The sequence below is a fragment of the Mitsuaria chitosanitabida ATCC BAA-476 = NBRC 102408 genome, assembly GCF_001598255.1.
Taxonomy (GTDB): Bacteria; Pseudomonadota; Gammaproteobacteria; order Burkholderiales; family Burkholderiaceae_C; genus Roseateles; species Roseateles chitosanitabidus.
The window spans coordinates 1-56,963 of the sequence record NZ_BCYP01000001.1 but is presented as its reverse complement, the minus strand read 5'-3'; the positions used below and the strand labels follow the sequence as shown (position 1 = coordinate 56,963).

The window sequence follows — 56,963 nt, the reverse complement described above, 5'->3', positions numbered from 1 at the left end:
CCCATGCCTGCTGTCTCTCGCGCCGCCCGCCGCGCCCGCGGCCTCCGCATTCCCGGCCTCGCCCGCTCCGGCGACGGCCTCGGCGGCCTGATCGGCCCCGCCAGCCTCGCCGGTCTGTTCCTGGCCGCGGCGCTGACCCTGCCCGCGGCGCACGCGCAGACCGTCCCGCCCAATCCGCCCCCCGGCCCGGTCCCCGCGACCGCGGCCGAGCAGGCCCACCGTCCGCGCCTGGGTCTGGTGCTGTCCGGCGGCGGCGCCCGCGGCCTGGCCCACGTGGGCGTGCTCAAGGTGCTGGAGCGCGAGCACATCCCCGTCGACGTGATCACCGGCACCTCGATGGGCGCGATCATCGGCGGGCTCTACGCGAGCGGCATGTCGGCCGAGGACCTGGACCGCGAGCTGACCCGGATCGCCTGGGACCGCCTCTTCGCCAGCCGCGTCGACCGCCAGGACCTGTCCCAGCGCCGCAAGGAGGAGGACTTCGAGTTCTCCGCCACCATCGAATTCGGGCTGCGCAACGGCGAGGTCCGCGTCCCCACCGGCACGCTGTCCAGCCGCGGGCTGGAGGCGCTGCTGCGGCGCCTGACGCTGCCGGTGCGCAACGTGCGCCAATTCGACCGCCTGCCCACCCCGTTCCGCGCCGTCGCCACCGACATGGAGAACGGGCACGAGCGCGTGCTCGCGGAAGGCGACCTCGCGCTGGCGCTGCGCTCCAGCATGAGCGTGCCCGGCATCTTCGCGCCGGTCGAATGGGAGGACCGCATCCTGGGCGACGGCGGCCTGGTCAACAACCTGCCGATCGACGTCGCGCGCGAGATGGGCGCGGACCGCCTGATCGCGGTCAACGTCGGCACGCCGGTGGGCGGGCGGGACTCGCTGAACTCGCTGATCGGCCTGACGGCGCAGATGATCAACATCCTCACCGAGCAGAACGTGCAGCGCTCCATCGCCAGCATGACCGCGGGCGAGGACCTGCTGGTCACGCCCCAGCTGGGCAAGCTGACCTCGGGCGACTTCGACAAGGTGCGCGACTTCATCAAGGCCGGCGAGGACGCCGCCGAGGCGCTGCTGCCGCAGCTGCGCGCCTACGCGGTCGACAGCAGGACCTATGCCGACTGGCGCCTGGGCCGGCTGGGCCTGAAGACGCCGACGGTGATGCTGGCGGCGGTGAAGCTCGAGGGCACCGAGCTGACCAACCCGGAGCGGCTGCGCAGCCAGCTCGAGTCCAAGCCCGGCGAGGCCTTCAACAACGAGAAGGCCGAGCGCGACATGCGCTTCCTGTCCTCCAGCGGCGACTACGACCGCGTCGACTATCACGTCGAGCAGCGCGCCGAGGGCGAGACCCTGGTCTTCAACATGGACGACAAGCCCTGGGGCCCGAACTACTTCCGCATCGGCATGGACCTGTCGACGGACTCCGGCGGCGACAGCTTCTTCAACCTGCGGCTGAGCCACAACCGCCACTGGCTGACCGACACCGGCACCGAATGGCGCAACCAGGTCACGATCGGCGAGACGCCGCGGCTGTACACCGAGCTCTACCACCCGCTGGGCATCAAGCTGGGCGTGGCGGACGACTGGTTCGTCAGCGGCTGGGCCGAGGCCAACCAGCGCAAGCAGATCATCTACGACGACAGCAGCCGGGACCTGGACAGCCTGGGCCAGGCGCGGCTGGTGCGCCGCGACGCGGCCATCGGCTTCGACCTGGGTCAGCCCTGGGGCCGCTGGGGCGAGGTGCGCCTGGGCGCGATCTCGCGGATCCGCTACGCCAAGCCGGACCTGATCACGACGGCGACCTCGACGCCGGAGCTCGGCAAGCTGCGCTGGACCAGCTACGAGCGCGGCATCCGGCTGCGCACCGTGGTGGACCAGCTGGACTTCGCCAACTTCCCGCAGCACGGCTACCGCTTCACCGTCGACGCCTCGGGCGGCCGCCAGGACAACCGCAATCTCACCAGCGGCCGCTTCCTGCGCCTGAACCTGGACGGGACGGTGGTGCGCAGCTTCGGCGGCCACACGCTGAGCTTCTATGCCAAGGGGCTGGCGGCGCAGCAGCCGGACGACTCGGGGCTGGGCGGCGACACGCTGGGCGGCTTCCACCAGCTGTCGGGCTACCAGCCCAACCAGCTCAGCGGCAACGCGCTGCTGTTCACGCGAGCCACGTACTACCGCCGACTCAACGACACGCCCTTCCTGTCGCGCGGCTTCTTCCTGGGCGGCACGCTGGAGGCGGGCAACACCTGGGCCTCGCGGCGCGACATCAGCCTCAAGGACCTGCGTTACGCGAGCAGCGTCTTCCTCGGTTCCGACACGGGACTGGGCCCGCTGTACGTGGGCATCGGCTACGCGCCGCGCGGCGGGACCGCGTTCTACGTGTTCATCGGCCGGCCCTGACACCGACCGCCACCGACGCCGCGCGCATGAAAAAGGCCGTCGATCGACGGCCTGGTCTCGTGGGGCTGGCGGTGCCTCGGGCTCAGCGCGGGGCGTCCGCCTCGGGCCGGGCGTCCGGCTCGTCGCCGTCGGCCTCGTCGTCAGCCTCCGCCCCGTCGGCTTCCGCGCCCTCGAGGTCCTCGTCCTCGACGTATTCGCGCGGCTCGCGATGGGCCCACTCGTAGAGCAGCTCGGCGACGTCGCCCACGCCCTGCTTGTTCAGCGCGGAGAACAGCGTGATGCCGATGTCGGAGTCCTCGGTGGCCAGGACGGCGATGTCCTTCTGCACCTGCGCCATCACGGCCGCGCCCTCCTTGCGGTTGAGCTTGTCGGCCTTGGTCAGCACCAGCAGCAGGCTGATCTCGCCGGCGGTCACGCGGTCGGAGACGAACTCCAGCAGCTGCTTGTCCAGCTCGGTCAGGCCCAGCCGCGAGTCCACCATCAGCACGACGCCGGACAGCGATTCACGCTCGCCCAGGTAGTCGGCCATGACGCGCTGCCAGCGCAGCTTGGCGTCGCGGGCCACGGCGGCGTAGCCGTAGCCGGGCAGGTCGGCGAAGAGCGCGTCCGGCGCGTCCTTCGGGCCGACCGCGAACAGGTTGATGTGCTGGGTGCGGCCCGGCGTCTTGGACGCGAAGGCCAGGCGCTTCTGCTGCGCCAGCGTGTTGATCGCCGTCGACTTGCCGGCGTTGGAGCGACCGACGAAGGCGATCTCCGGCAGCTGGCGCGGGGGCAGGTCTTGCCCGAGGCCCTCGTCGACACCCGCGTCCAGCGGTCCGTCCAGGTCGTGCGACTCCGCCAGGTCGACGCCGTCCTGCTCGGCCGCGAGCCGCGCTTCCAGCGCGGCGGCGCGCGCCTCGGCGGGCAGCACGCCGTTCACCGGCAGGTGCTTGAGCTGGCTCGCAGTCGTCAGGAAGCGCGCGGTGTGCGCCCAGGCCAGCGCCTGCTGCGCCGGCGTCAGCGCGGCGGCGGGCGCCTTCGCGGGGAGGGTCACGCCTTGCTCTTCCGCCTTGCGCCGGGCCTTGTCGCGGGCCTTGGCGGCCGCGCGCATGCCGGTCTTGCCGGGGCCTTGCTTGCGTGCTTTGGGAGCGGCGCGCCCCGCGCCACGGCCTGCGGGTTTCCCTGAGGCCGCCGAGGCGGGTTTCTTGTTGGAATCGGTCATCGCGCAGCGGGGCGTCAAAGAGGTGCATTGTAAGATCCCCCGGCTGCGCTCACCCAACCCCTCAACATTCATGAAGACTGCCGCTTTCTTGTTGTCGAGCCTGGTTCTTGTCGCCGGCCCCAGTTGGGCCGCCGAGTCGCAAACGGGTCAACCCAAACCCGACCTGGCCAAGGGCCAGGCCAAAGCCGCCCAGATCTGCTTCACCTGCCATGCCATCGACGGGTCGCGGGGCCAGCCGGGCTACCCGATCATCCAGGGGCAGCACGCCGACTACCTGGTCAAGCAGCTGCACGAGTTCAAGGACAGCAAGCGCAAGGACGACGTGATGGGCCCGCAGGCCAAGATGCTGTCCGACGCCGAGATCCGCGACGTCGCCGCGTTCTACGCCAGCAAGCAGGCCAAGCCGGGTTCGGCCACCAACAAGGAGACGATCTCGCTGGGCGAGAAGATCTACCGCGGCGGCATCGCCGACAAGATGGTCCCCGCCTGCGCCGGCTGTCACAGCCCCAACGGCGCCGGCATCCCGGCCCAGTACCCCCGCCTGGGCGGCCAGCACACGGCCTACACCGAGAAGCAGCTCAACCTGTTCCGCGCCGGCACCCGGGCCAACAGCCCGCAGATGGTGGCCATCGCCGCCAAGCTGAGCGACAAGGAAATCAAGGCCGTCGCCGACTACATCGCCGGCCTGCGCTGAGCGCGCACGGCGCGCCTCGAGCACGTCAAGCCCCCGTGAGGCCGGTGATCGTTCACCGGCCTTTGTCATTGACGGTTACTTCGCTCGACGCCGCGCATCGCCCGAACCGTCACCCGCGCGACAGAGAATCCCCGCCATGTCCGAGAAGTCCCCCGCCCGAATCTCCGCCCGCGCCGCCCTGGACGACGCGATGGAGCTGCTGGCCTCGATGCGCTTCGCCATCGCGCTGCTGACCGTCATCTGCATCGCCTCGGTGATCGGCACCGTCGTGCAGCAGCAGCAGCCGATGACGAACTACGTCAACCAGTTCGGTCCCTTCTGGGCGGAGCTGTTCGGCAAGGTCGGCCTGTACACGGTCTACGGCGCGTGGTGGTTCCTGCTGATGCTGGGCTTCCTGGTCGTGTCGACCAGCCTGTGCATCGCGCGCCACACGCCCAAGATCCTGCGCGACCTGAAGACCTTCAAGGAGACGATGCGGGAGCAGTCCATCCAGGCCTTCCCGCACAAGGCGCTGGGCTACCTGCACATGAACCCGGAAGCGGCCCTGGGTCAGACCAGCGCCTGGCTGGCGGCCGAGGGCTGGAAGGCCCGCGCGCAGGTGCGCACCGGCGGCGTCATGATCGGCGCGCGCAAGGGCGCGGGCCACAAGATCGGCTACCTCGCGGCGCACTCGGCCATCGTGCTGATCTGCCTGGGCGGTCTGTTCGACGGCGACCTGGTCAGCCGCGTCGTCATGTGGGCCCAGGGCAAGCAGATCTACCAGGGCGCCGACCTGAACGAGATGACCGACGTGAACCGCATCGGCCCGTCCAACCCCAGCTTCCGCGCCAACCTGTTCGTGCCCGAGGGCAGCCGCTCCGCGTCGGCGCTGCTGACCATGCCCACCGGCGTGGTGGTGCAGCAGCTCCCGTTCGAGGTCGAGCTCAAGAAGTTCATCGTCGAGTACTACGCGACCGGCATGCCCAAGCTGTTCGCGAGCGACATCGTCATCCACGACCGCGACGGCACCACGACGACGGCGACCGTCAAGGTCAACGAGCCCTTCACGTACCACGGCCTGACGCTGTACCAGAGCAGCTTCGAGGACGGCGGCTCGATGCTCAAGCTCAAGCTGCGGCCGCTGCAGTCGGCGCAGGACAGCGACATGGACGGCCGCGTCGGCGGCTCGGCCTCGCTCAAGGGCGATGGCGGCGAGATCTACGGCCTGGAGTTCAGTGGCCTGCGCGTCATCAACGTCGAGAACTTCGGCAAGCCCGAGGGCGCGACCGACGTGCGCAAGGTCGACCTGGTCGGCCGGCTGGAGCAGCACCTGGGCTCGGGCGCCAAGGGCCCGGGCGACAAGTCGCTGCGCAACGTCGGCCCCTCGTTCAGCTACAAGCTGCGCGACGCCAGCGGCCAGGCGCGCGAGTACAACAACTACATGCTCCCCGTGGAGCTGGACGGCCACCGCGTGATCCTGCTGGGCGTGCGCGACACGCCGGCGGACAACTTCCGCTACCTGCGCGTCCCGGCCGACGACAAGGACTCGATCGACAGCTGGCTGGCCCTGCGCCGCGCGCTGGCCGATCCGGCCCAGCGCCTGCGCGCCGCCAAGCATTACGCGCTGGGCGCGACGCCGGCGGACCGGCCACAGATGCAAGCGCAGCTGGAAGCCACGGCCCTGCGCACGCTGACGCTGTTCGCCGGCGCCGAGGGCCTGAAGGCGGACGCCCCGGCCAAGGACGCCGCGGTCGGCGGCCTGCCGGCGCTGTCGCAGTTCATCGAGCGCGAAGTGCCGGCGCCCGAGCGGGCCCGCGTCTCCGAAGTGCTGCTGCGCATCCTCAACGGCTCGCTGTTCGAGCTGCACAAGCTGGCCCAGGAGCAGCTGGGCCGCCCGGTGCCCACGCCCGGCGAGCAGACGCAGGCCTTCATGACGCAGGCGGTGCTGTCGCTGTCGGACTCGATGTTCTACCCGGCGCCGGCGCTGCTGCAGCTGCAGGACTTCCAGCAGGTGCAGGCCAGTGTCTTCCAGGTGACTCGCACCCCCGGCCGGATGCTGGTCTATCTGGGCGCCGTGTTGCTGATCATCGGCGTGTTTGCGATGCTCTACATCAAGGATCGCCGGCTCTGGCTGTGGCTGGAGGCGGCCCCCGGCCGAACCGAACAGACGCGCGTGCGCATGGCCCTGACCAGCAATCGCGAGACCCCCGACCTGCCCGCCGAGTTCGATGCGCTCAAGCAGCGGCTGCTGCACGAGGAAGCCTGACATGACCACCCTCTCCCCCGATTCCACGCTGACGCCGGGCGCGCTGCCCACGGCGGCCGGCGTCCCCACGGCCACCCGCACGCTGGACATCGGCAGGCGCGGCTACTTCCAGGTCCGTGACCGCTTCGACTGGGTCTTCGCGGTGCTCGTGCTGCTGGGCGCGGGCTTCGCCTTCAGCCGCTATCACGCGTCCATGGACGTCTACGAGAAGGGCATCCTGGCCTGCGCGGCCCCTGCGCTGATCGCGCTGGGCTGGTTCTGGCGGCCGCTGCGGCCGCTGACGCTCATCGTGGGCGCGGCCTCGCTGCTGGCGATCCAGCTCTACCTGCGCCAGACCGACGACTTCGGCGCCGACCTCGCGGCCGGCGAGAAGGTCTTCCTGCTCAAGTACCTGCTGTCCAGCCAGAGCGCGATCCTGTGGATGAGCGTGCTGGTCTGGATGAGCACGCTGTTCTACTGGCTGGGCTTCCTGCAGAAGGACGCGGGCCACAGCGCCGCCGAGGCGATCGGCTCGCGCCTGGCCTGGGGCGCGGTGGGCATGGCGCTGATCGGCACCATGGTGCGCTGGTTCGAGAGCCACCAGATCGCGCCCGACATCGGCCACATCCCCGTGAGCAACCTGTACGAGGTCTTCGTGCTGTTCACGTGGCTGACCACGCTGATGTACCTCTACTACGAGCAGCGCTTCAAGACGCGCGCGCTCGGCGCCTACGTGATGCTGGTGGTCAGCGCGGCGGTGGGCTTCCTGTCCTGGTACGCGCTGGCGCGTGACGCGCACGAGATCCAGCCGCTGGTGCCCGCGCTGCAGAGCTGGTGGATGAAGATCCACGTCCCGGCCAACTTCATCGGCTACGGCAGCTTCGCGATGGCCGCGATGGTGGCCCTGGCGACGCTGCTCAAGACGGCCTCGCCGCGCGCGCTGGCGATCGGCCTGATCGGCGTGCCGGTCGGTCTGGTGGCGGTGCTGCTGGCCTTCCGTGTCGGCGCGACGCTGCCGGCGGAGACCGTCGCCGGCCTGGACGGATGGGCCGGCAAGATGGCCGGGCTGGCCGTGTTCCTGGCGCTGAGCGTGGCGCTGCGCAAGCCGCTGACGGCGCGCCTGCCGGCGCTGCCCGTGCTGGACGACCTCATGTACAAGGCGATCGCGCTGGGCTTCGCCTTCTTCACGATCGCCACCATCCTGGGGGCCTTCTGGGCGGCCGAGGCCTGGGGCGGCTACTGGAGCTGGGACCCGAAGGAGACCTGGGCGCTGATCGTCTGGCTGAACTACGCGGCCTGGCTGCACATGCGGCTGATGAAGGGCCTGCGCGGCGTGGTCGGCGCCTGGTGGGCGCTGATCGGCCTGGTGGTCACGACCTTCGCCTTCCTGGGCGTGAACATGTTCCTGTCGGGCCTGCACTCGTACGGCACGCTCTGATCCGGTCGATCCGAGGACGGACGGCCCGTCGCCCCGGGAGGGCGTCGGCGGGCCGCTCCCCCGATCGGCGCAGTCCCCCCCTCATCGAGGTAGGTTTCGCGGGACTTAAGCGGTCTCTCATGATTTCCCGCGGACTCGGGCGTAAGGTGCGAACCTTCCTTCCCCCCAAGGTCCGCCATGCACTTCCATCGCCAGCGCCACGGCCAGCGCATCCTCTCCTCCGAGATCACCTCGCGCGAGGTCTACGACAGCCGTCGTGACTGGCTCAAGGGCGCGGGCGCGCTGGGGCTGGTCGGTCTCGGCCTGAACGGCGAGGCCCGGGCCCAGACCGCCGGACCGGGCAAGCTGCCCAAGCTGCCGGGCGCGCGCAGCAGCGTCGCGGGCGCCACGGTGATGGAGAAGCTGACGGCCTACAAGGACGTCACCAGCTACAACAACTTCTACGAGTTCGGCACCGACAAGGGCGCCCCCGCGGAGAACGCGCACACGCTCAAGCCGCGGCCCTGGTCAGTGGTGATTGAGGGCGAATGCGCCAAGCCCGGCCGCTACGGCCTGGACGACCTGCTCAAGGTCGCGGCGATGGAGGAGCGCGTCTACCGGCTGCGCTGCGTCGAGGGCTGGTCCATGGTGATCCCGTGGGTGGGGTACTCGCTGGGGGAGCTGCTGAAGAAGGCGGAGCCGACCGGCAAGGCCAAGTACGTCGAGTTCACGACACTGGCCGACAAGGCGCAGATGCCGGGCGTGCGCTCCAACGTGCTGGACTGGCCCTACGTCGAGGGCCTGCGCATCGACGAGGCCATGCACCCGCTGACGCTGATGGCCTTCGGCCTGTATGGTGAGGTGCTCCCCAACCAGAACGGCGCGCCGCTGCGGCTGGTGGTGCCCTGGAAGTACGGTTTCAAGTCGGCCAAGTCCATCGTCAAGATCCGCTTCGTCGAGAAGCAGCCGACGAGCAGCTGGACCAAGGCGGCGCAGCAGGAATACGGTTTCTATTCCAACGTGAACCCGCAGGTCGACCACCCGCGCTGGAGCCAGGCCACCGAGCGTCGCATCGGCGAGGACGGGCTCTTCGCCAAGCGCCGCCAGACGCTGATGTTCAACGGCTACGAGGCCCAGGTCGGGCAGCTGTACGCCGGCATGGACCTGAAGAAGAACTTCTGAACGGCCACCGCCGCCCGCCCCTCGTCCGACGCCACCGCAGACGCCGATGACCTCCACACCGAGCTCCACCGCCACCGCCTCGACGGCGGCCCCGGCCGCGCCGCGCCGCGCGCCGGCCCGACGGCATCCCTTGCTGCATCCGGCGGCCAAGGTCGTGCTCTTCCTGCTGTGCCTGGTGCCGCTGGGCTGGTACGTCTACGGGGCCTTCGCGGACCTGCTGGGCGCCAATCCGGCGGAGACGCTGATCCGCGGCCTCGGGGACTGGGCGCTGCGCTTCCTGTGGATCACGCTGGCGGTGACGCCGCTGCGGACCTGGACGAACCAGCCGACGCTGGCGCGCTTCCGGCGGATGCTGGGGCTGTTCGCGTTCTTCTACGCGAGCCTGCACCTGCTGGCCTACGGCTGGCTGGACAAGGGACTGGACCTGCCCGAGATCCTGCGCGACATCGGCAAGCGTCCCTTCATTCTGATGGGCTTCACCGCGTGGGTGCTGCTGGTGCCGCTGGCCGCGACCTCGTTCAACCGGGCCATCAAGGCGTTGGGCGCGCCCAAGTGGCAGCTGCTGCACAAGCTGGTCTACGCGATCTCGGTCATCGGCCTGATGCACTTCATCTGGATGCGCGCGGGGAAGAACAACTTCGCCGAGCCCATCGTCTACGGCGGAATCCTGGCGGTGCTGCTGGGATGGCGGATCTGGAAGCGGCTGCGGCGCTGAACGGCTGACGGCGCGCGCCGTCTCCGCGATGCGCGCCTCGGCGCGACGGGCCGGCGGCGCCGCGCCAGCTCAGCCCCAGTCGCCCGCTCGCCGCAACACGCCGGGCAGATCCTGCGGCCACACCGTCGCGCTGGTCGTGGCCAGTTCGTCCTCGGTCCACCAGTGGTGGTCGGCCATCACCTCACGCTCCAGCGCCGTCCAGCCCTCGCGGGACAGCGCATCGCCCGTGGCGCGCACGACGAAGAACTCCTCCTGAGCCCACACCCGTTCCCCGTCCGGCAGGCCGAGCTCGAAGTCACGTCTCAGCACCGAGGCGCCGACCTCGGTGCCGACGATGCCGGTCTCCTCGCGCAGCTCGCGGATCGCCGCCTGCTCGAAGGTCTCGCCGGCCTCGAGACCACCACCCGGTGTCGCCCAGAAGTCCTGCCCCGCCATCGGCCCCGTCCGGTGGACGAAGCGGAACAGCAGCAGTCGCCCGTCCGGATCCAGGACGAGCAAGCGTGCGGAAGGCCGCGGACGAAGCACGGTCAGATCGATCGGAACGGTGGTCATGCCGGCGATTGTGCGCGGCCCCGACAGAGCGAACGGCTCGGAGGCTCCCCGGCATCGAGGCGCGGGGGAGGAGTCTCGTCCACGGCTATGCTCGTCCCCCATGCTCAGCCTGCATCCCGTCTCTGATCACGATCTCGCGGACCTGCGCCGCTCAAGGGACTGGACCTGCCCGAGATCCTGCGCGACATCGGCAAGCGTCCCTTCATCCTGATGGGCTTCACCGCGTGGGTGCTGCTGGTGCCGCTGGCCGCGACCTCGTTCAACCGAGCCATCAAGGCGCTGGGCGCGCCCAAGTGGCAGCTGCTGCATAAGCTGGTCTACGCGATCTCGGTCATCGGTCTGATGCACTTCATCTGGATGCACGCGGGGAAGAACAGTTTCGCCGGGCCGATCGTGTACGGGGCGATACTCGCGACCCTGCTTGGATGGCGGGGGTGGAAGCGCTTGAGACGCTGACGCACATTTAGGGAGAGAAGAACATGGGTTATGCGCAAGCCGGGCTGGTCCTCAAGCGATCAGCCCTCACCGACGAGCCGATTGCGCTCGCCGAACGTCTCACGGGTGAACGCGCCGAGGAACTGGATCGGAAGAATCCGTGGCCATTCGATCCACGTCTCCATCACGACCTGCTGGTCCAGTTCTCTGGAGATGTCTGCGTCATCACGAACAATGACCTGGTGTGGCCGCTCCTGGAGAGGGCCGACGCCGATGCCAGCGCCCTCCATCGCCAACTCGGCGCCCCGGATCTCTTCATCGCGTTCTGCCGCTACGACAGCGGCGGCACCTTTGGCTATGCGATCGTCAAGCAGGGGCAAGTCGTGCGCCGACGCCTCCAGACCACGGACGTCCCGTCGCTGCCGCCCTTGAGCGAGAGCGGTGCGCCCCTTCCTCTGGAAGCCCCTTGGCTGTCCGCCAACTTCTTCTACGACGAGGAAGACGAAGAGATTCCCGAGGACGAGCGCGAGAAGATCCTGTACCTCGATGACAAGGACGATGGCATTCCCGAATACTGGTTGACGATCCGACTGCTGGAGATGCTGCTGGAAGAGCACTTCGGCGTGATCCCCTGGGATCTTGGCAGCGACCCGCAAGACCGGTTCCTGCGGATGCAGGATCGCCAGGGCTGAGCTCGCCGCCCAGCGTCGGCCGGCGGCAACCGTGCGCGGCGCGATTGCGGTCGGCGGGTCTCATCCGCGTCGCGGCCAATACCCCGCCCGCCGCGGAACGCCGGGTGGCGCCCGCAGCTATGCTCGTCCTCCATGCTCAGCCTGCATCCCGTCTCTGATCACGATCTCGCGGACCTGCGCCGCTTCGAGTTCGACAACCGCGCCTTCTTCGAGTCACGCATCAACGGCCGTCCCGGGGCGTTCTATGAAGACGGCGGCGTCGAAGCCGCCATCGCCGCCGCGCAGCGCGAGGCCGCCGCCGACACCGGCTATCAGTTCCTGATGCGCGACGTCGCGGGCACGCTGGTCGGCCGCATCAACCTGATCCAGGTCAAGCGCAAGCACTACCACTCGTGCGAACTGGGCTACCGCATCGCCGAGGCCGAGAACGGCAAGGGCTACGCGAAGACGGCCGTGAGGCTGATGCTCGACAAGGCCTTCAACGAGCTCGGCCTGCTGCGCATCGAGGCCAAGGCCCATGCCGGGAATCCCGGTTCGATCCGGGTGCTCGAGCTCAGCGGCTTCCAGCAGTTCGGCCGGTCGACCCGCAGCATCGAGATCCAGGGGCAGTGGCTCGACATGCTGCACTTCGAATGCCATGCGCCGGGACGACGCACATGAACGACACCCTCGATCACGACGGCGACCACTCGCCGCGAGAGATCCCGTCCCTCGCGCCGGACCTGCCGCCCTCGCTCGCGACCCGGCTGGTGGGTGTCGACTGGCACCGCAACCTGGTCGGCGAGGCCGGAGCGAGCGTGCACCGGCTCCATCGCGCGGGCGAGCCGGATCGCCATCTCAAGCATGGCGACGGCGACGCGGCCGTCGCGATCGCGGAGGAGTTCGCCCGGCTGCAATGGCTGCAGGATCGCTGGCCGGTGCCGGCGCTGCTGCACTTCGAGGCGACGGCCGACCGCTGCTGGCTGCTCACCCGCACCCTGCCCGGCCGCACCACCTATGAATGGCTCGCGGACCACCCCGAACGCGCGCCCGAGATCGCCGCCGCCATCGGCCGGTTCCTGCGGCGGCTGCATGAGCTCCCCAGCGCGACCTGCCCGTTCAACGCGGGCCACGGGCTGCAACTCGATCACGCGCGACGTCGCCTCGAGGCGGGCCTGATCGACGCCGACGACTTCGACGACGAGCGCCAAGGCTGGTCGCCCGAGCAGGTGTGGGACGCGCTGAACGCCCTGCTGCCGCTGGCCGAGGATCCCGTCGTCAGCCACGGCGACTTCTCGCTCGACAACCTCCTGATGGAAGCCGACGAAGGCGGTGCCCTCGCGGTGACCGGCGTGATCGACCTGGGCCGCGCCGGCATCGCCGACCGCTATCGGGACCTGGCGATCCTCGCCAACTGCCTCGACGAGTTCGACGGCGACTTGCGCGACGCCTTCTTCACTGCCTACGGCCTCGACACGCCGGACACCCGCAAGCTGGACTTCCACCTGCTGTTGGACGAATGCTTCTGAGACTTTCGGCGGATCCTCCCGGGGTTTCATGGCGCCGGAAAGGCACCCGCGCGGGCGATCCGGGATAATCGCGGGTTTCCCCCCGAACACCGATCCGGCGCCTCAGGTCCAGGCCCGGCGGGCGCTTGCCTGCCGTCGTTGGCCTGGCCCCCGAAGATCCGCTCCGCCGCTCCGTCCGTCCTCGACCGCTTCCCCATGTCCGACGCCCAGGTCATCGCCGCTTCGCAGACCCCGCCGCAGGCCCTCCCGCCCGTGGTCGACGCCGCCATCATCGGCGGCGGTCCGGCCGGCTGCAGCGCCGCCAGCTGGCTGGCGCAACTGGGGCTGAGCGTCGCGCTGATCGAGCGCGCCCCGCGCCTGTGCGGCAGCCTGCAGTCGCTGACCTACCGCCAGGATTGGCTGCTCGGCGCCCCGGGCGAGACGCTGGCCTCCCTGGGCGACCACTACGCCGCCCACACCCAGGCGCTCCCCGGCGTGCACACGCTGCTGGGCCGGTCGCTCGATCATCTCGACTGGCAGGCCGACGCGGGCTGGACGCTCTATCTCGACGGCGACGGTGGCCAGTCCGGTGACGGCGACACGCCTGCCGCGGCGGCCGGCCGCCAGCCGCTGCGAGCCCGCTCGCTGCTGCTCGCCACCGGGCTGACGCCGCGCCATCCGGCGCCGCTCTATCCCGAGCAGCGCCACGAGCGCGTGATGGACGCGCTGGAGCTGACCTCGCGCCGCGAGCGGCTCGCGCCCGGCCGGGTGCTGCTGCTGGGCGGTGGTGACAACGCCATCGAGAACGCCCTGTACCTCTCCGAGCGCGGCCATCAGGTCACGCTCTGGTCGCGCTCCGACTGGCGCGCGCAGAGCCACCTGATCCAGCAGCTGGACAGCGCCCCCGCGCTGAGCCGTCGCCCCGCGCAGACGCTGCCGACCGCCCTCGCCGCCGACGCGGCCGGCGTCACGGTCACGTCCAAGGCCCACGGCGACGAGCGCTTCGATCACGTCGCCGTGCTGCTGGGCTACGAGCCCGAACCCTCGGCCTGGCTGACGGTCTCCGACGCGCTGCAGCGGGCCGGCGTCACCGCCCCCTCACAGCCCTTCCGCGACGAGCCGCGCTTCGGCGTGCTGGGCCTGTTCGTCGCCGGCGACGCCAGCGGCCGCCAGCACCCCTGCGTGCAGACCGCGCTGGGCGACGGCGTGGTCGCGGCCAAGCAGATCGAGGCCTTCCTGCGCCCGCTGCGCGAGTCGCAACCCCCGCCCGCGCTGCGCCGCAACAACCGCCAGGTCATCCACATCAACGGGCTGCGCTTCGGCGCGAATCTCGGCGTGCTCGACTTCGAGCGCGAAGGACCGCAACCCATCCAGGTCGACGCCGAGGTCAATCTCGGCGCCCAGACCATCGTCTCGCGCGATGCCGACATCGGCCACGTGCTGGACTACCGCCGCGTGCGCACCATCATCATCGACGAGTGCACCGCCGAACACACCGATCTGCTCGAGGCCCTGCTGGGCAAGCTCTGCGTCCGGCTCATGAAGCTGGCCGGCGTGGTGGGCGTGCGCATCAAGGTGACCAAGCTCGAAATCTTCCCCGACTGCCAAGTCGCGATCTCCGCCGAATGCGGCCAATGGTGACCCCATGACGACCGAAACCCCGATCCAAGACTCCGCCACCATCGCCGCGACGCTCTCGCCGGAGCAGGCCGCCGCCCAGGCCGCCGATGCCGCCGCCAAGAAGCACGCGCACGAGATGAACAAGCTGTCCAAGCGCCTGCACCGCCAGGTCGGCCAGGCCATCGGCGACTTCAACATGATCGAGGACGGCGACAAGGTCATGGTCTGCGTGTCCGGCGGCAAGGACAGCTATTCGCTGCTGGACATCCTGATCAACCTGCGCGACCGCGCCCCGATCAAGTTCGACATCGTCGCGGTCAACCTCGACCAGAAGCAGCCCGGCTTCCCCGAGGACATCCTCCCCGCGTATCTGAAGTCGCGCGGCGTGGACTTCCACATCGAGGAGCAGGACACCTACTCCATCGTCAAGCGACTGGTGCCCGAGGGCAAGACGACCTGCTCGCTGTGCTCGCGCCTGCGCCGCGGCATCCTGTATCGCGTGGCGGGCGAGCTGGGCGCGACCAAGATCGCGCTGGGCCACCACCGCGACGACATCGTCACCACGCTGATGCTGAACATGTTCTTCGGCAGCCGCATGAAGGGCATGCCGGCCAAGCTGGTCAGCGACGACGGCAAGAACGTCGTGATCCGCCCGCTGGCCTACGTCAAGGAATCCGACCTCGAGCAATGGGCCGAGCATCGCGAGTTCCCCATCATTCCGTGCAACCTCTGCGGCAGCCAGCCCAACCTGCAGCGCGCCACCGTCAAGGCCATGCTGCAGGACTGGGACAAGCGCTTCCCGGGCCGCGTGGACAACATGTTCACCGCGATGGGCAACATCGTGACCTCGCACATGATGGATCGCGAGCGCTTCCCGTTCCAGACCATCAAGGCCACCGGCGCCCCGGTCGCCGACGGCGACATCGCCTTCGACGAGGACGAGCAGTGCGGCACGCCCGCCCCCGCGGCGACGATCCAGCTGGTGCGTCCCGGCCAGACCGCCGCCGCCCCGGCCATCCCGGCGCCGGTCGACGACGCGGGCGAGGCCTACTCGGCGGCGGATTCCGCCGAGCGCTGATCGCCCGGGGCCGCGAATCGCCCCGTGATCGCGGCCTCATCGAACTGAAACGCGCGGCTTACGCCGCGCTCACAGACAAGCCTCCACCGACAGGGTCACAATCGTCCCACCGGGCCCGAGCGCAACCGTGTGAGGGCCCGATCACTTCGGAGGTCTGTATGTTCACCTTGAATCGTCGACTGGCCCTCGTCAGCCTGGGCGCGGCGGCGTTGCTGTCGCTCACCGCCTGCGCCTCGCTCAACACCGTCACCGCGGACGCGCAGACCTTCGGCAGCTGGCCGGCGGGCCGGCAGCCGGGCTCCTTCGCCTTCGAGCGCCTGCCCTCGCAGCAGCGCCAGGAAGCCGCGCAGACCTCGCTCGAGCAGGCCGCCCGCGGCGCGCTGCAGAAGGCCGGCTTCACCGAATCGTCCGACGCCAAGACCGCCGACGTCGTGGTGTCGCTGGGCGCCCGCGTGACCCGCACCGGCTACGCCGCCTGGGACGACCCGATGTGGTGGCGCTGGAACGGCAGCTACTTCTCGTGGCGCTACGGCCCGGCCTGGCGCCCGTACTACAGCCGCTGGGGCTACGCCTATCCGATGGACCCGATGATGGAGCGCCGCTATGACCGCGAGGTCGCGCTGCTCATCCGCGACCGCAAGACCAACGAGCCGCTGTACGAGGCCCGCGCCAGCAACGACGGCTTCACCGAAGGCGGCGAGGACCTGATCGGCGCGCTGTTCGAGGCCTCGATGACGGACTTCCCGCAGACCCGCCCCGAGCCGCATCGCGTCAGTGTGCAGCTGCCGGGCACGGCGCCCACCGCGTCCAAGTGACGCGCTGACGGGCCGGCGGCGCGTCGGATCTCCGACGCCGTCGCCGGCGCTGTTGCAAGCCCTCACCGGGCGGCCTGGCCGGCCGACATCCGGCCCCCCGATAATCGCGGTCTCTCCACCAGGGAACCGCGATTCTTCTTATGTCGCTCAACATCGTCGTCATGGCCGCGGGCAAGGGCACCCGCATGAAGTCCCGCCTGCCCAAGGTGCTGCAGAAGCTGGCCGGCCGCGCGCTGGTCCGTCACGTGCTGGACAACACCGCCGCGCTGCACGCCGATGCTCGCATCGTGATCACCGGCCATGGGGCCGACCAGGTCGAGGCCGCCATCGCCGGCGACGGCATCCGCTTCGTGCGCCAGGAGCCGCAGCTCGGCACCGGCCACGCGATCCAGCAGACCGTCCCGGCGCTGAACGCCGGCGGCACCACGCTGATCCTGAGCGGCGACACCCCGTTGATCAGCACCGCCACGACGCGCGCCCTGGTCGAGGCCTGCGCCGGCGACAAGCTGGTGCTGCTGACCATCGAATACGCCGACCCGACCGGCTACGGCCGCATCGTGCGCGAGGGCGAGGCGGTCAAGGCGATCGTCGAGCACAAGGACGCCAGCGACGAGCAGCGCCGCATCCGCGAGTGCTACACCGGCATCATGGCCGCGCCGACCGAGGCGCTGAAGCGCTGGGTCGGCCAGCTGAACAACGACAACGCCCAGCGCGAGTACTACCTGACCGACATCGTCGCGATGGCCGTGGCCGAGGGCGTCCCCGTGGTCGGCGTGAAGACCGCGGACGAGACCGAGGTGCTGGGCGTCAACAGCCCGTCGCAGCTGGCGCAGCTGGAGCGCCGCCACCAGCTGGCGCAGGCCGAGGCCCTGATGACCGCCGGCGTTCGGCTGGCCGATCCGGCCCGCTTCGACCTGCGCGGCACGCTGCGCTGCGGCCAGGACGTCGAGATCGACGTCAACTGCGTCTTCGAGGGTGAGGTCACCCTGGGCGACGGCGTGCGCATCGGCGCCAACTGCGTGATCCGCAACGTCACCATCGGCGCCGAGGCGCGCATCCACGAGTTCACCCACATCGACGGCGAGGCGCTCGGCGCCAGCGTCGGCGAGGGCGCGCTGATCGGCCCCTTCGCCCGCCTGCGTCCGGGTGCCCAACTGGGCGCGGAAGTCCACATCGGCAACTTCGTCGAGGTGAAGAACTCGACGCTGGCCAAGGGCGCCAAGGCCAACCACCTGGCCTACCTGGGCGACGCGACCGTGGGCGAGCGCGTCAACTACGGCGCCGGCAGCATCACCGCCAACTACGACGGCGCCAACAAGCACCGCACGATCATCGGCGCGGACGTGCACGTGGGCTCCAACTGCGTGCTGGTGGCCCCGATCACGATCGGCGACGGCGCCACCGTGGGCGGCGGTTCGACCCTCACCAAGGACGTCGCTCCCGGCCAGCTGGCCGTGGCGCGGGGCCGACAGATCGTGATTTCCGGCTGGTCGCGTCCCCAGAAAAAGAAGTGATCCCGCCACAAAGCTGGCACGGTCAGGGGGAAAGCCCGTAAGCTGCGGGCTTCGTGTCACGCCTCGTGACAAGTTCACGCAGTCCGGAAGGCCCATGTCCGACGGGGCCGGCGCTCCCCCCGAACCGTGGGAGGCGCGTTTGCCCGGTGGTCACTAGCATCCGCCCTGTTGTCGAAGCCCCGCTGAATCATGGCGATCCAGAAACCCGCATCCTCCCTGCCGCTGCCGACGGAAGACGACGCGATCGTCGCGCCGGCGTCCGCGACGCTGGACGCGCTGCGGGACACCTCCGCGGATCCGGCCGCCCAGGCCGCCCGCAGCGAGGCGCTGGAGCAACTGGCCCTGTCCCACGCGATGAGCGACCAAGCCGCCGAAGCCTGCTTCTACCTCTGCCGCAGCCTGGGGCTCGCGCGCCAGCAGCAGACCGCCGACGGCGCGCCGGATCTGGAACTGCTGTTCGAGTTGCTGGGCGCGCTGGCCGACCTCCCCGCCGAGATCAACGCGATGCCGCTGCCCGAAGGCGAAGCCGACGGCCTGGGGGTCGCCGAGCTCTGCCACCAGCTGGGCGCCGCCCGCGAGCTCACCACCGCCGCCTGGAACGAGGCCGCGGAGCTCGACGAAGGCGTCGCCCCCTGCCCCGCCGCGCCCGCCCGCGCGCTGCATTGACCCCGGCGACCCGATCGGGTCGCCTTTCTCTTGTCTCGAAGAGTGGCCGTCACGGGGCCACGTGGCGCATTCGCGCCCAGGAGCGGGCGCCTCCCGGCACCCGAAGGTCTCAGCGTTGGCGTTCGTGGCCGGCGATGAGCCGACTCACGCGGGAAACGGAGAGCCCCAGCTCCTCGGCCAGTGCCGTCATCGACTGCCCGCCCTCGGTGTGGGCGCGATAGAGCGCCTCCTCGCGGCTGCCGCTGCTCTTGAGCCACTCGCCCCAGCGGCGCAGCCGTGGAGACCGTGGCGGGTGCTCGCTCAGCCGCACGGTGCGCTGCACGAAGGAGGCATCGCCCAGGAAGATCTGCTGCCGCAGCTGCCCCCAGATGTCGAGATCGGGCTCCGACTCCACGATCGCCTGGTAGCGCTGCGCGGCCTTGCGCCGGTCCGCCGCGTTCTGCGGCACGCGCCCCAGCACGTTGGTCCACAAGCCCTCGACCTCCAGCCAGTCCGGCGCGGTCACCTGGCCGGCGTGGGCCTGCAGGCTGGTCCATTTCCAGGCCATCGGTGACGAGGCCAGTCCCGAACGACGTCCGATCAATTCGACATAGCGACAGGCGTCCAGCAGCAGGTGCTCGCGATCCACCAGCACCGCCTTGAAGCGGCCCTGGAAGACGTGGCCCGTCTGGCCGTGCCGGCGGTTGTGCGCCTGCGTGTAGACGCCGTTGAGGTGGCGCATCAGGCGCGAGAGATTGGCCTGGCGCGTGAACAGCAGCAGCTCGTAATGATCGCGCCCCAAGCCGTAGGCCAGCACCTGCGCGTCGAAGCGCTGGGCGGCCTGCTCGATCAGGTCGAGCAGCACATGACGGTCTTCGTCGTCGGCGAAGATGGGTGCGTCCCCGCGGGTCGCCACGTGATAGACGGCGCCGGGAAACTCGATGCGAAGCGGCCTGGCCATGTCTGCAAAATTAGGCGAAGACCGCACAAAAGACAAGGCGGCCAAGCCCTCGTCCACAGTCCCCGGCAAGACTTGACCCCTGAACGCGGGGCGTCCCGCCGTCACGTGAGCGAGACCCGTGCCGTCGGCGCCACGCTCGGCCCCGGCGCGGGGCCGCTACGCGATAGCGCCAAGGCTATCGAGGGTCAGGTGTCAACAGCAAAACCTGGAACCCCGCCGCTTCCCGCCACCGCATCCCCTGCCTGGGCATCCATCCCGGGAACACCCCGCGCCAGCTTGCCCGCAAGCCCGTCGAGCGCCCCTTCCGCGAACCCCTCCGGGCGGCCCCCTCTCCCGCTGCGCGGGAGAGGGTTGGGGTGAGGGTCTTCGCGTGCCGAGCGCCTCCCAAGCAAAAGGGCCCCGAGGGGCCCATGACGGAGCGCGACGGCGAGCCCGATCAGCTCTTGCCCATCGACCCCAGCACGTGCAGCACGGCGTCCTCGCCCATGTTGCGCGCATCGGCCAATTCGCCGCCCTTGGTCGTGCCCAGCACCTGGCCATCGCCGCCCAGCACCGCCACGGTCGGGATGCCCTTCTTCAGCGTCACGCCCATCTGGTTGGCGACATCGACGTTCTTGTCGAAGCGGCCGACGTTGATCTTGACGGTCACGAAGCGGCGATCCACTTCCGTCGCCAGATGCCCCTGCCCGAAGCCCTTGCTCAGCGCCAGGCAGTCCTTGCACCAGTTGGCGCCGTAGACCACCAGCACCTGCTTGCCCTCGCGCGAGGCGCGGGCGACCGCGTTGTTGATGTCGGCGCGGGCGTCGGCCTGCTCGTCGTAGGGGCCGGGGCCCTCACCGGCGGCCAGCGCGGGTGGCAGGGACACCGCGGAGAGCGCGGCGGCGATCAGGAAGGAGGCGGTGCGGCGTTTCATGCGCGGGAGTGTGCCATCGCCGCCAATCCCCTGCCGCAGGTCAGGGCGCGGGGCGCGCGCCATCGGGTACAAAGGCGGGTTTCGCACAACATCCACATTCAGGGAACGGGATCTTCACGCCATGGCCTCCAGCCTGCTCGCATTGCTCGACGACATCACCACCGTCCTGGACGACGTGGCGCTGCTTTCCAAGATGGCCGCCAAGAAGACCACGGGGGTGCTGGGCGACGACCTGGCGCTCAACGCGCAGCAGGTCACCGGCGTCAGCGCCGAGCGCGAGCTCCCCGTCGTCTGGGGCGTGTTCAAGGGCTCCATGGTCAACAAGGCCATCCTGGTCCCCGCCGCGCTGGCCATCAGCGCCTGGGCGCCCTGGCTGGTGACCCCGCTGCTGATGGTGGGCGGCGCCTACCTGTGCTTCGAGGGCGTCGAGAAGCTGGCCCACAAGTGGCTGCACGGCGCCGACGACAGCGGCGAGGACGCCCACGAGCAGGCCCTGCACCGCGCGATGCAGGACCCGTCGGTGGACCTGGTGGCGCTGGAGCGCGACAAGATCAAGGGCGCCATCCGCACCGACTTCATCCTGTCGGCCGAGATCATCGCGATCACCCTGGGCACCGTCGCCGACGCGCCCTTCACGACGCGGCTGATGGTGCTGGCCGGCATCGCCGTGCTGATGACCATCGGCGTGTACGGCCTGGTCGCCGGCATCGTGAAGATCGACGACGCCGGCCTGTGGCTGAGCCGCCGCGCCGCCGCCTGGCAGCAGGCCTTCGGCCGCGGCCTGCTGTGGCTGGCGCCCTGGCTGATGAAGGCGCTGTCGGTGGCGGGCACGGCGGCGATGTTCCTGGTCGGCGGCGGCATCCTGACCCATGGCGCGCCCTTCCTGCATCACGCGATCGAGCACCTCGTCCAGGCCCTGGGCGTGGGCGGCTTCGCCCAGACCGTGGTCCAGGTGCTGGCCGACGCCGTGGTCGGCATCCTGGCGGGCGCCGTCGTGGTAGCCGTGGTGACCGGTATCCAGCGGCTGCGGCATCGCCGAGAATGACGCCCCATGAAGACGCATCACATCGAAGTCCAGAAGTTCAAGGCCGCCTCGAATTCGAGCACCAGCGGCCTGGTGACCTTCAAGGTGGACGCCCTGGTCAGGGAACGCGAGCCGGTGGACGGCATCGAGCCCAGCACCCTGCTCGTCATGACCGAGGCCAATGCCCGCGTCCTGATGGCGCTGCTCAAGACGCAGCTGACCGACATGGACGGCCGCAAGCCCAAGAGCCGTCACGGCCGCCACGGCTGAGCCCCGCTCGCATTTCTCCCGCGATCCCCCGAACGCCCGCCCGACCGAATATCCAGGAACCGACATGGACCTCCCGCAGTACCAGCCCGACAAGGCCACGTATCACCCCCTGACCGACGACGAGCTGTCGGACCTGGACGACCTGCTGTCCGAGCTGGACAACGACGCCGCGATGAACATCGAGGCGCTGGACGGCTACCTCAGCGCGCAGCTGCTGAGCCCGCTCGCGCTGGCCGACAAGCCCGGCGCCGAGTGGATGAGCCCGATCTGGGGCGGCGGCGATCCCTTCCCCAGCGGCAAGCAGCGCAAGAAGGTCGCGCTGCTGCTGCTGCGCCACGTGCACAGCCTGGCGGTGCAGTGGACGTCCAAGCAGGACGAGTGGGAGCCCATCTTCAGCGTCGCCGAGGACGGCGAGCAGCAGCTGGTCGACGCCGAGGACTGGTGCACCGGCTTCATGATCGGTGTCGACCAGGACGCCGACGCCTGGAGCCCGCTGTTCGAGCACGTGAAGACCGCGGCCGCGCTGGCGCCGATCGCGCTGCTGGGCGGCGATGAGAGCCAGCTCAGCGCCGAGGAGCAGGAGAAGCTCACCGATCTGCACTGGCGCGACGCGCTCAGCCGCGAGGTCCCCGAGGGCGTGCTCACGCTCTGGACGCTGCGCCAACAGGCCGACTGAGACCGTCCGAGGCCGACCGAGCCTCCCCCCCGGGGCCGCCCGGCGCGGCCCGTGCACCGCCCCCCCGAGCCCACCGAACGGAGTTCCGCCGCGATGTCGCGCAAGTTCATGCTGGCCGCGCTCGCGGCGTCCCTGCTGGTGGCCGGTTGCGGCACCAACGTCGTCAACCCGGTCACCGGTCGCACCGAGCGCAGCGCGATGAGCCTGCAGCAGGAGGTGGAGACCGGCCGCAAGGCGCATCAGGACGTGCTCAAGGAGTACACGCCGGTCGACGACCCGCGCCTGCAGGCCTACGTCACCGCGCTGGGCCGCAAGCTGGCGGCGCAGTCGCACCGGGCGGAGCTCGACTGGCACTTCACCGTGCTGGACAGCCCGGAGGTGAACGCCTTCGCGCTGCCCGGCGGCTACGTCTACGTGACCCGCGGCATCCTGGCCTACATGGAGAACGAGGCCGACCTGGCCGGCGTGATGGGCCATGAGATCGGCCACGTCACCGCGCGGCACGGCGCGCAGCGCGCGACCCAGCAGCAGAACGCCGGCTTCGGCGTGCTGGCGGCCACGGTGCTGGGCGCGGTGCTCGAGTCGCGCGGCATGGACGGCGCGACCAACCTCGCGGGGCAGCTGTCCCAGAACGCGGCGGCGGGCTACATCGCCTCCTACAGCCGCGAGCAGGAACTGCAAGCCGACGAGCTCGGCGCCGAGTACCTGGCCCGCAACCAGTACGACCCGCGCCACATGGTGGACGTGATCCAGGTGCTGAAGGACCAGGAGCAGTACGCCAATGACCAGGCGCGCGCGCAAGGCCGCCCGGCCGGCGGCGGCAACCACTGGCTCGCGTCGCACCCGAGCAACGACCAGCGCCTGCAGCGCATCCGGGACGAGGCGGCGATGCTGACGGGCGGCAAGCCGGTCGACGAGAACCGCGCCGCCTTCCTGAAGGCCATCGAGGGCATGGGCTTCGGCGACAGCCCGGCACAGGGCCTGGTCCGCGGACAGCGCTTCCTGCACCCGTCGCTGGACATCGCCCTGACCGCGCCGGCCGGCTGGACGCTGCAGAACGGCAGCGACGCGCTGACCGTGCTGGCGCCGCAGCGCGACGCCGCGCTGATCCTGCAGCCGGTGCCGCCCAAGGCCGGTACCTCGCACGACGAGATCCTGCGGCGCTGGGGCGCCGAACAGGGCCGCACCGACGCCAGGACGCTCAACGGCCTGAAGGCCACGCACTTCAGCGGCGTGCGCCGCAACGCCCAGGGCCAGCGCGGCATGGCGGAGCTCACGCTGGTCACCAGCGCCCAGGGCGCCGTCTATGCGCTGGTCTACGCGGCCAAGGACGGCCAGACGCTGCAGGCCCGCCGGCCCTCGCTGGCACAGGCCGAGGAGAGCTTCCGCGCGTTCACGGCCGAGGATCGGCAGCTCGCCCGCCCCTGGAGGATCGCGCTGCGCCCCTTCCCGGCCGGCGGCTTCACGGAGCTCGCCAAGGGCTCGGTGCTGAACGAAGCCCAGCTCAAGCTGCTCAACGGCCAGTACGGCGGCACCAACGCCGGCGACGGCGGCGCCCGACCCGCGCCGGCCGCGGGTCGACTGGTCAAGACGGTCGTCGCCCAGTGACGCCGATGGCGCGCACCTCGGCCCCAATGACAACAGCCCGCGGCTGACGCACGCGGGCTGTTCGTGGCAGGGCGTCGAAGACGCCCGAGGGTCAGGGCTTGCGCTGCGCCGGACCCAGATGGGCCAGCCAGAAGGCCTCGTACTTGCGATGCCAGCCGACGGCCTTCACCGCGCCACCCAGGCCGTGCTCGCCGTCCGGATCCAGGAAGAGCTCGACCAGCCCTTCCTTGCCCGATTCCAGCAGCGCCCGGTACACGTTGACCGTGTCCTGGTACAGCACGTTGGGATCCTGCATGCCGTGCACCAGCAGCAGCGGCTTCTTCAGGTTCTTGGCCAGCGGCAGCAGCGAGTACTTGCGCAGCACCGGCTTGCTCCGGTCGACCTTGCCGATCGTGCGGCCCGAGTACCAGCTGTTGTAGTTCTCCCATTCCGTCGGACCCGCGCCCGCGATGCCGGCCGCGAACAGGTCCGGCTTCGTGTACATCGTGTACTGCGTCTGGAAGCCGCCGAAGCTCCAGCCGTTCAGGCCGATGCGCGAGGCGTCCACGCCCAGGTTGGCCTTCATGTAGGCCACCAGGTCTTCCAGGTCCTCGGTCTGCGGCGCGCCCGGCTTCTCCCAGTTGGCATCGGCGAACTTCTCACCGTAGTTCGAGTGGCCGCGCGGGTCCACCGTCACCGTGACGTAGCCGTGCTTGGCGGCCATGTACATGCCGAACAGGTAGCCGGTGGGCTGGAAGCTGTCCGTCTCCACCGAGTGGCGATCATTCAGCGGACCGCCGTAGGTGTAGACGATGGCGGCACGCTGATCCGACGGGGCCCAGCCCAGCGGCTTGAACACGTAGGCCGGGATCATGTCGCCGTGGCGGTTCTTGAAGCTGAAGCGCTCGGGACGCAGCACGTCGACCTGCGCCCAGGCGGGGTCGTTGCTCTGCGTCAGCGTCTTGCCCGCTTCGGCGCCGGACTTGCCCGGCTGCCCCTTGAGCAGCTTGAGCTCCGGACGCTCGCCCCAGTTGCCGGCGACGGCCGCGGCCCACTGGCCGTTGCGCGCCACCGCGGCGGCGCGGTGGTAGTCGGGCGAGCGGCCCAGCGCGGTCATCGCGCCGTCCTTGAGCTCGACGCGCCAGACGTTCATCGCGGCGTAGTCATCCTTGTTGGAGACCACGAACATCGACTTCGCGTCGGGCGTGAAGCCCAGCACCTGGAAGGCCTCGAACTCGCCCTTGACCAGCGGCGTGACCGAGCGGTCGGCGCCGGCGGCCAGGCTCATCGCATAGGGCTGGCGCCAGCCGTTGTCGGCCAGGATCAGCACCAGCTGCTTGTTGTCGGGCGTGAAGCTGGGCGTCATCACGTTGACCAGCTCGTGGTGGATGGGCGCGCGGCGCTCCAGCACCATCTCCGGCTTGGCCGCGCCGGGCTTGCCCAGGTAGGCGCGGTACAGGTCCTTCTCGCGCTCGAAGGTCGTGAAGGCGTAGTGGCTGCCGTCACGGGCCCACACGACGGGCGAGATCTCGAACCAGCTGTCGCCGCCCGGGTGCGTGAACACCGGCTCGGGCTGGCGCTCGGGCGCCGCGCCGGGCGCGGGCACCTTGCGGATGTAGAGGGCCAGCGATTCCTCGCCGCGCTTGTCGTCGGAGACCTCGCGCGGGACCTTCTTCGCGGTGGCGAAGCGCTCGCTGTAATTCATGATCTCGACCTGGCGGCCGGCCTTGGGCAGCGGCTTGCCGTCGGCACCGACCAGCGGCGCGTTGGCGGCCAGCGCCATCCAGCGGCCGTCCTCGCTCAGCGTGGTCTGGGCGATGCGGAACTTGCGGTCCTCGTCGTCCGGATTGAAGAGCTCGCGGTTGATCACCTCGATGCCGGCCGTGGCCAGGCGCACGCGCAGCACGCGGGTCTCGTCCTGGACGATCAGCGACTGGTCGTCGGGCGAGTAGCCGACCGGCTTGAGCGTGCGGCCCGTGGCCAGCAGCGGCTCGGCGCGCTCGGCGCCGGCCTTCCAGCGCAGCAGCTGGCCGCGGTAGCTGAAGACCAGCTCGTCGCCCTTGGAGGCCCACACGAACTGCGACACGCCGGGGTACAGGTCCTGCGGCTTGAGCTTGTCCTTGGCGAGCTTCTTCTTCAGCTCGTCACGCAGCTCCCACAGCGCCATGTCCTTGGGATCCTTGGCCGGCTTCTTCGCCTCGGGCGCCGAGGCGCCGGAAGCGGGCGCGGCCGGCGCGGAGGCGGCGGACTCCGCGCCCCAGGCGGCCTTCTCGGCGGCCTTGCGGGCGTCCTCGCGCGCCTTGCGCTCGGTCAGCTCGACCTTGAGCTCGGCCAGCGCCTTGCGCTCCCACTGCTCCAGATCGACGGTCTCGCCGCGCAGGTAGGCGGCCTGCGCCTCTTCCTTGGCCTGACGCTCGGTCTGCTCGTCGCGCTTCTGCTGGAGCTTCTTCGCGTAACGGTCCAGGTTCTCGGGCGTCTCGACGACGGCCATCAGCGTCGGCGAACTCAGGCGGACCGTGCGCCCCGTCTGCGTGTCATGCACGTACAGGTCGCTGCCGGGCTCGCCGAAGGGATTCCACAGGTAGGCGAGGTAGCGGCCGTTGGCGCTGAACTTGATGTCCTTGGCGGGTTCGCCGCGATAGGGCTCGGCGCGGAACAGCTGTTCCAGCGTCAACGGGCGGTTCGCGACGGCGACCGGGGCGGCCTTGGCCGGCGCGGCGGCGGTCTGGGCCAGCGAGCCTTCGCTGGCACCGAGCCCGGTCGCCAGGGTCGCCAGCGCCAGGGAAGTCAGGATCCATTGCTTCAAATCGTTGCTCCACGCCCCGCGGGGTGCTGCGGGGACGCGGGATTCTAGGGATCGGGCCAACAAACGCTTACCGCTGACACGTCCACCGGATCCGTCAAGCGCGCGTTAACCCTCCATACTTTCCCTAGGAACTGCCGTTTCCCGGCCCGCCACCGTGACCTCCGGCACGGCGCACCGGTCCCGGACCATGACGAACGGCATGCAATGACAAAGGGCTCCGTATGAAGCAACTGATCCATCGACTCCTGGGCGCCGCGGCGCTGACCGCCGCCGCGCTGGCGGCCCCGTCCGCCTTCGCCGGTGACGTGGGCGTGTCCATCAGCGTGGGCCAGCCCGGCTTCTATGGCCGGATCGATGTCGGCAACGTCCGCCCCTCGGTGATCTACGCCGAGCCGATGATGGTCGAGCGCGTCTACGCCCCCGCCCCTCCCCTGTACCTGCGCGTCCCGCCCGGCCATTACCGGAACTGGTCGCACCACTGCGCCTATTACGGCGCCTGCGGCCGCCAGGTCTATTTCGTCCGTGAGGACTGGTATGCCCGGACCTACGCGCCGGCCTACTACGGCCGTCCGGTCGCCTATCCGGTCTACGCCCCGCCCCCGCCCCCGCGCTGGGAACCGCGCCGCGATTATTGGGAAGGTCGCCGGGACTGGCACGATCACCGCGACGACCGCCGCGGCTGGGACGACCGTCGCGGCTGGGACGGCAACCGCCGGGATTGGGACGATCGCCGAGGCGACCGCGGGGATCGCGGCGACCGGGGTGGCGACCGCGGCGATCGCGGCCACCATCACCGCGACTGAGCCGACGGGCTCGCGTATAGTCGGCGCCTTACACGCCAGCAAGGCGTGATTCACGACGCCGACGTATGTTCGTCAAAGCCATCGCCGCCCTGGGTCTGCTGGTCTGCATCCTGCTGGCCATCGACATGGCCCTGCCCCGCCGCCATCAGGCGGCCTGGCGCGCCTGGATGCGGCGACGACGCGGATCCGGCTTCTCCTTCGGCCTGCGTGGCCGCTTCAATTCCCGCGATCGACGCCGCGCCGCCCACGATGCGGCCCTCGACGCGATCGCCCGCGCCAAGAACCGCTCCGGCACCTGGGACGGCAACGTCTATCACGGGGACGACTTCGAGCAGCGCCAGCGCCGCAAGCCGCATTGAGCGGCGCCCGAGTCTCCCGCCCACCGCGACTGAACCCACATGAAGACGGCCTCTCTCGAGGCCGTCTTCATTGGTGCGATCAGCGCCGCGCCAGCACCGGCGCCAGCGCGCGGCCGGTGTGCGTGCCCAGCTCGACCAGCGACTCCGGCCGCCCTTGCGCGACGACGCGCCCGCCCGCCGAGCCGCCTTCCGGTCCCAGGTCCAGCACCCAGTCCGCCTCGGCGATCACATCCAGGTCGTGCTCGATGACGACCACGCTGTGGCCGCCGTCGACCAGCCGGTGCAGCACGCGGATCAGCTTCTCCACGTCGGCCATGTGCAGGCCCACGGTCGGCTCGTCCAGCACGTAGAGCGTGTGCGGCGGCTTCTGGCCGCGGCGCGTGACGTCGTCGCGCACCTTGACCAGCTCCGACACCAGCTTGATCCGCTGCGCCTCGCCGCCCGACAGCGTCGGGCTGGGCTGGCCCAGCGTCAGGTAGCCCAGGCCCACGTCCTGCAGCAGCTTGAGCGGATGCGCGATCGACGTCATCGCGGCGAAGAACTCCACCGCCTCGTCGACCTCCATCTGCAGCACCTCGCCGATGCTCTTGCCGCGCCAGGTCACGGCCAGCGTCTCCGGGTTGAAGCGCTGCCCATGGCACTGGTCGCACAGCACCTTCACGTCGGGCAGGAAGCTCATGGCGATGGTGCGCATGCCCTGACCCTCGCAGCCCGGGCAGCGGCCCTCGCCGGTGTTGAAGCTGAATCGCCCCGGCGCGTAACCGCGCGCCTTGGCCTCCAGCGTCTCGGCGAAGAGCTTGCGGATCGCGTCCCAGAAGCCGATGTAGGTCGCCGGGCAACTGCGCGGCGTCTTGCCGATCGGCGTCTGGTCGACTTCCAGCACGCGGTCCACCTGCTGATGGCCCTCGATCGCGTCGCAGCCGATCCACTTGGACGGCGCGCGGCGCAGCGGCACGGCCGCGGCCATGTTGGCCAGCAGCACGTCGCGCGCCAGCGTCGACTTGCCCGAGCCCGACACCCCGGTGATCGCCACCAGGCGGTGCAGCGGCACGTCCACGGTGACGCCGCGCAGGTTGTGCAGCGTCGCGTCGAGCACCGTCAGCCGGGGCGCGTCCGCGACCATCTCGCGGCGCGCCTGCAGCGGGTGCACCAGCGGCTTCGACAGGAAGCGGCCGGTCAGCGATTCCGGGTTCCGGGCGATGTCCGCCGCCGAGCCTTCCGCGATCACGCGGCCGCCGCGCTTGCCCGCGCTCGGACCGATGTCGATGATGTGATCGGCGCGCCGGATCGTGTCCTCGTCGTGCTCGACGACGACCAGCGTGTTGCCCTTGTCGCCCAGCGTCGAGAGCGCCTTGAGCAGGATCTGGTTGTCGCGCGGGTGCAGGCCGATGGTGGGCTCGTCCAGCACGTAGCAGACGCCCTGCAGGTTGCTGCCGAGCTGCGCCGCCAGGCGGATGCGCTGCGCCTCGCCACCCGAGAGCGTCGGCGCCGCGCGGTCCAGCGTGAGATAGCCCAGCCCCACTTCCTCGAGGAACTCCAGCCGGCCGCGGATCTCGCTGACCACGTCGCGCGCGATCTCGGCGTCGCGGCCGGTCAGCGCCAGACTGGCGATCCATTCGCGGGCCTCGGTCACGCTCCACGACGCGACGGCGGCGATGGTCTCCTGCTCGAAGGTCACCGCGCGGGCCACCGGATTCAGCCGCGAGCCGTGGCAATCCGGGCAGGGCTGGTCGCTCAGGTCCTCGATCTCGGCCTCCTCGGCCGGGAAGCTCTGCTCGCGGCCGCGGTTGTCCTTGTCCTGCTGGCTGTCGTCCAGCGCCTTGCGCTGCTCGCGCGTCAGCGCGAGACCGGTGCCCACGCAGGTGCCGCACCAGCCGTGCTTGGAGTTGTAGCTGAACAGCCGCGGATCGAGTTCCGGATAGCTGGTGCCGCATTGCGGGCAGGCGCGCTTGGTCGAGAACACCCGCAGCGCGCCGATGCCGCGCGTGGGCTTGGCATTGCGCAGCGCGTCATGCAGGCCTTCCAGCGGTGCCAGCACGTGCACCACGCCCTTGCCGTGATCGAGCGCCTTGGCCAGCAACTCGCGCAGCTCGGCCTCGGCTTCCGGCACGACGACCATGTCGCCCACCGGCAGCTCGATGCTGTGCTCCTTGAAGCGGTCCAGGCGCGGCCAGGGGCTGGTGGGCAGGAACTCGCCGTCCACCCGCAGGTGCGTGTGGCCGCGCTGCTTGGCCCACTTCGCCAGATCGGTGTAGACGCCCTTGCGGTTGACCACCAGCGGCGCGAGCAGGCCGATGTGCTGGCCCTTGTAGTCGCGCAGCAGCTGCGCGGCGATGGCCTCGATGCTCTGCGGCTTCACCGGCGTGCCGTCGTGCGCGCAGTGCTGCACGCCCAGCTTCACGTAGAGCAGGCGCAGGAAGTGCCACACCTCGGTCGTCGTCGCGACCGTGCTCTTGCGGCCGCCGCGCGAGAGGCGCTGCTCGATGGCCACGGTGGGCGGGATGCCCCACACCGCGTCGACCTCGGGCCGGCCCGCCGGCTGGACGATCGAGCGCGCATAGGCGTTCAGCGATTCCAGATAGCGGCGCTGTCCCTCGTTGAAGAGGATGTCGAAGGCCAGCGTGCTCTTGCCCGAGCCCGACACCCCGGTCACCACGTTGAACTTGCCGCGCGGGATGCTGACGTCGACCGACTTCAGGTTGTGCTCGCGCGCGTTGACGATGCGGATCGCCTCGTCAGTGGCGCGCGGGCGGCGCAGCAGTGACTGCAAGGGCTTGCCCTCGGCGACCTTGACCGGCGCGCGGTCCATCTCGAGCGCGTACTCGCGCAGCGCCTGCGCGGTGTGCGAGGTCGGGTGATCCTTGAGCTGCTCCGGCGTGCCGGTGGCGACGACGAGGCCGCCGTCCTCGCCGCCCTCGGGGCCGAGGTCGATGACCCAGTCCGCGGCGCGGATCACGTCCAGGTTGTGCTCGATCAGGATCAGCGAGTGGCCCGCCGTCAGCAGCTTGCGCATCGCGCGCATCAGCTTGGCGATGTCGTCGAAGTGCAGGCCCGTCGTGGGCTCGTCGAACAGGAACAGCGTGCCCTTGGTCGCCGTCGCCTGGCGCGGCTTGGAGGCCGCCTCGGCCAGGTAACCGGCCAGCTTGAGCCGCTGCGCCTCGCCGCCCGACAGCGTCGGCACCGGCTGACCCAGCGTCAGGTAGTCCAGGCCGACATCGGACAGTGGTTGCAGCTTGTTGAGCACCTCGCGGTCGGCGCCGAAGACGCCGATGGCCTCGGCCACCGTCAGGTCCAGCACGTCGGAGACGCTCAGCTGACGGCCGGCGCGCTCGAGCTTGACCTCCAGGATCTCGGCGCGGAAGCGCTTGCCGTCGCAGTCCGGGCAGCGCAGGTAGACGTCGGACAGGAACTGCATCTCGACATGCTCGAAGCCCGAGCCGCCGCAGGTCGGGCAGCGGCCGTCGCCCGCGTTGAAGCTGAACATGCCGGCGCCGTAGCTGCGCTCCTTGGCCAGCGGCGCCTCGGCGAAGCGCTTGCGGATCTCGTCGAACACGCCGACGTAGCTCGCGGGGTTGGAACGCGCCGTCTTGCCGATGGGCGACTGGTCGACGAAGACCGCGTCGGCCAGCCAGTCCGCGCCCAGCAGCCGGTCATGCGCGCCGGGCGCCTCGGTGGCCTGGCCGAACCAGCGCGCCAGCGCCGGATAGAGCACGTCCTGCATCAGCGTGCTCTTTCCCGAGCCCGACACCCCGGTCACCGCGACCATGCGCTGCAGCGGGAACTCGACGCTGACGTTCTTGAGGTTGTGCTCGCGCGCGCCCTCGAGGATCAGGCGCGGGGTGCTCTCCTCGACGACGCGCTTCAGGCCCATGCCCACATGCTTGCGCGCGCCCAGGTAGGAGCCGGTCAGCGTGTCCGCCGCGCGGATCTGCTCGGGCGTGCCGTCGAAGACGATCTGGCCGCCCTGCTGGCCGGGACCGGGACCCATGTCGATCAGGCGGTCGGCCGCCAGCATCACGGCGGGATCGTGCTCGACGACCACCAGCGTGTTGCCCGCGTCGCGCAGGCGCTGCATGGCCTGGACGATGCGGTTCATGTCGCGCGGATGCAGGCCGATGCTGGGCTCGTCCAGCACGAACAGCGTGTTGACCAGCGAGGTCCCCAGCGCCGTCGTCAGGTTGATGCGCTGCACCTCGCCGCCGGAGAGCGTGCGGCTTTGGCGGTCCAGCGTCAGGTAGCCGATGCCCACGTCGCAGAGGTACTTCAGCCGGTTGCGGATCTCGTCCAGCAGCAGCTTCAGGGCCTCGTCCAGCATCGAGCCCGGCAGCTGCAGCTCATCCATGAAGCGGCGCAGCCGATGGATGGGCAGTTGCATCAGGTCGTGCACGGACAGGCCGGGCAGCGCCTCGAGCTGGGCGCGGGTCCACGTCACGCCTTCAGGCAGGAAGCGCAGCTCGGCCGGCAACGCGGCGTCGGCCAGCGGCTTGGAGCCGATGCGCCACAGCAGCGCCTCGGTCTTGAGCCGCGCGCCGCGGCAGGACGGGCACTCGGTGTAGCTGCGGTACTTGGACAGCAGCACCCGGATGTGCATCTTGTAGGCCTTGCTCTCCAGGTAATCGAAGAAGCGACGCACCCCGTACCACTGCTTGTTCCAGTTGCCGTTCCAGTTGGGGCTGCCCTCGATGACCCAGTCGCGCTGCGCCTGCGTCATCTGGTTCCAGGCGGTGTCGCGGGGGATGCCCGCGTCGCCGGCGTACTTCAGCAGGTCGTCCTGGCACTCCTTCCAGGCCGGCGTCTGCATGGGCTTGATCGCGCCGCCGCGCAGGGTCTTGCGCTCGTCGGGAATCACCAGGCCCAGGTCCACGCCGATCACGCGGCCGAAACCGCGGCAGGTCTCGCAGGCGCCCATGGCCGAGTTGAACGAGAACAGCGCGGGTTGCGGATCGGCATAGCGGATGTCGCTCTCGGGGCAGTGCAGGCCCGTCGAGTAGCGCCACAGCGCGGGCTCGACGCCCTCTTCGGTGCTGAGCACGTAGACCGTCAGGCGGCCGCTGCCGCGCTTGAGCGCCAGTTCGATGGCCTCCATCGCGCGCGACTGCTCGACGCCTTGCATGCGGAAGCGGTCCGCGACCACGTCCAGCACCTTGCGGCCGTTGACCACGCGCTCCGACTGCACGCGGGTGAAGCCGGAGGCGGACAGCCACTGCTCGACCTCGCCGGCGCTGACCGATTCGGGCAGCTCGACGGGGAAGGTCAGCACCAGACGCGGGTCGCCGTCCTTCGTGCGCGCCATCAGTTCGGCATAGATGGTCTGCGGCGTGTCGTGGCGCACCGGCAGCGCGGTCTCGCGGTCGAACAGCGCCGCACCGCGCGCGAACAGCAGCTTCAGGTGATCGTTGAGCTCCGTCATCGTGCCGACGGTGGAGCGGCTGGTGCGGACCGGGTTGGTCTGGTCGATGGCGATCGCGGGCGGCACGCCCTCGACCTTGTCGACCGCCGGGCGGTCCATGCGGTCCAGGAACTGGCGCGCGTAGGCGGAGAAGGTCTCCACGTAGCGGCGCTGGCCCTCGGCGTAGAGCGTGTCGAAGACCAGGCTGGACTTGCCCGAGCCGCTGGGCCCGGTCACCACCGTCAACTCCCCGGTGCGCAGGTCCAGGTCGAGGTTCTTGAGGTTGTGCTGGCGGGCGCCCCGGATGCGGATATCGGCGTCGGACATGTGGGTGTCAGGCTCGGAGGCTCAAAAAAGGCAGTGGGCGGTCATTCTAGGGAGCGGTGGCGCCACGGACTGGCAGGAGCGGACAAGACGTCCCCGGCGTCGGGCGAGCCACGAGCGGCGGCGTCCGGAGAGACATAGTGGTAAGGAAATGCAAAACCGAGACCGTTCGGTGGGGCCTCGGCTACCTCTTGTCAAGGCCACCGAGTGATGACTTCCGCACACTTGCTAGTCTTGCGAGCCTGCGGCAACAATGGACCCCGTCGCCGAGGTGCAACACCGGCTCACCGCCCGAGCGACTTCTTTAAGGGATTACCCGTAGCCGGACACGGCGCGGGACGACAAGCGACATGGACAGAAACGACGGCCATCGAAACACCGAGACCACTTTGGTCCTGATGACGTCGGACGCGTCCGCGAAATCCTCGCCGCCGGCCGCGGTCCCGGATCAAGGCGTCTCGGGCCAGCGCCCGGCGCCGGGAGAAGCCTTCGTCCTGCTGGTCGAGGACAACCCGATCAATCAGGTGGTGGCACTGGAGTTCCTGGCGCTGATGGGTCTGAAGACGCAACTGGCCCGGAACGGCCAGGAAGCGCTGGACCAATGCGAGCGCGCCGCCCCCAGCCTGGTGCTGATGGACATCCAGATGCCGGGCATGGACGGCCTGGAATGCGCGCGCCGCCTGCGCGAGCAACAGGCCCAGGGCCGTCTTCCGCGCTTCCCGATCCTGGCGCTGACGGCGCACGCGCTGGACAGCGACGTGGCGGACAGCCTCAAGGCCGGCATGGACGAGCACCTGACCAAGCCGCTGGACTTCCTCACCCTGCGCCGCCGCCTGGCGCGCTGGCTGGACCTGCCGCAGCTCAACGACTGAGCCTCGATCGGCGAGGCCGATCGTCCTCCGCACGACGCCTCGCTCCCAGGAGGGAGCCGCTCCCCCATGGGACTGTGGCGTCGGCGCCTTGATCTAGCGCAGACCTTGGCGAGATCCCCCATCGCCGAATTGGCGTCTGCCGGGGACGCGTGCTTCACTTTGCGATCGCGCCCGATGTCCGGGCGCTCATCGTCAGGAGTGCCGCATGTATCCCTTTTCGATCCAGTCGTATCAGCCGAGCGAGCGCCTTCAAGCCGAGATCCATCTGGTCGCGCTGGAGGACAACCGCACGGATGCGCAGGTGGTCCAGCAGGCCCTTCGCGTGTACTTCGACATCCGTCGCCGGATGCGCGATGGCGCCGCGTTCGGGTTCATCGAGCAGGATCGCAAGGCCCTTCTGGCGCATGAGATCGTGGGGTACTGAGATGGCGCTTCCAGAGGCCCTCCCCGGCAACCATGAGATGCGCGCCGCCATCGCTCCTCCCGAGACCGCCGCCGACGCCACGGCGCGGCGGGTACGAGACCTGTCCTTGCTCTTCGTCAGCTTGCTGGTCCTGATCACCCTGGTGAGCTTCAGCATCTACATCCTCACGGCGTCTTGCTCAACGCAGGAGGATCGCTGGTGGGCGAGTTCAACGCTCACCGCCGCCTTCGGCGGCGTCCTCGGCTGGCTCATCAAGCGCTGATGCGCGCGCTCACCCGCCTTCGAGAAACCGCTCCACCACCGAGAAATGCGCCGGCGCGTTCAGCGCCGGCGCATGGCCGCAGCCGGGGATGGTGACCACCACCGCCCGCGGCCCCCGCACCCGCATCTGCTCGGCCGTCTCCGGCAGCAGCAGATCGGACGTCTCCCCGCGCAGGCACAGCACCGGCAGGCTCAGCGAGTCCCACTCGGTCCAGCGCTTGTAGTCGTCCGGATGGACGAAGAACTGCCGCACCATCGCCGGGTCGTAATGCGGCGTCACCCGCCCGTCCGGCAACCGCCGCACCGAGCTCTCCGTCAGCCGCCGCCATTGCGTGTCGCTGATCCAGCCGTAGGGCGCGTAGATCTGGCGGAAGTACTGCTCCAGCTCGCTCACCGTGTCGAAGGCCGCCGGATTGCCGGCGTAGCTGCGGATGCGCTGCACCGCGGGCTCGGCCAGCTCCGGGCCGATGTCGTTGAGCACCAGCCGCCGGATCCGCTGCCGCAGCGTGGTGGCCGCCGCCAGCAGCCCGATCGCGCCCCCCATCGAGGTGCCCACCCAATGGAAGGAAGGCAGCCCCAGCTGATCGACCAGCGAGGTCGCCAGCTTCACGTAGAAGGGCAGGCAGTACTCGGCGTCCGGATCCGGACTCCACTGCGACAGCCCCCGTCCGATGGTGTCCGGGCAGATCACGTGATAGCGCCCCGACTGCGACAGGTGGGCCGCCAGCTCGTCCATGTCGCGCCCGGTGCGGGCCAGGCCGTGCCAGGCGATGACCGGCTCGGCGGCCGGGTCGCCCCAGGCCATGTAGTGGAGCTCGCGCCCTTCGCAGCGCAGATAGTTCGACGTCGACTTCAAGATCCCCTCCTCCACTGCCGCAGACGCCCGACCAGTCCGTTCGGGAAGTGATAGACGGCCAGCACGAACAGCACGCCCAGCCACAGCAGCCAGCGCTCCGGCGCGATCAGCTGCGACAGCACCGGCACGCCGTCGACGGCCGTGGCGCCGACGCGCATCAGGTCCTGCAGATAGCTCTGCGCCAGCACGAACAGCGCGCTGCCGATGACCGCGCCGTAGAGGGTCCCCATGCCGCCGATGACGACGATCAGCAGGATGTCCAGCATGATCTCGAAGGACAGCGAGGTGTCCGGCCCGTTGTAGCGCAGCCAGATCGCCAGCAGCGCGCCAGCCAGCGTCGCGAAGACCGCGGCCAGCAAGGTCGACAGGGTCCGGTAGGTGACGAGGCGATAGCCGATGGCCTCGGCGCGGAAGTCGTTGTCGCGGATGGCCTGCAGCACCCGGCCGAAGGGCGAGTTGACGATGCGCAGCAAGGCCAGCACCAGCAGCACGGCCACTACGAACAGCAGGTAGTAGCTCAGCAGCCGGCCGTCGACGCTGACGCCGAGGAAGGGTTCCTCGAGGAACTCGGTCGAGGGCGAGAGCAGCTCGGGCAGGCGGAAGTTCAGGCCGTCCTCGCCGCCGGTGAAGTCCGACAGCTGCGAGGCCAGGCCCTGGAAGGCCGCCGCGACCGCGAGCGTGATCATCGCGAAGAAGATCGCCTTCACGCGCAGCGAGAACAGCCCGATCACGAGCGCCAGCAGCAGCGACAGCACCAGCGCGCCGCCCACGCCGATGGCGAGCGCCGCGAAGCCGGGCTCCATGCGCGAGCTCGCGATCGCCACGCCGTAGGCGCCGATGCCGAAGAACATGGTGTGGGCGAAGCTGACGATGCCGGTGTAGCCCAGCAGCAGGTCGTAGCTGCCCGCGAGCACGATGAACACGAGGATCTTGGCCGCCACATTGAGCGCGCGCGTGCCGGGGAAGACGAAGGGCGTCAGCGCCAGGGCGACGACGGTGAGGATCAGCAGCGCGGCCAGCAGTCGGCTGCGCGGCAGGTCGTGGGACAGGAGGGAGCGGAGCGCGTTCATGGCCGGGTCCTCAGCGCTGGCTCACGGGATAGAGGCCTTGCGGCCGCCACAGCAGCACGGCCACCATCAGCGCGATGTTGGAGAACAGCGCCGCCTTCGGCGCGATGAAGCCGCAGTAGTTGGCCATCAGCCCCACCAGCAGCGCCCCGGCGAAACAACCCAGCGTCGAGCCCAGCCCGCCGATGATGATGACGATGAACAGCAGCGTGTTGACCTGCGCGCCGATCTGCGGGATCACGCTCTGCTGGTAGAGCCCCCACAGCACGCCGCCCAGGCCCGCCAGCGCGGAGCCGGCGACGAAGACCGACACGAACAGCCGCCGGATCCGGTAGCCCAGGCTCTCGACCATCTCGCGGTCCTGCACGCCGGCGCGGATCAGCAGGCCCAGCTTGGTCCGGTTCAGCAGCCACAGCAGCGCGACGAAGACCGCGAGGCCCACGACCACCGCCAGCAGCCGGAACTTCTCGATCGCGACATCGCCGATCAACAGCGCGCCGCGCAGCGACTCGGGCGGCTGCAGCGGGATCATCTGCGCGCCCCAGACCAGCTTGATCAGTTCCTCCCCGATGATCATCCCGCCCATGGTGATGAGGATCTGCTTGAGATGCATCCCGTAGACGGGGCGCACCAGCACGCGCTCGAAGACCAGGCCCAGCGCGGCGGCGGCCACCATGCCGGTCAGCGCCGCGACGCCGACAGCGACCAGATTGGCGACCAGCGAGGGACTGGCCACGAAGCCGCCCATCGCGCCCATCACCGTGGTCGCGACGAAGGCGCCCAGCGCGATGAACACGCCGTGGCCGAAGTTCAGCACGTCCATCAGGCCGAAGACCAGGGTCAGGCCGGACGCGATGACGAAGATGATCAGCCCCATGGCCAGGCCGGCCAGCGTCAGCGTGGCCCAGCTCGTCGCCGAGCCCACCAGCGGCAGCGCCACGAGCGCGACCGCGACGATGAGCAGCAGCGGGATGAGGTCGAAGCGCGTCTTCGGCACCGGGTCGGAGGCTCCCGCCGCGGTGCTCGTGATGCTTGGGGTCGGTGTGGTCGTCGCCATCGTTGCGGTCATGCCAGGCTTGTTCATTGATGCGCCGCCAGCGAGAGGCCCAGCAAGCGCTGCTGCAGCGATTCGTCCTCGGCGAGCTCGGCCATGCGGCCGGCGTGCACGACGCGGCCGTCGTCCATCACCGCGACGCCGTCGCCCAGCGCCTTGGCCACCATGAAGTTCTGCTCGACCAGCAGCACCGTGGTGCGCGCGCCGTCGCGGCCGCGCTTGATCTCCTGCAGCGCCTCGATGAGGTTGCGGATGATCACGGGCGCCAGGCCCTTGGTCGGTTCGTCGATGAGCAGCAGCCGGCGCGGCTCGACCATGGCGCGGGCGATCGCGAGCATCTGCTTCTGCCCGCCGCTGAGCTTGCCCGCCGGATACAGCCAGAACTTGCGCAGCGCCGGGAACAGCCCGAAGAGCCAGTCCAGGCGGGTCGTGTCCAGATCGTCGAGGGAGCGCGCGCGGCGCGCCGCCAGCAGCAGGTTCTCGCGCACGGTGAGGTCGCCGAAGATGCCCATGTTCTCGGGCACATAGGCGATGTCCAGCCGCGCGATCTCCGGCGTGGGCAGCGCGTGGATGGGCTGGCCGTCGAAGCGGATCCGGCCCTGGCCCACGCGCCACAGGCCCATGATCGTGCGCAGGGTCGTCGTCTTGCCGGCGCCATTGCGGCCCAGCAGCATGGTGAGCTCGCCCTCGGGCACGACCAGGTCGACGCCGTGGAGGATGTGATACGCCCCGATGTGCGTGTGCACCCCGTCGAGCTGGAGCAGCGCGGGCGACTGGCCGCTCATTCCCGTGCCCTTGCCGGTGTCCGTCGACGAGGTCGCGGCGGCGGTCGTGCTCATGCGGCCTCCGGCATCGCCAGGCCCAGATAGGCGTTCTGCACCACGGGTGAGGCGATGACCTCGGCCGGATCCCCGTCGGCGACGAGCTGCCCGTGATGCAGTACCACGATGCGATCCGCCAGCTCCCGCACCACGTCCATCTTGTGCTCGACCAGCAGGATCGTGTGCCGCCCCTCCGCCTTGAGATCGCGGATCAGATCCAGGATCACCGGCACCTCGTCGACGCTCATGCCCGCGGTCGGCTCGTCGAAGAGATAGACCTTGGGCCGCAGCGCCATCAGCATCGCGACCTCCAGCTTGCGCTGGTCGCCGTGCGGCAGGCTGGCCGCGGGCGCGTCGACGCGATGCCCCAGCCGCACGCGCTCGACGATGGTCCGCGCCTCGTCGATGAGCTCGCGATGGCTCAGCCACACCGACAGCATCCGCAGCCCTTCCCCGCGCCGCGACTGCACCGCGAGCCGCACGTTCTCCAGCACGCTCAGCGTCGGGAACAGCTGCGTCAGCTGGAAGGCCCGGCCCAGGCCGCGTCGCGTGCGCAAGGGCGCGGCCATGCGGGTCAGGTCCTCGCCGTCGAGCAGTACCCGTCCCGCGCTCGCGCCGAGCTGGCCGGAGATCAGGTTGAAGTAGGTCGTCTTGCCGGCTCCGTTGGGCCCGACGATCGCCGTCAGCGTGCCCGGATGGAATGAGCAGCTGACGCGATCGACGGCGGTGTGGCCGCCGAAGCGGATGGTGAGGTCGCGGGTCTCGAGCATGCGTGCGGGTCGGCGCGTCCTGTCCTCAGGGACAGGTGCCGATCACGTAGTAGTTGGTCCCGGTCTGCTTCAGCGTCGTCGTGACGAAGACGTTCCACAGACCCATGTTCTGGTTGGAGCCGTTGGCGTAGGTGTAGCCGCCGCTCTGGGTCGCGCGGCCCGCCGTGGTGTGGGCGTAGTTGGTGGCGGTGAAGCAGGTCGCCGTCGTGCCTCCGGGGGTGGAGGCGCTCACCGGCGCGGAGCTCGCGCCCTCGACGCCGCCGCTGTCGACCGCGCGCACGGTCCAGCTGTAGCTGGTGCCGGCGCTCAGGCCGCTGTCGCCGTAGCTGGTGGCCGTCACCAGGCTGGCGTTGACCTTGACCGCGTTGCGATAGACGTTGTAGCCGGCGGCGCCGCTGACGGCGCTCCAGCCGATGGTCATGGTGGTGGTGGTCGCGCCCGTGGCGGTCACCGAGGCCGGCGCCGGCAAGGTGCCCGGCGTGCCGCCGCCGGTGCTGCCCGAGGACACCTGGTCGATCATGGCCTTGATCGCTGCCATCTGCACGCCGGCCTTCTGCGAGAAGTTGCTGCCGTACCAGCCGATCCAGTCCCAGCAGCCATTCGGATTCGCCAGCGAGCCGCTGGCCGAGGTCGAGTGGCTGGTGTTGTCCACGCGGGTCTGCGGGAACAGCACGACGATGCTGTTGGTGTCGGCCCAGCGCGCGTAGCCGGTGTTCTTCAGGAACTTGTCGCCGATGGTGGCGTAGTTCTGCTGGCAGCCATGCAGCGCGACGTGCAGCTTGCAGGCCTGACCGGCCGCGCAGTTGGCGGGGACGTAGGCCCAGCCGCTGGTCGCCAGCCCGAGGTTGGTGCTGAAGGCGGTCTGGTCGAACTCGACGAAGTTGGCCGCGGCGGGGCTGTCGTTGCGCGCGTTCAGCGTGCCGTAGAACTTGGTCAGCGCGGCCTTGGCGCCGTCGTAGCCGCAGTTGGCGATGTAGGGCGAGGCGGCCGTGCCGCAACTGTTGTCGCCGGTGGCGTCGAAGTCGGTCGGGAAGACGTGGGCCGCGCCGCTGCGCTGGATGTAGTCCATGTTGGCCGCGGTCACGCCGTTGTTCGTGTACTGCGTCTGCACCGCGTTCATCGGGTTGGGGCCGACGGTGGTGTCGCTGCTGCCGACGAACAGGTAGATCTTCTGCGACGCGACATTGCTCTTCGCGTCGATGGACGTGCCGCTCCAGTTGTTGAGGTCGGCCTGCATGGTGTTGAGCGCCGACGCGGAGATCGTCGCGTTGTACATGCAGGCGGTGTAGTTGCTGTGCCCGGCGCACGTGAAGGGACCGCCGGCGAAGACGCCGACGCCCTTGAAGGTCGATGAATAGGCGTATCCCAGCTGGTTGGCCATGAAGCCGCCCGAGGACAGGCCGGACACGGTGATCTGGGTCTTGTCGATGTTGAGCGCCGGCAGCGGCGCGACGGCGCGCGCCAGGCCGGACAGGGCCAGCAGCGCGACGGGGACGATGCATCGGACCTGGGACAGGATCGCGGAACCACGGACTGCGGAGAACTTCATGGGAAACCTCCTGGATGTCGGGATCGATCGGGATCGTTGGGGGGAGGAGTCGGGGTCGCCGGCCGCGCCGCGACCCGTCGCCATGAGGTTGGCGACCGGATCGCGACGTGGTCGCGGGCGGCAGCGATTGACCGGCTCCGGGGGCATCGCGCGGGGCGATGCGTCAGGGCATCACCGCTTGTTGCGGATCGGGATGCTCATCTCTTCGGGCTTGATCTCGCGGACCAGCTCGGGGACGCCCCAGGCGAAGGCGGGGTCGACCTTGATCTTGAAGTGGTACATCGACTGCATCGCCTGGTGGTCCTCGGCGCGGAAGGTCATGCGGCCCTTGGGCGTCTCGAAGCTCATGCCCTCCATGGCCTTGATGAGCTTGTTGGTGCCGGTGTCGCCGGCCGTCTTCTTGAGCGCCTCGACGATGGCGATGCCGGCGCTCATGCCGCCCGCGGTGAAGAAGTCGGGCGGTGCCTTGAACTGCTTGTAATGGTTGGCGACGAGCCACTCGTTGACCGGGTTCTTCGGGATGCCGAAGTAGTAGTAGGTCGCGCCTTCCATGCCGGGCAGCGACTTGTAGGCGGCCATCGCGGGCAGGATGTTGCCGCCGGTGGCGATCTCGATCCCGTAGCGCTTGAGGTCCAGGTCGGCGATCTTGAACGGGTTGCCCGCGCCGGCCCAGATGATGAAGATCACCTTGCGGCCGGGCTGGTCCTTGAGCTTGTCGATGAGGCGCTGCGCGCCGGCGGTGAAGTCGGTGGTGGTGGTCGGCAGGTATTCCTCGTGCACCACCTTGGCCTTCTTGATCGCGTCCTTGAAGGCCTTCACGCCGTCGCGGCCGAAGGCATAGTCCTGCGCCAGCGTCGCGATCACGGTTCCGGGCTTGTCCAGCGCCACCGCGTTGGAGATCGCGTCCTGCGAGCTGTTGCGGCCGGTCCGGAAGATGTACTTGTTCCACTTGTCGCCGGTGATGGAGTCGGCGACGGCGGGCTCGACCAGCAGGATCTTCTTGTACTCCTCGGCCACGGGCAGCAGCGCCAGCGCGACGCCCGACGAGGACGGGCCGACGGCGATGTCGGCCTTGTCGTCGCCGTAGGCCGTGGCCAGCAGGCTCTTGCCCACGTCGGGCTTGCCCTGGTCGTCCTTCTCGATGACGACGAGCTTGCGCCCGGCCACGGTCATGGTGCCGCCGGTGGCGTAGTCCAGGCCCATCAGGAGGCCGGTCTGCGTCTGCTTGCCGTATGCCTCGAGCGGGCCGGTGCGGCTGTAGACGTGGGCGATGCGGATCTCCTTGCCTTGCGCGAAGGCCGGGGCGCTCGCGCCCAGCGCGGCGGTCAGCGCCAGCGCCGCGCCAGCGACGGCGCGGATGAAGCCATGGGTCATGTGCCTTGTCTCCTGTCGTGGACGGACCGGTCGTGCGCCGGTCTCGGTCCGCTTCCTTCGCAAGGCCCGTGCCGTCCGGGACAACCCTCGGGAAATCCCCCCGGGCGACCGGATCAGCACCGGAAACGACGACGCCGCTGTCCAGGTTTCCGGACAGCGGCGTGGAAGGGCGAACGGGCGGATGTCCGGAAATCAGACAGTGTCCGGACTCCAGACAGCACCGCATCCAGGCGGCGCGAGCGCCTGGCTCGCGCGGCTCGCGACGGGCACGGCGCGGACCGAGGCGCCGGGAACGCTCAGGTGCGGAAGGTCGCCACCTGCTCGTTGAGCAGCCGCGCCTGCTGCTGCAGCGACTCGGCCGCGGCGGCGGTCTGCTCGACCAGCGCGGCGTTCTGCTGGGTCATGTCGTCCAGATGGGCGACCGCCTGGTTGATCTGCGCCAGGCCATCGGACTGGCCGGCGCTGGACTGGCTGATCTCCGCGACGGTGCCCGACACCTGCTTCACCGAGTCCAGGATCTGCCCCATCGCCTCGCCCGCGCGGCCGACCTGGGCGCTGCCCGCGTCGACCCGCGAGACGGAGTCGTTGATCAGCGTCTTGATCTCCTTGGCGGCGCCCGCGCTGCGCTGCGCGAGCGCGCGCACCTCGCTGGCGACGACGGCGAAGCCGCGGCCCTGCTCGCCGGCGCGGGCGGCCTCGACGGCCGCGTTCAGCGCCAGGATGTTGGTCTGGAAGGCCACGCCGTCGATGACCGAGATGATGTCGGCGATCTTGCGGCTGGCGCCGGCGATGCCGTCCATGGTCTGCACGACCTCGCCCATCACGTCGGCGCCCTGGCGCGCGCGGTCGGCGGCGCCCAGCGCCAGCTGATTCGTCTGCTGCGCGGCCTGCGCGGAATGCGAGACCTGCTGCGTGAGCTCCTGCATCGAGGCGGCCGTCTGCTGCAGGCTGGAAGCCGCCTGCTCGCTGCGATGCGACAGGTCCTGGCTGCCCATCGCGACCTCGCGCGAGGCATGCTGGATCGAGTCCGTCGCGTCACGGATCGCGCGCACCAGCTCGCTGAGGCGGCGCTGCATCGCGGAGACCTGGGTCAGCACCTCGCCGATCTCGTCCTGGCCCTGGGCGCCGTCGGCGCCCTCGTCGCCCTGGGCTCTCAGGTCGCCGTTGGCCACGGCCTGCACGACTTCGCGCATCTGGCCCAGGCGACGCTTCAGGCCGCGGGCGAACCACTCGACCGCGCCCATCGCCGCGATGCCCACGACGATCACCAGGCCCAGCGCCACCAGGCCGTCGCGGCGCGCGATGGCGGCCACGTCGTCGGTGTAGACGCCCGATCCGATCACCCAGCCCCAGGGCTTGAAGCCCGAGACATACGAGCGCTTGGGCTCGGGGTCGCTGGAGCCCGGCTTGGGCCACAGGTAGTCGACGAAGCCGGCGCCCTGCGCCTTCACGGTGTCGACGAAGGCGACGAACAGCTTCAGGCCGTTGGGGTCCTTGTTGCCCGACAGGTCCTTGTCGTTGAGCTCCGGCTTGATCGGATGCATGACCATCTTCGGGGTCATGTCGTTGATCCAGATGTATTCGTTGCCGGAGTAGCGGATCTTGCCGATCTCGGCCGCGGCCAGCTTGCGGGCCTCGGCATCGGTGAGGCCGCCGGCGCCGATGCGGTCGAAGTGGCGCTTGGCGATCTGCTCGGCGTTCTTCACCTGCTCGACCGTGGTGATCATCTTCACGTCCAGCAGGCTCATCGCGGAGCGGTGGCTCAGCCACATCACCAGCACGACGAAACCGACCACCGCGGCGAGTACCGCCACGCGCAATCGCGTCGCCAGCGTCCACGCGCGGCGGGTGCGTCCGTCGGCGGACGCGGAAGAGGGACGGGCCGATCCGGCCGTGGCGGCCGAGGCATAGCTGTTCATCGAAGTCTCCTGGACCTGCCGGCCGAACGGCGCCGGGTCGTCTGTTGTCGTTCTGTTTTGTCCCTGGATGCAATATGCGCACACCGGGGCGGGGACGACAAGGGCGGGGAACCCTCGATCAGCGGGGGCGCAACGCGTCGGGCGTGAGGTTGTGGCGGGATCGCGGGTTGCTTGCGGGGCCTGTCCCCGATGGGACGGACAGGCGTCCGGGGCCCGCGGGTGACCGCGCATCGACCGAAGATCACCCGGGGGCGGCGCAGCGGCCTCGCTCAGGGCGCTCAACTCGGTCCGCTCACCTGCGGTTCGCTGCCCTCAGACAGTCTGCGCCCAGTCAGTTCACAAGGCACGCTCCGCGTGCCGCTCGGCCGCTGCGCCGCCCCCGGGCGACCTTCGGTCGCGTCAGGCTGGTCGCCACTCAGAGAGAACCCACCTGCGGGACGGCCTCTCTGTCCAGCACCGCCAGCTCCGGATACTTGCCCAGCTTCTCGTACAGCGTGGCGCGCGAGATCGCCAGCAGGCGCGCCGCCGCCACGCGATTGCCACCCGTGCGTCGCAGCGCCTGCGCGATGGCCTCGCGCTCCAGCGACGCCTTGCGCATCGGCAACGACGCGCCAGGTTCCTCGGGACGCATCGACAGGGTCGGCGCGAGCGTGGAAGGCATGGGTTCCGGCGCCATGGGACGGGGGGCGTCCTGCGGCACGCCCAGGCCGAAATGCCTCGGCTCGAGCTGCCCGTCATCGCTCATCAGGAATGCCTGCTCCAGTGCGTTGCGCAACTCGCGGACATTGCCCGGCCAGCGTTGCGCCATCAGCGCCCGCAAGGCCTCGGGACCCAGGGTCTTGGGGGCCAGGCCGCCGCGGCGCGCGATGTCCTCCAGCAGCACCTCGACCAGCGCCTCGATGTCGTCCGGGCGCTCGCGCAGCGCGGGCAGCCGAATCGGCAGCACGTGCAGGCGATAGAACAGGTCGGCGCGGAACTCGCCGCGCGCCACCATCGCGCCCAGGTCGCGGCTGGTGGCGGCGATCACGCGCACGTCCACCTTCACCACCTCGTTGCTGCCCAGCGGCTCGAGCTCCTGCTCCTGCAGCACGCGCAGCAGCTTGGCCTGCAAGGCCGGCGGCATGTCGCCGATCTCGTCCAGGAACAGCGTGCCGCCGTCGGCCAGCTTGAACTTGCCGTCGCGGCCCTTGCGCTCGGCGCCGGTGTAGGCGCCGGGCGCGACGCCGAAGAACTCCGCCTCCAGCAGGGTCTCCGGCACGGCGGCGATGTTGACCGACACCAGCGGCTTGCCCGCCCGGCGCGACGCGGCATGGATCGCATGCGCGAGCAGCTCCTTGCCGGTGCCGGTCTCGCCCAGCAGCAGCACGGTGGCGTCGGTCTGGGCGACGCGGCGCGCCTGGCGCTTCACGTCGAGCGCGGCGGCGCTGCTGCCGATGAAATCGATGATCCGGTGCTTGGGCCGGCGATTGCGCGACTGCTCGGCGGCCAGTTGCCGGCGGGTCTCGTCCAGCTCGGACTGCAGGCACGCGAACTTGTTCATCAGCGGCTGCATGGTCGTCTCGGGGTGATCCAGCAGCACCATGCCCATGGCGCCGATGACCTCGCCGCTGTCGCTGCGCAGCGGCAGCCGGCTCACCAGGAAGGTGCCGGCCTTGTTGGTCAGCAGGTCCACCAGGATGGGCTGGCCGGTGTCGATGACCTGCGCCATCAAGGTGTTGGGGACCAGCTCCTCGACCCGGCGGCCGACGAACTCGGTCTCGTCGCGGAAGCCCAGCGCGGGCAGGAAGCGCTTGTAGCCCTCGCTGATCCAGACCACGCGGTGCTCGCGGTTGACCACCATCGCGCCCTGCGCGGTGCTGGCCAGCACGTCGAACATCGACTGCGCGGCCAGCCGCAGCACCGCGTCGGCATCCTGCGGAATGTCGCTCATGACTTGTCTCCTGAGACCGGGCATCGTGGCCCGGGCGTCCGCCTGCGAGGGTCCGGCGGAGGCCGGCGCGGCGGATCTGATCCGGATCAATGTAGCAGGCGCCTTCCCCGGAGAACCCCTCCCGCGACCGGGGATGACCCGAGGTTGACGCGCGTGCCCGAGGGCGTCGGCGCGGACCGGCGACGGTCCGGCGCGCCTCGGTGCGAAACTCGCCGGATGCTCGACATGCCCTCCCTGCCGGCCGCCAACGCCAATCTCTTCGCGGCGCTGCGCGCGTCCTTCGCCGACGATCTGGACGCCTGCGCGATCGAGATCGCCGACGGCCCCGACACCGGCAAGCGCTACAGCTGGCGCGACCTGGATCGCGCCTCGGCCATGATCGCCAACCTGCTGGTCTCGCTGGACCTGCCGCCGGGCAGTCGCGTCGCCGTGCAGACCGAGAAGAGCGTCGAGTCCCTGCTGCTCTACCTGGCGGTGCTGCGCGCCGGCTACGTCTACCTGCCGCTGAACACGGCCTACCAGGCCGCCGAGCTCGCCTACTTCATCGACGACGCCGAGCCGGCGGTGGTCGTCTGCGCGGGCCGGCACTTCGGCTGGGTCAGCAAGATGGCCTTCCAGGCGAAGGTGCCCTGGGTCTTCACGCTCAACGAGGACCGCACCGGCACGCTGCTGGACCGCGCGATGCAGATGCCCGACACCCACCCGGTGGCCGAGCGCGCCGAGGACGACCTGGCGGTGATCCTCTACACCAGCGGCACCACCGGCCGCAGCAAGGGCGCGATGCTGAGCCACGGCAACATGCTGTCCAACGCGCGCACGCTCAAGCATTACTGGGGCTGGCGCGCGGACGACGTGCTCATCCACGCCCTGCCCATCTTCCACATCCACGGCCTGTTCGTGGCCTCGCACGGCGCGCTGCTGGCGGGCGCGCGCATGCTGTGGTTCCACAAGTTCGACGCCCGCGGCGTGATCGCCCGCCTGCCCGACGCGACGATGTTCATGGGCGTGCCCACGCTCTACGTGCGCCTGCTCGAGCACGCCGCGCTCACGCGCGAGACCTGCGCGCGGATGCGGCTGTTCATCAGCGGCTCCGCGCCACTGCTGATCGAGACCTTCGAGGCCTGGCGCCACCGCACCGGCCACACGCTGCTGGAGCGCTACGGCATGAGCGAGACCGTCATGCTCTGCTCCAACCCCTGGCGCGAGCAGGACGGCGAGCGCGTCGGCGGCACGGTCGGCTTCCCGCTGCCGGGCGTGGGGCTGCGCGTCGTCGATGACGCGGGCGCGCCCTGCTCCACCGCCGGCGACGGCGAGATCGGCCACCTCCAAGTCCAGGGCCCCAACGTGTTCTCCGGTTACTGGCGCATGCCGGAGAAGACCCGGGAGGCCTTCACCGCCGACGGCTGGTTCCAGACAGGCGACGTGGGCCGGCGCGACGCGCGCGGCTACGTGACGATCGTCGGCCGCAGCAAGGACCTGATCATCACCGGCGGCTACAACGTCTACCCGGCCGAGGTCGAGGGCTGGCTCAACGAGCTGCCCGGCGTGGCGGAATCGGCGGTGGTCGGTGTCCCGCATGCGGACTTCGGCGAAGGCGTGATCGCCGTGGTCGTCCCGCGCCCCGGCGCGACCCTGGACGGCCCCGCGCTGGTCGCGGCGCTCAAGGACCGCATCGCCCACTTCAAGGTGCCCAAGCGCGTGGTCATCGAGGCCGAGCTGCCCCGCAACGCCATGGGCAAGGTCCAGAAGAACCTGCTGCGCGAGCGGCATCGGGACCTGCTGGCATGAGCACGCCGGCGCCGCTCCCCGACAACTCCGCCTGCCCGCGCTGCGGCGGCGGCTTCCATTGCGGGGTGGACGAGGGCTGGTGCGCCTGCTTCGGCACCCGGCTGGGCGAGGGGCTCAAGCAGCAGCTGCGCGAGCGCTGGCCGGAGCGCTGCCTGTGCCTGCGCTGCCTGGCCGAACTGGCCGCCGACGACCCCGACAGCCATGTTCCGGCCCGTCCGGCGTCGGCGCCCGTGCGCAAAGACACATAAGGCCTCCGGCTCCCCCGCTGTTGGGCGTTTGCCCTCGTACGGCGCACGGCCACAATCCCGGCCATGCCCACCTCCCTGTTCCGCAAGTCCATCGTGGCGCGCCTGGACGCGCGCCGCATGCGCGCGCTGCTGCTCGGCCCGTTCATCGCCCTGGGGCTGGTGCTGGTCGTGCTGTGGGCGCTGGTGGGCTGGTTCGCGCTGATCTATCCGCGCTCGCTGGTGCTGGACCTGCAGGAGGACCTGCAGAACGTGGCCCGCGACGCCACGAGCGAGACCGAGGCCCTGCTGCGCGAGACCGAGGGCAGCCTGCGCACCATCGACCTGCTGCTGCTCACCCGCAAGTCGGCGCGGCAGGACCGGGACTCGACGGTCTCGCTGCTGGCGGACTCGCTGCGCGACAGCTCGCGCGGGCTGACCGACGTGATGCTGGCCAACGCCGACGGGCGGCTCTGGCGCATTCCCTCCGTGACCGGAGAGCCCTACATCCAGCTCGCCGACCCCGCCTTCCTGGCCGCGCTGCACGCGCCCGGCGGGCCCAGCATCGTGGTCGGCACGCCGGTCCGGCTGCGCCCCGGCGCCCACCTGGTGCTGCCGCTGGCCACGCGCCTGACGGCGCGCGCCGGCGACTTCGACACCGCCATCGCCTTCATCGACCTGGACGGGCTGCTGCGCCTGTACCGACCGCGGGTGATGCGCCCCGGCATGGCCATCCTGCTGCAGCGCCAGGACGGCGTCGCGCTGGCACGCTGGCCCGAGGTGGCCGGGCTGGTGGGCCGCAACCTGCGCGAGCAGCCCGGCGTCCGGCCCCTGCCGCCCGACGCGCCGGCCAGCGGCCGCTTCCTGCTCGCCGAGAGCCCGGCCGACGGCAACGAGCGCATCGTGGCCTACCGGACGCTGCAGGACTACCCGCTGCGGCTGTTCGTGTCCTTCGAGCGCGACCGCATCCTGGCCGGCTACCTGACGCAGCGCCGCGCGCTGCTGGGCTTCTCGCTGCTGGTGAGCGCGATCGCGATCGGCCTGATGGCCTGGTTCACGCGGCTGCAGGCCCGCACGCGCCTGCGCGAGGCCGAGCGCCAGGCCACCGCCGACGCCTCGCCGATGGGCCTGTTCCGCTGCGACCTGTCGGGGCGCGTGGTCTACGCCAACGAGACCTACCTGCGGATGATGGAGGTCGAGCCCGCCACCATGGCCTGGGGCTGGATGGACCGCCTGCCCGAGGTCGACCGCGAGACGGTGAAGGCGCAATGGGCGGCCCTGGTCGCCTCCCAGGATTCGGTCGACCGTGTGCGACGCCTGACGCGGCGCGACGGCACCGAGATGCTGGTGGCCCTGCGCATGCGCCCGATGCGCATCGACGGTCGCATCGTCGCGCACGCGGGCACCGTGCTGGACATCACCGAGAACGCCCGCCAGCAGCAGGCCTCGCGCATGCTCAGCGCCATCATCGACCTGGCGCCCGACTACATCGCGCAGACCGCGCCGGACGGTCGCCTGCTCTACCTGAACCCCGCCGTGCGGCATCGGCTGGGGCTGACGCCCGACGCGCCGCTGGACGGTCTGCGGCACGAGCGCTTCTTCGTCGACGACGGCCTGACGCGCTACCGCGAGGAGATCCTGCCCGCGGCCGAGCGCGACGGCCACTGGCACGGCCGCTGGGAGGTCCGCGCCACCGACGGCCGCGACCTGCCGGTCGACTGCACCGTGATCGTGCATCGCGACGACATGGGGCGGGTGTCCACCATCTCCTGGATGCTGCGCGACATCAGCGCCGAGCTGGCCGTGGAGCGCGAGCGCGAACGCAGCCAGGCCGTCATGAGCGCGCTGGCGCAGAGCGTGGCGGTGATGATGCTGGCCGTGGACACCGACGAGCAGGTGCTGTTCTGCAACAAGGCCTTCGAGCAGCGCTTCGACATCCCGCACCGCGCCTGGGTGGGCCGTGGCGCGGCCGAGCTGCTGGGCGAGGCGCGCTACGCGACCATCCGGCCGCTGATCCGGCGCGCCTTCGCCGGCGAGACCAGCGTGGTGGAGATGCGCGACGACGACGACGTCGACCCGACCGGCATCAGCCGGCCCATGCCGATGGACGGCGACGGCCGGGGGGAGGCCCGCTACGTGGAACTCAACTACGCGCCGCTCTTCAACGACGCCGGCGCGATCATCGGCGCCTACGGGGTCGCGCGCGACGTGACCGAGGTGAAGCAGGAGCAGATGCGCCTGCTGAAGGCGTCCAACACCGACGCGCTGACGGAGCTGCTCAACCGGGCGGGCTTCTCGGCCTACGTGGACACCTCGCTGCGGCGCGCGACGGATCGCGACGAGCTGGTCTCGCTGCTCTACCTGGACCTGGACCGCTTCAAGCCGGTCAACGACGAGTACGGCCATCCGGTCGGCGACGCGCTGCTCAAGGCGGTGGCGGGCCGGCTGCGCCATGCGCTGCGGCCGCAGGACCTGGTGGCCCGCCTGGGCGGCGACGAGTTCGCGGTCTTCCTGCACCACGTCGCGCGACCGGAGGACGCCCAGATCGTCGCGGACAAGCTGGTGCATGCGCTGTCCATGCCCTTCCGCATCGGCGCGCTGGAGCTGCACATCGGCGCGAGCGTGGGCTTCTGCGTGCAGTGGGCGCGAGGGGTGCAGATCGACGCGCTGGTCATGCAGGCCGACGAGCAGCTCTACCATGCCAAGCGCGCGGGCCGCGGCCGCGCCAGCGGCACTGTCTGCGCGGCCCGTCCCGCCGGCTTGCCGAACTGAGGCCGATCCCGGCGATCGAGGCCGCCGCGGCGCGCGACCGATCGCCGCGCCGCGCTCATCGGCTCATCGGCTCATCGGCTCATCGGCTCAGTCGCCCAGTCGCTCATCGGCTCAGTCGCCCACGCGCTCATCCGCTCACTCGCCGCAGTGGCCGAAGTCCTCGCGGCGTCGATCGCCCAGCGTGGTAGTGGCCCGATCGACGCCCTGCTTGATGCGCATCAGGGTCATCTGCAGCACCTTGGCGTCGGCGCTGGCGCGATGGCGGCGCAGGCGCGCCTCGTCGCGGACCTGCGTCTGCACGGCGGACCAGCGGCCGGCCTCCTCCTCGCTGAGCAGGCGGCGCAGGTCCTCGAGCTTGAAGCGCGGCAGGCAGCCGGCGCTCTCGAAGAGCTTGGACAACCAGCTGTAGTCGTGGCCCCAGCTGTCGCAGTAGACGGTCTGGCCGGCCAGGCGCCGGTTGAGCTCCTGCGCGACCCACTCGCGGGGGCGACCGTGGCGCAGCAGCAGCTCGCGCGAGATCCCGTGCAACTGCTCGGCCTGCTCGTCCCAGTGCTCCCATTCGGGCGCGGGCTGGATCAGCGAGCAGAACGGCAGGCCGGTGGCCTCGACGAAGCCGATCTCGATCGGATAGCTGCCGCGGCCGAAGCCGCTGGCCTCCAGGTCCAGGATGGTGGGCGCCACGACGGACGCGGCGGGAGCGAGTACGGCCATGTCCGCGAGTATGCAAGCGGCGGGCCAGCCTCCGCGGCCGGCGCCTCCTCCAATCAGGGGACGGCGGGGTGCGCCGTCGAGGACTCGACGGGGTCGCCGTCGCGCGCGCCGCGGCTGTCCAGGCCCTCGCGCCCGCCCAGATCGCCGCTGTCGCCCCGGTCACGCTGGCGGCGACGCTGCAGCGCGTCCCAGCCGTCCAGGCCGCCCTCGAGCGCCAGCACGCGGGCATGGCCGCGCTCCAGCAGCTGGTGCGCGCCGGTGATGGCGGACACCTCGTTGGGGCAGTTGCAGTAGACGACCAGCAGGCGGTCGTCGGGGAGCTGGTCGGCGTACTCGGGCAGCCGCGGCAGCGGGATGTTGAGCGCGCCGGGCAGCGTGCGCGGATCGGCGGCGCGACCGGCGTCGCTGCGCACGTCGATGAACTGCGGCGCCATGTCCTGGTCGACCAGCGCGGCGGCGTCCTCGACGCTGATGCGCTCGACCTCGCCGGCCAGCCGGGCCATCTGCCGGCGGCGGCGCCAGCGGTTGCCCACCAGCATCAGCAGCAGCGCGCCGATGGCGGCCAGGGCGATCAGGCCGGCGTTGGACAGCGCGTCCAGCACGTCCTGGATCTGGTTGCTGAAGACCAGGCCCAGGCCCAGGAAGCACAGGCTCCAGACCAGGCCGGCGATGGCGTCGTAGGCGATGAAGCGGCGCCAGCCCATGCCCAGCGCGCCGGCCATCGGCGCGGCCACGACCGAGATGCCGGGCAGGAACTTGGCCGCCAGCAGCGAGCTGCCGCCCCAGCGGGCGATGAGGCTCTCGCTCTGGCGGACGCAGACGTCGGGGGACAGGGAGACGCGGCACAGCAGGCGCAGGACCCGATGGCCGTAGTTGCGGCCGGCGATGAACCAGATGGCGTCGCCCAGGACGTTGGCCAGCACGGCCGCGGTGACCAGCGAGCCCGCCGAGATCCGTCCCGCCGCGGCCAGACCGCCGGCCACGACCAGCAGCGGCGCCGCGGGGACCGGCGCGCCGACGCGCGCGGCCAGCGTCACGAGGAAGACGAGCAGGAAATCGTGCAGGACCAGCAGTTCGATCAGGGCGCGCATGGGGAGCGATTGTCGCGGTTGGCGATGACACGCGTCGGCGGTGGGGCGATTGCGCGCGACCGCGGCCCCGGTCTGCGGCGTCGCCGCGACAGCCGGGCGATGGTCGACCGGACGCCCTATCCCCTTCGGGGGAGTCGACCGGCTCCCGGCGATCAGACGATCAGGCGATCAGGCGATCAAGCGTCGTTGCGCCCGGGCGCCCGGCCAGCCGCGGGTCCGAGCTTGCGGCGCTCAGGCGCGCCGGAGGGTGGCCGGCTCGAGCGAGGCGCCGCGGGTGGTGGCCTCCCGCGCCGGTCGGGCGACGAAGGCGTACTGCACGAACTTGGTCTCCTCGAGCTGCCGCCCGAAGAGCCGGTACACCAGCCGCCGCTTCAGCGAGCGGGTGTACCACTGCTCGTTGATGCCCTTCACGCGCAGCACCTCGTAGCCGCATTCCTCGAACATGCGCAGCGCGCTGGTGCGGGTGAAGAAGCGCAGGTGGGTGCGGTCGCGCACGCCGCTGCTCTCGTAGCGGAAGTCGCGCTCACGCAGCAACGGCCAGATCGTGTCCAGGTGCAGCAGGTTGGGCAGCGAGACCACCACCACGCCGTCCGGCGCCAGCAACGCGCGCGCATGGTGCAGCGCCGCCCAGGGATCGGGCATGTGCTCGAGCACGTCGTTGAAGGAGATCACGTCGAAGTGGCGCTCCGGCAGTGGCAGGCCGGCGTCGAAGAAGCCCTGGAAGACCTGATCCAGGTGATGGCGGGCGCGGTCGGCCGCGCCGCTGTCGGGCTCCACGCCCCAGACCTCGGTGCCGGGACGGGTCTGCTTCACCGCCTCGCCGAAGGCGCCGGTGTTGCAGCCCACGTCGAGCAGGCGGGGACAGGTCTCGGGCAGGAAGGCCAGCATTTCGCGGCGCGCGAGGTGGGGGTAGTCGATGCGGACCAGGGGACTGACTGCCGACATGAATCGCTCCTGAAACCAGGGGGGGGCGCGGGGCGAGGATAGCCAGCCCGCCTCGCGTCCGATACCCCCGTGGACCCGGGACGGGCACGGGGACCCGCGCGACGGCGGGCGCAAGGACGAGCATGAGGAGCGGCATGGATCGATCGCTTCCGGCAGGACCAGACGATGCAGCTGCGCCATGTGGAGAACGACGGCTATGTCTCGACCTGGCTCTCGATGAATGACGAGGCCAACGGCGCCAAGTTCAACATCGAGGACCGCAAGCGGCGTCTCAAGGAGATCGAGGCGATGTCGCCCGAGGAAGCCAAGGCGGCACGGGCGCAGATGGCCGAGGCCGGGCAGCTGAACACCAACCGGATCCGGCTGGGCATTTCCTACGGACGCTCGTCGGCGCTCTCACTCAACGATGCGCGCGGCCGCCCCCGCCTCATGCTGCTGGTGACCCCGGAAGGCGAGGCCAGCATCCAGTTCATGGACGAGCACGGCAAGGTCGCCAAGACCGTCGCGCTGGACGCGGTCGCCGCCGGCGCCAAGTAGGAGTCGCCCGGGGACGGCCGCCACCGGTCGGGTCGGCCCAGGCCGGTGCCTTCGTCGCCCCAAACGAGGCCGGCCGGCGCAGTGCGCCGGCCGTCGTCATTCGAGGCGCCCTCAACTCATCGAGGGCGCGCCGATCAGAACGTCGTCCACTCGTCGTCGCCGCCGGCGGTGACCGGCTCGGGAGCCGGAGCGGGACGCACGACATGCAGCGCGGGCGCCGCGGCCACGCGACGCGCGGGCGCCGGGGCCTTGGTGGTCTTCAGGATCCTCGACGCCGGGACGGCGACGGGCTTTCCGACCCGTGTGGTGCTCGACGCGGTCAGCGGAGGCTTGGCGGCGGTGGAAGCGCCAGCGGTGGCGATGGGCGCGGTGGTCGAGGAAGACGCGGTGCTCGCCGTCGCCATCGGCGTCGCGGCCGACTTGAGCGTCGACTTCAGGACCGGCTTCGCGACCACCGTGGCCGGCTTCAGCGGCGAGCGCAGATCCTCGCCCGTGCGGAACACGGCGACGGCGGCGACCATGTCGTCGGCCTGCTGCTTCATGCGGTCCGCGGCGGCGGCGCTCTCGTCGACCAGGGCGGCGTTCTGCTGCGTGGCGCGGTCCATCTGGGTGACCGCGTCGCCGACCTGCGCGACACCGGTGCTCTGCTCGACGCTGGCGGCGCTGATCTCGCCGACGATGTCGCTGACGCGGCGGATCGCGCCCACGACTTCGTCCATCGTCGCGCCGGCCTGGTCGACCAGGCTGCTGCCCTGCTCGACGCGATGGACGCTCTCGCCGATCAGCGCCTTGATCTCCTTGGCGGCACCGGCCGAGCGGCTCGCCAGGCTGCGGACCTCGGACGCCACGACCGCGAAGCCGCGCCCCTGCTCGCCGGCACGCGCGGCTTCCACCGCGGCGTTCAGCGCCAGGATGTTGGTCTGGAAGGCGATTCCGTCGATAACGCCGATGATGTCCTCGATGCGGCGGCTGCTCTCATGGATGCCGCGCATGGTCTCGACCACCTGCCCCACGACACCGCCGCCGCGCAGCGCGACCTCGCTGGCATTGCGCGCCAGCTGGTTGGCCTGCTGGGCGTTGTCGGCGTTCTGGCGCACGGTGGCGCTGAGCTCCTCCATCGACGCGGCGGTCTGCTCCAGTGCCGAGGCCTGCTCCTCGGTGCGCTCGGACAGGTCGTTGTTGCCCTGGGCGATCTCGCCGCTGGCCAGGGCGATGTTCTCGGCGGAGGCGCGCACCTGGCCGATCAGGTCGACCAGCTGACGCTGCATCACGCCCATGGACGCGAGCACGCTGTCGGCGGGCGCGGCCTGCACGCCCTCGACGGGACGCAGGTCGCCGTCGGCGATGCGATGGGCGGCGTCGGCCAGCAGCGCGGGCTCGGTGCCCAGCGCCTTCATCAGGCGGCGCACGATCAGCCAGCCCAGGCCGGCGGCCAGGGCCACGGCGGCCAGGCTGATGGCACTCAACCACCAGCGCTGCGCGGTGTAGGCGGCCGTCGATTCCTCGACGCGCTCGTCGGCGCTGGCCCGGGCGTACTGGATGTACTCGCCGACGTTCTTGAGCAGCGCGGCCAGCAGCGGCCGGCAGTCTCGCGTCATCGTGTCCATGGCCTCCTCGTGGCGACCGGAGGCCGCCAGGCCGACGATGCGCTCGGCGACCGGCCGGTACTTGGCCTCGATCTCGACGATGCGGCCCAGCAGTTCGCGCTCGCGCGGGCTGGCGTCGGACGCCGCGGCGACGGCGGCCTTGAGGGTGTCGAGCTGCTTGGCGATCGCGGCGTGCGCCTCGAGCGCGATGGCCTTGGAGGCGTCGACGTCCGCGGCGTCCTTGACGATGACCATGTCGCGCACCCCGATGGCGCGGCGATTCGCGGAGGCGCGCACGTCGGCGGCCATCATTTCGCGGTCGTTCACGCCGTTGACGAAGCCGGCGAAGCGGGTATCGGCGGCCCCCAGCGCGCGCAGGGCGACGAAGCTGACCAGCACCACCGCCGCGACGAGGGCGGCAAACGCGAGCGTCAGCTGTTTCTTGATCGTGAGACCGTTCATGTCCTGTTCCGGGTGAGAGGTCCGCCGGCAAGTCCGCTCATGGCGGCGGCGGGGATGCGCTGACCCGAACGCGTGAATCACGACGGAAGCGCGGGGAAGGAAACAGGCGAAATGCTACTTTTGGAAACGTGTTTGCTGAAATTGCCGGTTTGGCTTCGCGTGAAGTAGTAGGG

Annotated in this window: 46 protein-coding genes and 2 pseudogenes; 29 read left to right on the top strand and 19 right to left on the bottom strand. The window is 70.3% G+C overall.

Annotation, left to right across the window (positions count from 1 at the left end; genetic code table 11):
* Positions 1–3: 3 nt before the first annotated feature.
* Positions 4–2,394: a patatin-like phospholipase family protein gene (locus MCHT01_RS00235; RefSeq protein WP_084451432.1), complete on the top strand. Its 2,391-nt coding sequence runs from the start codon at positions 4–6 to the stop codon at positions 2,392–2,394.
* Positions 2,395–2,476: 82 nt separating this feature from the next.
* Here the strand turns inward: MCHT01_RS00235 and yihA are convergent, their stop codons facing one another.
* Positions 2,477–3,427 (bottom strand): ribosome biogenesis GTP-binding protein YihA/YsxC, encoded by a 951-nt coding sequence (gene yihA, locus MCHT01_RS00230; protein WP_439956145.1) that lies wholly within the window; start codon positions 3,425–3,427, stop codon positions 2,477–2,479.
* Positions 3,428–3,665: 238 nt separating this feature from the next.
* On the opposite strand from yihA, the gene MCHT01_RS00225 reads away from it, so the two are divergent.
* The 5 genes from MCHT01_RS00225 (at position 3,666) to msrQ (ending at position 9,827) form a co-directional block, all read left to right on the top strand.
* Positions 3,666–4,289 carry a c-type cytochrome gene (locus MCHT01_RS00225; RefSeq protein WP_067060749.1) on the top strand — a complete coding sequence of 208 codons (624 nt, stop codon included), beginning with the start codon at positions 3,666–3,668 and terminating at the stop codon, positions 4,287–4,289.
* Positions 4,290–4,425: 136 nt separating this feature from the next.
* Positions 4,426–6,534, top strand: a complete 2,109-nt coding sequence (locus tag MCHT01_RS00220; protein ID WP_067060746.1) for a cytochrome c biogenesis protein ResB — start codon at positions 4,426–4,428, stop codon at positions 6,532–6,534.
* Between the two features lies 1 nt (position 6,535).
* The gene (gene ccsB, locus MCHT01_RS00215; RefSeq protein WP_084451429.1) at positions 6,536–7,951 is read left to right on the top strand and encodes a c-type cytochrome biogenesis protein CcsB; all 1,416 of its coding nucleotides are present in this window, start codon (positions 6,536–6,538) and stop codon (positions 7,949–7,951) included.
* 177 nt (positions 7,952–8,128) lie between these two features.
* The gene (gene msrP, locus MCHT01_RS00210; protein ID WP_067060743.1) at positions 8,129–9,112 is read left to right on the top strand and encodes a protein-methionine-sulfoxide reductase catalytic subunit MsrP; all 984 of its coding nucleotides are present in this window, start codon (positions 8,129–8,131) and stop codon (positions 9,110–9,112) included.
* Between the two features lie 46 nt (positions 9,113–9,158).
* Positions 9,159–9,827 (top strand): protein-methionine-sulfoxide reductase heme-binding subunit MsrQ, encoded by a 669-nt coding sequence (gene msrQ, locus MCHT01_RS00205; protein WP_084451427.1) that lies wholly within the window; start codon positions 9,159–9,161, stop codon positions 9,825–9,827.
* Between the two features lie 69 nt (positions 9,828–9,896).
* Here the strand turns inward: msrQ and MCHT01_RS00200 are convergent, their stop codons facing one another.
* The gene (locus tag MCHT01_RS00200; RefSeq protein WP_067060740.1) at positions 9,897–10,379 is read right to left on the bottom strand and encodes an NUDIX hydrolase; all 483 of its coding nucleotides are present in this window, start codon (positions 10,377–10,379) and stop codon (positions 9,897–9,899) included.
* Between the two features lie 156 nt (positions 10,380–10,535).
* Between MCHT01_RS00200 and MCHT01_RS00195 the strand changes: the two are divergent.
* The 10 genes and pseudogenes from MCHT01_RS00195 to MCHT01_RS00155 form a co-directional block, all read left to right on the top strand.
* Positions 10,536–10,835: pseudogene (locus MCHT01_RS00195) on the top strand (ferric reductase-like transmembrane domain-containing protein); the annotation flags it as partial.
* A 23-nt stretch (positions 10,836–10,858) separates the two neighbouring features.
* Positions 10,859–11,506, top strand: coding sequence for a hypothetical protein (locus MCHT01_RS00190; protein WP_067060736.1), 648 nt, complete (start codon positions 10,859–10,861; stop codon positions 11,504–11,506).
* A gap of 132 nt (positions 11,507–11,638) precedes the next feature.
* Positions 11,639–12,166 (top strand): GNAT family N-acetyltransferase, encoded by a 528-nt coding sequence (locus MCHT01_RS00185; RefSeq protein WP_067060735.1) that lies wholly within the window; start codon positions 11,639–11,641, stop codon positions 12,164–12,166.
* Positions 12,163–13,014 (top strand): APH(3') family aminoglycoside O-phosphotransferase, encoded by an 852-nt coding sequence (locus MCHT01_RS00180; protein ID WP_067060733.1) that lies wholly within the window; start codon positions 12,163–12,165, stop codon positions 13,012–13,014. Before MCHT01_RS00185 ends, MCHT01_RS00180 begins: the two co-directional genes overlap by 4 nt.
* 195 nt (positions 13,015–13,209) lie before the next feature.
* Positions 13,210–14,178: pseudogene (locus MCHT01_RS27250) on the top strand (NAD(P)/FAD-dependent oxidoreductase); the annotation flags it as partial.
* 87 nt (positions 14,179–14,265) lie between these two features.
* Positions 14,266–14,634: a dihydroneopterin aldolase gene (locus MCHT01_RS27245; RefSeq protein ID WP_067061234.1), complete on the top strand. Its 369-nt coding sequence runs from the start codon at positions 14,266–14,268 to the stop codon at positions 14,632–14,634.
* Positions 14,635–14,638: 4 nt separating this feature from the next.
* On the top strand, positions 14,639–15,691 hold the full coding sequence (ttcA, locus tag MCHT01_RS00170; RefSeq protein ID WP_084451423.1) for a tRNA 2-thiocytidine(32) synthetase TtcA: 1,053 nt from the start codon (positions 14,639–14,641) through the stop codon (positions 15,689–15,691).
* 158 nt (positions 15,692–15,849) lie between these two features.
* Positions 15,850–16,506 (top strand): DUF4136 domain-containing protein, encoded by a 657-nt coding sequence (locus MCHT01_RS00165; protein ID WP_067060731.1) that lies wholly within the window; start codon positions 15,850–15,852, stop codon positions 16,504–16,506.
* A gap of 140 nt (positions 16,507–16,646) precedes the next feature.
* Positions 16,647–18,020 (top strand): bifunctional UDP-N-acetylglucosamine diphosphorylase/glucosamine-1-phosphate N-acetyltransferase GlmU, encoded by a 1,374-nt coding sequence (glmU, locus tag MCHT01_RS00160; protein WP_067060729.1) that lies wholly within the window; start codon positions 16,647–16,649, stop codon positions 18,018–18,020.
* Positions 18,021–18,209: 189 nt separating this feature from the next.
* The gene (locus MCHT01_RS00155) at positions 18,210–18,686 is read left to right on the top strand and encodes a hypothetical protein (RefSeq protein WP_067060724.1); all 477 of its coding nucleotides are present in this window, start codon (positions 18,210–18,212) and stop codon (positions 18,684–18,686) included.
* A 109-nt stretch (positions 18,687–18,795) separates the two neighbouring features.
* Here MCHT01_RS00155 and MCHT01_RS00150 read toward each other — a convergent pair whose 3' ends face one another.
* Both MCHT01_RS00150 and MCHT01_RS00145 read right to left on the bottom strand, forming a co-directional pair.
* The gene (locus tag MCHT01_RS00150; RefSeq protein WP_067060718.1) at positions 18,796–19,626 is read right to left on the bottom strand and encodes a transposase; all 831 of its coding nucleotides are present in this window, start codon (positions 19,624–19,626) and stop codon (positions 18,796–18,798) included.
* 436 nt (positions 19,627–20,062) lie between these two features.
* The gene (locus MCHT01_RS00145; RefSeq protein ID WP_084451421.1) at positions 20,063–20,539 is read right to left on the bottom strand and encodes a thioredoxin family protein; all 477 of its coding nucleotides are present in this window, start codon (positions 20,537–20,539) and stop codon (positions 20,063–20,065) included.
* A gap of 121 nt (positions 20,540–20,660) precedes the next feature.
* On the opposite strand from MCHT01_RS00145, the gene MCHT01_RS00140 reads away from it, so the two are divergent.
* The 4 genes from MCHT01_RS00140 (at position 20,661) to MCHT01_RS00125 (ending at position 24,117) form a co-directional block, all read left to right on the top strand.
* The gene (locus tag MCHT01_RS00140) at positions 20,661–21,584 is read left to right on the top strand and encodes a DUF808 domain-containing protein (RefSeq protein ID WP_067060715.1); all 924 of its coding nucleotides are present in this window, start codon (positions 20,661–20,663) and stop codon (positions 21,582–21,584) included.
* A gap of 6 nt (positions 21,585–21,590) precedes the next feature.
* On the top strand, positions 21,591–21,833 hold the full coding sequence (locus MCHT01_RS00135) for a hypothetical protein (RefSeq protein ID WP_067060712.1): 243 nt from the start codon (positions 21,591–21,593) through the stop codon (positions 21,831–21,833).
* Positions 21,834–21,897: 64 nt separating this feature from the next.
* Positions 21,898–22,509, top strand: a complete 612-nt coding sequence (locus MCHT01_RS00130; RefSeq protein WP_067060710.1) for a UPF0149 family protein — start codon at positions 21,898–21,900, stop codon at positions 22,507–22,509.
* A gap of 93 nt (positions 22,510–22,602) precedes the next feature.
* Positions 22,603–24,117, top strand: a complete 1,515-nt coding sequence (locus tag MCHT01_RS00125; RefSeq protein WP_067060708.1) for a M48 family metalloprotease — start codon at positions 22,603–22,605, stop codon at positions 24,115–24,117.
* 91 nt (positions 24,118–24,208) lie between these two features.
* Here the strand turns inward: MCHT01_RS00125 and MCHT01_RS00120 are convergent, their stop codons facing one another.
* A complete protein-coding gene (locus MCHT01_RS00120) occupies positions 24,209–26,902 on the bottom strand; it encodes a S9 family peptidase (RefSeq protein WP_067060706.1) in 2,694 nt (897 codons plus the stop codon).
* A gap of 221 nt (positions 26,903–27,123) precedes the next feature.
* Here MCHT01_RS00120 and MCHT01_RS00115 point away from each other — a divergent pair, with 221 nt between their 5' ends.
* Both MCHT01_RS00115 and MCHT01_RS00110 read left to right on the top strand, forming a co-directional pair.
* Positions 27,124–27,705, top strand: coding sequence for a hypothetical protein (locus MCHT01_RS00115; protein ID WP_218017841.1), 582 nt, complete (start codon positions 27,124–27,126; stop codon positions 27,703–27,705).
* 65 nt (positions 27,706–27,770) lie between these two features.
* Positions 27,771–28,064 carry a hypothetical protein gene (locus MCHT01_RS00110; RefSeq protein ID WP_067060704.1) on the top strand — a complete coding sequence of 98 codons (294 nt, stop codon included), beginning with the start codon at positions 27,771–27,773 and terminating at the stop codon, positions 28,062–28,064.
* Positions 28,065–28,143: 79 nt separating this feature from the next.
* Here the strand turns inward: MCHT01_RS00110 and uvrA are convergent, their stop codons facing one another.
* Complete coding sequence (gene uvrA / locus MCHT01_RS00105; protein ID WP_067060700.1) at positions 28,144–33,780, bottom strand: excinuclease ABC subunit UvrA; 5,637 nt, start codon at positions 33,778–33,780, stop codon at positions 28,144–28,146.
* A 395-nt stretch (positions 33,781–34,175) separates the two neighbouring features.
* On the opposite strand from uvrA, the gene MCHT01_RS00100 reads away from it, so the two are divergent.
* From MCHT01_RS00100 to MCHT01_RS00090, 3 genes are all read left to right on the top strand, one after another.
* The gene (locus tag MCHT01_RS00100) at positions 34,176–34,649 is read left to right on the top strand and encodes a response regulator (RefSeq protein WP_245643119.1); all 474 of its coding nucleotides are present in this window, start codon (positions 34,176–34,178) and stop codon (positions 34,647–34,649) included.
* A gap of 205 nt (positions 34,650–34,854) precedes the next feature.
* Positions 34,855–35,073 carry a hypothetical protein gene (locus MCHT01_RS00095; protein WP_067060695.1) on the top strand — a complete coding sequence of 73 codons (219 nt, stop codon included), beginning with the start codon at positions 34,855–34,857 and terminating at the stop codon, positions 35,071–35,073.
* Between the two features lie 37 nt (positions 35,074–35,110).
* Complete coding sequence (locus MCHT01_RS00090; protein ID WP_148661315.1) at positions 35,111–35,335, top strand: hypothetical protein; 225 nt, start codon at positions 35,111–35,113, stop codon at positions 35,333–35,335.
* Positions 35,336–35,344: 9 nt separating this feature from the next.
* On the opposite strand, the gene MCHT01_RS00085 is transcribed toward MCHT01_RS00090, so the two are convergent.
* The 9 genes from MCHT01_RS00085 to MCHT01_RS00045 form a co-directional block, all read right to left on the bottom strand.
* Positions 35,345–36,190 carry an alpha/beta fold hydrolase gene (locus MCHT01_RS00085; RefSeq protein ID WP_245643108.1) on the bottom strand — a complete coding sequence of 282 codons (846 nt, stop codon included), beginning with the start codon at positions 36,188–36,190 and terminating at the stop codon, positions 35,345–35,347.
* Positions 36,187–37,260 (bottom strand): branched-chain amino acid ABC transporter permease, encoded by a 1,074-nt coding sequence (locus MCHT01_RS00080; protein WP_067060685.1) that lies wholly within the window; start codon positions 37,258–37,260, stop codon positions 36,187–36,189. Before MCHT01_RS00080 ends, MCHT01_RS00085 begins: the two co-directional genes overlap by 4 nt.
* Before the next feature lie 10 nt (positions 37,261–37,270).
* Entirely contained in the window at positions 37,271–38,314 is a 1,044-nt protein-coding gene (locus MCHT01_RS00075; protein ID WP_084451531.1) for a branched-chain amino acid ABC transporter permease, read from the bottom strand.
* A 23-nt stretch (positions 38,315–38,337) separates the two neighbouring features.
* The gene (locus MCHT01_RS00070) at positions 38,338–39,096 is read right to left on the bottom strand and encodes an ABC transporter ATP-binding protein (protein WP_067061221.1); all 759 of its coding nucleotides are present in this window, start codon (positions 39,094–39,096) and stop codon (positions 38,338–38,340) included.
* 50 nt (positions 39,097–39,146) lie between these two features.
* Complete coding sequence (locus tag MCHT01_RS00065; RefSeq protein ID WP_067060679.1) at positions 39,147–39,902, bottom strand: ABC transporter ATP-binding protein; 756 nt, start codon at positions 39,900–39,902, stop codon at positions 39,147–39,149.
* Between the two features lie 25 nt (positions 39,903–39,927).
* Entirely contained in the window at positions 39,928–41,451 is a 1,524-nt protein-coding gene (locus tag MCHT01_RS00060; protein ID WP_067060677.1) for an extracellular catalytic domain type 2 short-chain-length polyhydroxyalkanoate depolymerase, read from the bottom strand.
* A gap of 171 nt (positions 41,452–41,622) precedes the next feature.
* On the bottom strand, positions 41,623–42,825 hold the full coding sequence (locus MCHT01_RS00055; RefSeq protein WP_067060675.1) for a substrate-binding domain-containing protein: 1,203 nt from the start codon (positions 42,823–42,825) through the stop codon (positions 41,623–41,625).
* A gap of 296 nt (positions 42,826–43,121) precedes the next feature.
* Entirely contained in the window at positions 43,122–44,744 is a 1,623-nt protein-coding gene (locus MCHT01_RS27790; protein ID WP_084451417.1) for a methyl-accepting chemotaxis protein, read from the bottom strand.
* A gap of 415 nt (positions 44,745–45,159) precedes the next feature.
* Complete coding sequence (locus MCHT01_RS00045) at positions 45,160–46,674, bottom strand: sigma-54 interaction domain-containing protein (RefSeq protein ID WP_245643107.1); 1,515 nt, start codon at positions 46,672–46,674, stop codon at positions 45,160–45,162.
* A gap of 225 nt (positions 46,675–46,899) precedes the next feature.
* On the opposite strand from MCHT01_RS00045, the gene MCHT01_RS00040 reads away from it, so the two are divergent.
* From MCHT01_RS00040 to MCHT01_RS00030, 3 genes are all read left to right on the top strand, one after another.
* Positions 46,900–48,462, top strand: coding sequence for a malonate--CoA ligase (locus MCHT01_RS00040; protein WP_067061215.1), 1,563 nt, complete (start codon positions 46,900–46,902; stop codon positions 48,460–48,462).
* Positions 48,459–48,710: a cysteine-rich CWC family protein gene (locus MCHT01_RS00035; RefSeq protein ID WP_067060672.1), complete on the top strand. Its 252-nt coding sequence runs from the start codon at positions 48,459–48,461 to the stop codon at positions 48,708–48,710. Before MCHT01_RS00040 ends, MCHT01_RS00035 begins: the two co-directional genes overlap by 4 nt.
* A gap of 63 nt (positions 48,711–48,773) precedes the next feature.
* The gene (locus tag MCHT01_RS00030; RefSeq protein WP_067060667.1) at positions 48,774–51,458 is read left to right on the top strand and encodes a diguanylate cyclase domain-containing protein; all 2,685 of its coding nucleotides are present in this window, start codon (positions 48,774–48,776) and stop codon (positions 51,456–51,458) included.
* Between the two features lie 135 nt (positions 51,459–51,593).
* On the opposite strand, the gene MCHT01_RS00025 is transcribed toward MCHT01_RS00030, so the two are convergent.
* From MCHT01_RS00025 to MCHT01_RS00015, 3 genes are all read right to left on the bottom strand, one after another.
* On the bottom strand, positions 51,594–52,169 hold the full coding sequence (locus MCHT01_RS00025; protein WP_148661314.1) for a 3'-5' exonuclease: 576 nt from the start codon (positions 52,167–52,169) through the stop codon (positions 51,594–51,596).
* A gap of 53 nt (positions 52,170–52,222) precedes the next feature.
* Positions 52,223–53,260 (bottom strand): VTT domain-containing protein, encoded by a 1,038-nt coding sequence (locus MCHT01_RS00020; protein WP_084451415.1) that lies wholly within the window; start codon positions 53,258–53,260, stop codon positions 52,223–52,225.
* 231 nt (positions 53,261–53,491) lie between these two features.
* On the bottom strand, positions 53,492–54,205 hold the full coding sequence (locus MCHT01_RS00015) for a class I SAM-dependent methyltransferase (RefSeq protein ID WP_067060664.1): 714 nt from the start codon (positions 54,203–54,205) through the stop codon (positions 53,492–53,494).
* A gap of 165 nt (positions 54,206–54,370) precedes the next feature.
* Between MCHT01_RS00015 and MCHT01_RS00010 the strand changes: the two genes are divergently transcribed.
* Complete coding sequence (locus MCHT01_RS00010; protein WP_067060661.1) at positions 54,371–54,742, top strand: hypothetical protein; 372 nt, start codon at positions 54,371–54,373, stop codon at positions 54,740–54,742.
* Between the two features lie 134 nt (positions 54,743–54,876).
* Here MCHT01_RS00010 and MCHT01_RS27785 read toward each other — a convergent pair whose 3' ends face one another.
* The gene (locus MCHT01_RS27785) at positions 54,877–56,790 is read right to left on the bottom strand and encodes a methyl-accepting chemotaxis protein (RefSeq protein WP_084451408.1); all 1,914 of its coding nucleotides are present in this window, start codon (positions 56,788–56,790) and stop codon (positions 54,877–54,879) included.
* Positions 56,791–56,963: the final 173 nt, after the last annotated feature.

Coding starts and splice junctions, on each gene's coding strand:
- MCHT01_RS00235 (WP_084451432.1), top strand. CDS start 4: ATGCCTGCTGTCTCTCGCGCCGCCCGCCGCGCCCGCGGCCTCCGCATT.
- MCHT01_RS00225 (WP_067060749.1), top strand. CDS start 3,666: ATGAAGACTGCCGCTTTCTTGTTGTCGAGCCTGGTTCTTGTCGCCGGC.
- MCHT01_RS00220 (WP_067060746.1), top strand. CDS start 4,426: ATGTCCGAGAAGTCCCCCGCCCGAATCTCCGCCCGCGCCGCCCTGGAC.
- ccsB (WP_084451429.1), top strand. CDS start 6,536: ATGACCACCCTCTCCCCCGATTCCACGCTGACGCCGGGCGCGCTGCCC.
- msrP (WP_067060743.1), top strand. CDS start 8,129: ATGCACTTCCATCGCCAGCGCCACGGCCAGCGCATCCTCTCCTCCGAG.
- msrQ (WP_084451427.1), top strand. CDS start 9,159: ATGACCTCCACACCGAGCTCCACCGCCACCGCCTCGACGGCGGCCCCG.
- MCHT01_RS00200 (WP_067060740.1), bottom strand. CDS start 10,379: ATGACCACCGTTCCGATCGATCTGACCGTGCTTCGTCCGCGGCCTTCC.
- MCHT01_RS00190 (WP_067060736.1), top strand. CDS start 10,859: ATGGGTTATGCGCAAGCCGGGCTGGTCCTCAAGCGATCAGCCCTCACC.
- MCHT01_RS00185 (WP_067060735.1), top strand. CDS start 11,639: ATGCTCAGCCTGCATCCCGTCTCTGATCACGATCTCGCGGACCTGCGC.
- MCHT01_RS00180 (WP_067060733.1), top strand. CDS start 12,163: ATGAACGACACCCTCGATCACGACGGCGACCACTCGCCGCGAGAGATC.
- ttcA (WP_084451423.1), top strand. CDS start 14,639: ATGACGACCGAAACCCCGATCCAAGACTCCGCCACCATCGCCGCGACG.
- MCHT01_RS00165 (WP_067060731.1), top strand. CDS start 15,850: ATGTTCACCTTGAATCGTCGACTGGCCCTCGTCAGCCTGGGCGCGGCG.
- glmU (WP_067060729.1), top strand. CDS start 16,647: ATGTCGCTCAACATCGTCGTCATGGCCGCGGGCAAGGGCACCCGCATG.
- MCHT01_RS00155 (WP_067060724.1), top strand. CDS start 18,210: ATGGCGATCCAGAAACCCGCATCCTCCCTGCCGCTGCCGACGGAAGAC.
- MCHT01_RS00150 (WP_067060718.1), bottom strand. CDS start 19,626: ATGGCCAGGCCGCTTCGCATCGAGTTTCCCGGCGCCGTCTATCACGTG.
- MCHT01_RS00145 (WP_084451421.1), bottom strand. CDS start 20,539: ATGAAACGCCGCACCGCCTCCTTCCTGATCGCCGCCGCGCTCTCCGCG.
- MCHT01_RS00140 (WP_067060715.1), top strand. CDS start 20,661: ATGGCCTCCAGCCTGCTCGCATTGCTCGACGACATCACCACCGTCCTG.
- MCHT01_RS00135 (WP_067060712.1), top strand. CDS start 21,591: ATGAAGACGCATCACATCGAAGTCCAGAAGTTCAAGGCCGCCTCGAAT.
- MCHT01_RS00130 (WP_067060710.1), top strand. CDS start 21,898: ATGGACCTCCCGCAGTACCAGCCCGACAAGGCCACGTATCACCCCCTG.
- MCHT01_RS00125 (WP_067060708.1), top strand. CDS start 22,603: ATGTCGCGCAAGTTCATGCTGGCCGCGCTCGCGGCGTCCCTGCTGGTG.
- MCHT01_RS00115 (WP_218017841.1), top strand. CDS start 27,124: ATGAAGCAACTGATCCATCGACTCCTGGGCGCCGCGGCGCTGACCGCC.
- MCHT01_RS00110 (WP_067060704.1), top strand. CDS start 27,771: ATGTTCGTCAAAGCCATCGCCGCCCTGGGTCTGCTGGTCTGCATCCTG.
- uvrA (WP_067060700.1), bottom strand. CDS start 33,780: ATGTCCGACGCCGATATCCGCATCCGGGGCGCCCGCCAGCACAACCTC.
- MCHT01_RS00100 (WP_245643119.1), top strand. CDS start 34,176: ATGACGTCGGACGCGTCCGCGAAATCCTCGCCGCCGGCCGCGGTCCCG.
- MCHT01_RS00095 (WP_067060695.1), top strand. CDS start 34,855: ATGTATCCCTTTTCGATCCAGTCGTATCAGCCGAGCGAGCGCCTTCAA.
- MCHT01_RS00090 (WP_148661315.1), top strand. CDS start 35,111: ATGCGCGCCGCCATCGCTCCTCCCGAGACCGCCGCCGACGCCACGGCG.
- MCHT01_RS00080 (WP_067060685.1), bottom strand. CDS start 37,260: ATGAACGCGCTCCGCTCCCTCCTGTCCCACGACCTGCCGCGCAGCCGA.
- MCHT01_RS00075 (WP_084451531.1), bottom strand. CDS start 38,314: ATGGCGACGACCACACCGACCCCAAGCATCACGAGCACCGCGGCGGGA.
- MCHT01_RS00070 (WP_067061221.1), bottom strand. CDS start 39,096: ATGAGCGGCCAGTCGCCCGCGCTGCTCCAGCTCGACGGGGTGCACACG.
- MCHT01_RS00065 (WP_067060679.1), bottom strand. CDS start 39,902: ATGCTCGAGACCCGCGACCTCACCATCCGCTTCGGCGGCCACACCGCC.
- MCHT01_RS00060 (WP_067060677.1), bottom strand. CDS start 41,451: ATGAAGTTCTCCGCAGTCCGTGGTTCCGCGATCCTGTCCCAGGTCCGA.
- MCHT01_RS00055 (WP_067060675.1), bottom strand. CDS start 42,825: ATGACCCATGGCTTCATCCGCGCCGTCGCTGGCGCGGCGCTGGCGCTG.
- MCHT01_RS27790 (WP_084451417.1), bottom strand. CDS start 44,744: ATGAACAGCTATGCCTCGGCCGCCACGGCCGGATCGGCCCGTCCCTCT.
- MCHT01_RS00045 (WP_245643107.1), bottom strand. CDS start 46,674: ATGAGCGACATTCCGCAGGATGCCGACGCGGTGCTGCGGCTGGCCGCG.
- MCHT01_RS00040 (WP_067061215.1), top strand. CDS start 46,900: ATGCCCTCCCTGCCGGCCGCCAACGCCAATCTCTTCGCGGCGCTGCGC.
- MCHT01_RS00035 (WP_067060672.1), top strand. CDS start 48,459: ATGAGCACGCCGGCGCCGCTCCCCGACAACTCCGCCTGCCCGCGCTGC.
- MCHT01_RS00030 (WP_067060667.1), top strand. CDS start 48,774: ATGCCCACCTCCCTGTTCCGCAAGTCCATCGTGGCGCGCCTGGACGCG.
- MCHT01_RS00025 (WP_148661314.1), bottom strand. CDS start 52,169: ATGGCCGTACTCGCTCCCGCCGCGTCCGTCGTGGCGCCCACCATCCTG.
- MCHT01_RS00020 (WP_084451415.1), bottom strand. CDS start 53,260: ATGCGCGCCCTGATCGAACTGCTGGTCCTGCACGATTTCCTGCTCGTC.
- MCHT01_RS00015 (WP_067060664.1), bottom strand. CDS start 54,205: ATGTCGGCAGTCAGTCCCCTGGTCCGCATCGACTACCCCCACCTCGCG.
- MCHT01_RS00010 (WP_067060661.1), top strand. CDS start 54,371: ATGCAGCTGCGCCATGTGGAGAACGACGGCTATGTCTCGACCTGGCTC.
- MCHT01_RS27785 (WP_084451408.1), bottom strand. CDS start 56,790: ATGAACGGTCTCACGATCAAGAAACAGCTGACGCTCGCGTTTGCCGCC.